Source organism: Brachybacterium rhamnosum, from assembly GCF_039526185.1.
Lineage (GTDB): Bacteria > Actinomycetota > Actinomycetes > Actinomycetales > Dermabacteraceae > Brachybacterium > Brachybacterium rhamnosum.
On the sequence record NZ_BAAAIS010000002.1, the window covers coordinates 676460 to 729495 of the forward strand.

Annotated in this window: 59 protein-coding genes and 2 pseudogenes (2 of these 61 running past the window's edge); 33 read left to right on the forward strand and 28 right to left on the reverse strand. The window is 73.7% G+C overall.

Annotation, left to right across the window (positions count from 1 at the left end):
• The 3 genes from ABD080_RS04925 to ABD080_RS04935 all read left to right on the forward strand — a co-directional run.
• A protein-coding gene (locus ABD080_RS04925; protein WP_343903843.1) for an ATP-binding protein crosses the window boundary here: on the forward strand, window positions 1-859 show its 3' portion. It extends 338 nt beyond the left edge of the window; the window shows 859 of its 1197 coding nt (coding positions 339-1197); the start codon falls outside the window, past its left edge; it ends in the stop codon at window positions 857-859.
• Window positions 860-958: 99 nt separating this feature from the next.
• Window positions 959-1600, forward strand: a complete 642-nt coding sequence (locus ABD080_RS04930) for an NADPH-dependent F420 reductase (protein WP_343904641.1) — start codon at window positions 959-961, stop codon at window positions 1598-1600.
• A gap of 20 nt (window positions 1601-1620) precedes the next feature.
• On the forward strand, window positions 1621-2844 hold the full coding sequence (locus tag ABD080_RS04935) for an MFS transporter (protein ID WP_343903844.1): 1224 nt from the start codon (window positions 1621-1623) through the stop codon (window positions 2842-2844).
• A gap of 16 nt (window positions 2845-2860) precedes the next feature.
• On the opposite strand, the gene ABD080_RS04940 is transcribed toward ABD080_RS04935, so the two are convergent.
• Window positions 2861-3601 (reverse strand): 3-keto-5-aminohexanoate cleavage protein, encoded by a 741-nt coding sequence (locus tag ABD080_RS04940; protein ID WP_343903845.1) that lies wholly within the window; start codon window positions 3599-3601, stop codon window positions 2861-2863.
• A gap of 87 nt (window positions 3602-3688) precedes the next feature.
• Between ABD080_RS04940 and ABD080_RS04945 the strand changes: the two genes are divergently transcribed.
• The 6 genes from ABD080_RS04945 to ABD080_RS04970 all read left to right on the forward strand — a co-directional run bounded on the left by ABD080_RS04945 (window position 3689) and on the right by ABD080_RS04970 (window position 10851).
• On the forward strand, window positions 3689-4102 hold the full coding sequence (locus tag ABD080_RS04945) for a VOC family protein (RefSeq protein WP_343903846.1): 414 nt from the start codon (window positions 3689-3691) through the stop codon (window positions 4100-4102).
• Window positions 4103-4183: 81 nt separating this feature from the next.
• On the forward strand, window positions 4184-5527 hold the full coding sequence (locus ABD080_RS04950; RefSeq protein ID WP_137769421.1) for a NupC/NupG family nucleoside CNT transporter: 1344 nt from the start codon (window positions 4184-4186) through the stop codon (window positions 5525-5527).
• Window positions 5528-5563: 36 nt separating this feature from the next.
• On the forward strand, window positions 5564-5710 hold the full coding sequence (locus ABD080_RS04955) for a hypothetical protein (RefSeq protein ID WP_343903847.1): 147 nt from the start codon (window positions 5564-5566) through the stop codon (window positions 5708-5710).
• Between the two features lie 101 nt (window positions 5711-5811).
• Window positions 5812-7968, forward strand: coding sequence for a heavy metal translocating P-type ATPase (locus ABD080_RS04960; protein WP_377827292.1), 2157 nt, complete (start codon window positions 5812-5814; stop codon window positions 7966-7968).
• 339 nt (window positions 7969-8307) lie between these two features.
• Entirely contained in the window at window positions 8308-8517 is a 210-nt protein-coding gene (locus ABD080_RS04965) for a heavy-metal-associated domain-containing protein (protein ID WP_137769424.1), read from the forward strand.
• A 75-nt stretch (window positions 8518-8592) separates the two neighbouring features.
• The gene (locus tag ABD080_RS04970) at window positions 8593-10851 is read left to right on the forward strand and encodes a heavy metal translocating P-type ATPase (protein WP_343903848.1); all 2259 of its coding nucleotides are present in this window, start codon (window positions 8593-8595) and stop codon (window positions 10849-10851) included.
• 63 nt (window positions 10852-10914) lie between these two features.
• Here ABD080_RS04970 and ABD080_RS04975 read toward each other — a convergent pair whose 3' ends face one another.
• The 5 genes from ABD080_RS04975 to ABD080_RS04995 all read right to left on the reverse strand — a co-directional run bounded on the left by ABD080_RS04975 (window position 10915) and on the right by ABD080_RS04995 (window position 16066).
• Window positions 10915-11676: an alpha/beta fold hydrolase gene (locus tag ABD080_RS04975; RefSeq protein ID WP_343903849.1), complete on the reverse strand. Its 762-nt coding sequence runs from the start codon at window positions 11674-11676 to the stop codon at window positions 10915-10917.
• A 46-nt stretch (window positions 11677-11722) separates the two neighbouring features.
• Complete coding sequence (locus ABD080_RS04980) at window positions 11723-13159, reverse strand: PepSY-associated TM helix domain-containing protein (RefSeq protein ID WP_343903850.1); 1437 nt, start codon at window positions 13157-13159, stop codon at window positions 11723-11725.
• A 103-nt stretch (window positions 13160-13262) separates the two neighbouring features.
• A complete protein-coding gene (locus ABD080_RS04985) occupies window positions 13263-14522 on the reverse strand; it encodes a Dyp-type peroxidase (protein WP_343903851.1) in 1260 nt (419 codons plus the stop codon).
• On the reverse strand, window positions 14519-15109 hold the full coding sequence (locus ABD080_RS04990) for a copper chaperone PCu(A)C (protein WP_343903852.1): 591 nt from the start codon (window positions 15107-15109) through the stop codon (window positions 14519-14521). Before ABD080_RS04990 ends, ABD080_RS04985 begins: the two co-directional genes overlap by 4 nt.
• A gap of 276 nt (window positions 15110-15385) precedes the next feature.
• Window positions 15386-16066, reverse strand: coding sequence for a hypothetical protein (locus tag ABD080_RS04995; protein ID WP_343903853.1), 681 nt, complete (start codon window positions 16064-16066; stop codon window positions 15386-15388).
• 47 nt (window positions 16067-16113) lie between these two features.
• Here ABD080_RS04995 and ABD080_RS05000 point away from each other — a divergent pair, with 47 nt between their 5' ends.
• A complete protein-coding gene (locus ABD080_RS05000; RefSeq protein WP_343903854.1) occupies window positions 16114-16650 on the forward strand; it encodes a GNAT family N-acetyltransferase in 537 nt (178 codons plus the stop codon).
• Between the two features lie 180 nt (window positions 16651-16830).
• On the opposite strand, the gene ABD080_RS05005 is transcribed toward ABD080_RS05000, so the two are convergent.
• The 6 genes and pseudogenes from ABD080_RS05005 to ABD080_RS05030 form a co-directional block, all read right to left on the reverse strand.
• The gene (locus tag ABD080_RS05005) at window positions 16831-17472 is read right to left on the reverse strand and encodes a dihydrofolate reductase family protein (protein ID WP_343903855.1); all 642 of its coding nucleotides are present in this window, start codon (window positions 17470-17472) and stop codon (window positions 16831-16833) included.
• A 94-nt stretch (window positions 17473-17566) separates the two neighbouring features.
• Window positions 17567-17712 (reverse strand): annotated as a pseudogene (locus tag ABD080_RS05010) (3-methyl-2-oxobutanoate hydroxymethyltransferase); the annotation flags it as partial.
• Between the two features lie 86 nt (window positions 17713-17798).
• Window positions 17799-17975: a hypothetical protein gene (locus tag ABD080_RS05015; RefSeq protein ID WP_343903856.1), complete on the reverse strand. Its 177-nt coding sequence runs from the start codon at window positions 17973-17975 to the stop codon at window positions 17799-17801.
• 9 nt (window positions 17976-17984) lie between these two features.
• On the reverse strand, window positions 17985-18242 hold the full coding sequence (locus tag ABD080_RS05020) for a hypothetical protein (RefSeq protein ID WP_343903857.1): 258 nt from the start codon (window positions 18240-18242) through the stop codon (window positions 17985-17987).
• A 188-nt stretch (window positions 18243-18430) separates the two neighbouring features.
• On the reverse strand, window positions 18431-18592 hold the full coding sequence (locus tag ABD080_RS05025; RefSeq protein WP_343903858.1) for a hypothetical protein: 162 nt from the start codon (window positions 18590-18592) through the stop codon (window positions 18431-18433).
• Between the two features lie 103 nt (window positions 18593-18695).
• Window positions 18696-18866, reverse strand: a pseudogene (locus ABD080_RS05030) (tautomerase family protein); the annotation flags it as partial.
• Between the two features lie 172 nt (window positions 18867-19038).
• Here ABD080_RS05030 and ABD080_RS05035 point away from each other — a divergent pair.
• From ABD080_RS05035 to larB, 4 genes are all read left to right on the forward strand, one after another.
• Window positions 19039-19413 carry a TraR/DksA family transcriptional regulator gene (locus tag ABD080_RS05035; protein ID WP_137769434.1) on the forward strand — a complete coding sequence of 125 codons (375 nt, stop codon included), beginning with the start codon at window positions 19039-19041 and terminating at the stop codon, window positions 19411-19413.
• Between the two features lie 144 nt (window positions 19414-19557).
• Window positions 19558-20892, forward strand: a complete 1335-nt coding sequence (locus tag ABD080_RS05040; protein ID WP_343903859.1) for a lactate racemase domain-containing protein — start codon at window positions 19558-19560, stop codon at window positions 20890-20892.
• A complete protein-coding gene (gene larE / locus ABD080_RS05045) occupies window positions 20889-21770 on the forward strand; it encodes an ATP-dependent sacrificial sulfur transferase LarE (RefSeq protein ID WP_343903860.1) in 882 nt (293 codons plus the stop codon). Before ABD080_RS05040 ends, larE begins: the two co-directional genes overlap by 4 nt.
• A gap of 61 nt (window positions 21771-21831) precedes the next feature.
• Window positions 21832-22509 (forward strand): nickel pincer cofactor biosynthesis protein LarB, encoded by a 678-nt coding sequence (gene larB, locus ABD080_RS05050; RefSeq protein ID WP_343903861.1) that lies wholly within the window; start codon window positions 21832-21834, stop codon window positions 22507-22509.
• An 18-nt stretch (window positions 22510-22527) separates the two neighbouring features.
• Here larB and ABD080_RS05055 read toward each other — a convergent pair whose 3' ends face one another.
• The 7 genes from ABD080_RS05055 to ABD080_RS05085 form a co-directional block, all read right to left on the reverse strand.
• A complete protein-coding gene (locus ABD080_RS05055; RefSeq protein ID WP_343903862.1) occupies window positions 22528-23202 on the reverse strand; it encodes a hypothetical protein in 675 nt (224 codons plus the stop codon).
• 194 nt (window positions 23203-23396) lie between these two features.
• The gene (locus tag ABD080_RS05060; protein WP_343903863.1) at window positions 23397-23561 is read right to left on the reverse strand and encodes a hypothetical protein; all 165 of its coding nucleotides are present in this window, start codon (window positions 23559-23561) and stop codon (window positions 23397-23399) included.
• 30 nt (window positions 23562-23591) lie between these two features.
• Window positions 23592-24182, reverse strand: coding sequence for a rhodanese-like domain-containing protein (locus ABD080_RS05065; protein ID WP_343903864.1), 591 nt, complete (start codon window positions 24180-24182; stop codon window positions 23592-23594).
• Entirely contained in the window at window positions 24179-25621 is a 1443-nt protein-coding gene (locus ABD080_RS05070) for a rhodanese-like domain-containing protein (protein WP_343903865.1), read from the reverse strand. The genes ABD080_RS05065 and ABD080_RS05070 overlap by 4 nt, the downstream gene beginning before the upstream one ends.
• Before the next feature lie 316 nt (window positions 25622-25937).
• Window positions 25938-26381 carry a thioredoxin family protein gene (locus ABD080_RS05075; protein ID WP_343904645.1) on the reverse strand — a complete coding sequence of 148 codons (444 nt, stop codon included), beginning with the start codon at window positions 26379-26381 and terminating at the stop codon, window positions 25938-25940.
• On the reverse strand, window positions 26327-27196 hold the full coding sequence (locus ABD080_RS05080; RefSeq protein WP_343903866.1) for a sulfite exporter TauE/SafE family protein: 870 nt from the start codon (window positions 27194-27196) through the stop codon (window positions 26327-26329). Before ABD080_RS05080 ends, ABD080_RS05075 begins: the two co-directional genes overlap by 55 nt.
• Window positions 27197-27222: 26 nt before the next feature.
• The gene (locus ABD080_RS05085; protein ID WP_343903867.1) at window positions 27223-27519 is read right to left on the reverse strand and encodes a rhodanese-like domain-containing protein; all 297 of its coding nucleotides are present in this window, start codon (window positions 27517-27519) and stop codon (window positions 27223-27225) included.
• 161 nt (window positions 27520-27680) lie between these two features.
• Between ABD080_RS05085 and ABD080_RS05090 the strand changes: the two genes are divergently transcribed.
• The 7 genes from ABD080_RS05090 (at window position 27681) to ABD080_RS05120 (ending at window position 33339) form a co-directional block, all read left to right on the forward strand.
• Window positions 27681-27938: a metal-sensitive transcriptional regulator gene (locus ABD080_RS05090; RefSeq protein WP_343903868.1), complete on the forward strand. Its 258-nt coding sequence runs from the start codon at window positions 27681-27683 to the stop codon at window positions 27936-27938.
• A gap of 55 nt (window positions 27939-27993) precedes the next feature.
• On the forward strand, window positions 27994-28407 hold the full coding sequence (locus ABD080_RS05095) for a DUF302 domain-containing protein (RefSeq protein WP_343903869.1): 414 nt from the start codon (window positions 27994-27996) through the stop codon (window positions 28405-28407).
• Between the two features lie 344 nt (window positions 28408-28751).
• Window positions 28752-29168 (forward strand): DMT family transporter, encoded by a 417-nt coding sequence (locus ABD080_RS05100; RefSeq protein ID WP_343903870.1) that lies wholly within the window; start codon window positions 28752-28754, stop codon window positions 29166-29168.
• Entirely contained in the window at window positions 29165-29485 is a 321-nt protein-coding gene (locus tag ABD080_RS05105) for a DMT family transporter (RefSeq protein ID WP_343903871.1), read from the forward strand. Before ABD080_RS05100 ends, ABD080_RS05105 begins: the two co-directional genes overlap by 4 nt.
• 73 nt (window positions 29486-29558) lie before the next feature.
• Window positions 29559-30557, forward strand: a complete 999-nt coding sequence (locus ABD080_RS05110; RefSeq protein ID WP_343903872.1) for a LacI family DNA-binding transcriptional regulator — start codon at window positions 29559-29561, stop codon at window positions 30555-30557.
• Window positions 30558-30619: 62 nt separating this feature from the next.
• Window positions 30620-32047 (forward strand): glucuronate isomerase, encoded by a 1428-nt coding sequence (uxaC, locus tag ABD080_RS05115; protein WP_343903873.1) that lies wholly within the window; start codon window positions 30620-30622, stop codon window positions 32045-32047.
• A gap of 20 nt (window positions 32048-32067) precedes the next feature.
• A complete protein-coding gene (locus ABD080_RS05120) occupies window positions 32068-33339 on the forward strand; it encodes a mannitol dehydrogenase family protein (RefSeq protein ID WP_137769444.1) in 1272 nt (423 codons plus the stop codon).
• Window positions 33340-33516: 177 nt separating this feature from the next.
• On the opposite strand, the gene ABD080_RS05125 is transcribed toward ABD080_RS05120, so the two are convergent.
• Window positions 33517-33963, reverse strand: a complete 447-nt coding sequence (locus ABD080_RS05125) for a GNAT family N-acetyltransferase (protein ID WP_343903875.1) — start codon at window positions 33961-33963, stop codon at window positions 33517-33519.
• Window positions 33964-33968: 5 nt separating this feature from the next.
• Window positions 33969-35456 (reverse strand): gluconokinase, encoded by a 1488-nt coding sequence (locus ABD080_RS05130; RefSeq protein ID WP_343903876.1) that lies wholly within the window; start codon window positions 35454-35456, stop codon window positions 33969-33971.
• 199 nt (window positions 35457-35655) lie between these two features.
• Here ABD080_RS05130 and ABD080_RS05135 point away from each other — a divergent pair, with 199 nt between their 5' ends.
• The 5 genes from ABD080_RS05135 to ABD080_RS05155 all read left to right on the forward strand — a co-directional run bounded on the left by ABD080_RS05135 (window position 35656) and on the right by ABD080_RS05155 (window position 39822).
• Window positions 35656-35946 carry a DUF1905 domain-containing protein gene (locus ABD080_RS05135; protein WP_137769446.1) on the forward strand — a complete coding sequence of 97 codons (291 nt, stop codon included), beginning with the start codon at window positions 35656-35658 and terminating at the stop codon, window positions 35944-35946.
• A 25-nt stretch (window positions 35947-35971) separates the two neighbouring features.
• Complete coding sequence (locus ABD080_RS05140) at window positions 35972-37045, forward strand: LacI family DNA-binding transcriptional regulator (protein ID WP_343903877.1); 1074 nt, start codon at window positions 35972-35974, stop codon at window positions 37043-37045.
• A gap of 190 nt (window positions 37046-37235) precedes the next feature.
• Window positions 37236-38348, forward strand: coding sequence for a Gfo/Idh/MocA family protein (locus tag ABD080_RS05145; RefSeq protein WP_343903878.1), 1113 nt, complete (start codon window positions 37236-37238; stop codon window positions 38346-38348).
• A complete protein-coding gene (locus tag ABD080_RS05150; RefSeq protein ID WP_343903879.1) occupies window positions 38345-38836 on the forward strand; it encodes a heme-degrading domain-containing protein in 492 nt (163 codons plus the stop codon). Before ABD080_RS05145 ends, ABD080_RS05150 begins: the two co-directional genes overlap by 4 nt.
• Window positions 38833-39822 carry a TolB family protein gene (locus tag ABD080_RS05155; protein ID WP_343903880.1) on the forward strand — a complete coding sequence of 330 codons (990 nt, stop codon included), beginning with the start codon at window positions 38833-38835 and terminating at the stop codon, window positions 39820-39822. The genes ABD080_RS05150 and ABD080_RS05155 overlap by 4 nt, the downstream gene beginning before the upstream one ends.
• Window positions 39823-40159: 337 nt before the next feature.
• On the opposite strand, the gene ABD080_RS05160 is transcribed toward ABD080_RS05155, so the two are convergent.
• Both ABD080_RS05160 and ABD080_RS05165 read right to left on the reverse strand, forming a co-directional pair.
• The gene (locus ABD080_RS05160) at window positions 40160-40705 is read right to left on the reverse strand and encodes an SRPBCC family protein (protein ID WP_137769449.1); all 546 of its coding nucleotides are present in this window, start codon (window positions 40703-40705) and stop codon (window positions 40160-40162) included.
• Between the two features lie 91 nt (window positions 40706-40796).
• Window positions 40797-41876 carry a LysR family transcriptional regulator gene (locus tag ABD080_RS05165; protein WP_343903881.1) on the reverse strand — a complete coding sequence of 360 codons (1080 nt, stop codon included), beginning with the start codon at window positions 41874-41876 and terminating at the stop codon, window positions 40797-40799.
• Window positions 41877-41965: 89 nt separating this feature from the next.
• On the opposite strand from ABD080_RS05165, the gene ABD080_RS05170 reads away from it, so the two are divergent.
• Window positions 41966-42391 (forward strand): hypothetical protein, encoded by a 426-nt coding sequence (locus ABD080_RS05170; protein ID WP_343903882.1) that lies wholly within the window; start codon window positions 41966-41968, stop codon window positions 42389-42391.
• Here ABD080_RS05170 and ABD080_RS05175 read toward each other — a convergent pair.
• Together ABD080_RS05175 and ABD080_RS05180 are read right to left on the reverse strand one after the other, a co-directional pair.
• On the reverse strand, window positions 42303-45842 hold the full coding sequence (locus tag ABD080_RS05175) for a S41 family peptidase (protein ID WP_343903883.1): 3540 nt from the start codon (window positions 45840-45842) through the stop codon (window positions 42303-42305). The two genes, ABD080_RS05170 and ABD080_RS05175, sit on opposite strands and share 89 nt — an antisense overlap.
• Window positions 45843-45963: 121 nt before the next feature.
• Window positions 45964-46317, reverse strand: a complete 354-nt coding sequence (locus ABD080_RS05180; protein ID WP_343903884.1) for a hypothetical protein — start codon at window positions 46315-46317, stop codon at window positions 45964-45966.
• 349 nt (window positions 46318-46666) lie between these two features.
• Here ABD080_RS05180 and ABD080_RS05185 point away from each other — a divergent pair, with 349 nt between their 5' ends.
• Window positions 46667-47077 carry a GNAT family N-acetyltransferase gene (locus ABD080_RS05185; RefSeq protein WP_343903885.1) on the forward strand — a complete coding sequence of 137 codons (411 nt, stop codon included), beginning with the start codon at window positions 46667-46669 and terminating at the stop codon, window positions 47075-47077.
• A 120-nt stretch (window positions 47078-47197) separates the two neighbouring features.
• Here ABD080_RS05185 and ABD080_RS05190 read toward each other — a convergent pair whose 3' ends face one another.
• Window positions 47198-47524 (reverse strand): hypothetical protein, encoded by a 327-nt coding sequence (locus ABD080_RS05190; protein ID WP_343903886.1) that lies wholly within the window; start codon window positions 47522-47524, stop codon window positions 47198-47200.
• Window positions 47525-47924: 400 nt separating this feature from the next.
• Here ABD080_RS05190 and ABD080_RS05195 point away from each other — a divergent pair, with 400 nt between their 5' ends.
• From ABD080_RS05195 to ABD080_RS05205, 3 genes are read left to right on the forward strand one after another with little or no spacing between them, the layout of a single operon-like run.
• Window positions 47925-48890, forward strand: coding sequence for a copper resistance D family protein (locus ABD080_RS05195; protein WP_343903887.1), 966 nt, complete (start codon window positions 47925-47927; stop codon window positions 48888-48890).
• Entirely contained in the window at window positions 48887-49507 is a 621-nt protein-coding gene (sigK, locus tag ABD080_RS05200; protein WP_137769456.1) for an ECF RNA polymerase sigma factor SigK, read from the forward strand. The genes ABD080_RS05195 and sigK overlap by 4 nt, the downstream gene beginning before the upstream one ends.
• Complete coding sequence (locus ABD080_RS05205; protein ID WP_137769457.1) at window positions 49507-50223, forward strand: anti-sigma factor; 717 nt, start codon at window positions 49507-49509, stop codon at window positions 50221-50223. Before sigK ends, ABD080_RS05205 begins: the two co-directional genes overlap by 1 nt.
• Window positions 50224-50253: 30 nt before the next feature.
• On the opposite strand, the gene ABD080_RS05210 is transcribed toward ABD080_RS05205, so the two are convergent.
• Complete coding sequence (locus ABD080_RS05210; RefSeq protein ID WP_343903888.1) at window positions 50254-50967, reverse strand: class F sortase; 714 nt, start codon at window positions 50965-50967, stop codon at window positions 50254-50256.
• A gap of 16 nt (window positions 50968-50983) precedes the next feature.
• Window positions 50984-51754 (reverse strand): CHRD domain-containing protein, encoded by a 771-nt coding sequence (locus ABD080_RS05215; protein WP_137769458.1) that lies wholly within the window; start codon window positions 51752-51754, stop codon window positions 50984-50986.
• Window positions 51755-51988: 234 nt separating this feature from the next.
• Between ABD080_RS05215 and ABD080_RS05220 the strand changes: the two genes are divergently transcribed.
• The gene (locus ABD080_RS05220) at window positions 51989-52900 is read left to right on the forward strand and encodes a CPBP family glutamic-type intramembrane protease (protein ID WP_343903889.1); all 912 of its coding nucleotides are present in this window, start codon (window positions 51989-51991) and stop codon (window positions 52898-52900) included.
• Window positions 52897-53036, forward strand: partial view of a sensor histidine kinase gene (locus tag ABD080_RS05225; protein WP_343903890.1) — the 5' end (the start) only. The gene runs 1150 nt beyond the window's last position; 140 of the gene's 1290 nt are visible here — the first part of the coding sequence; the start codon lies at window positions 52897-52899; its stop codon lies beyond the right edge, outside the window. The genes ABD080_RS05220 and ABD080_RS05225 overlap by 4 nt, the downstream gene beginning before the upstream one ends.

Here is a 53036-nt window from a genome sequence, read left to right on the forward strand (position 1 = left end):
CGGCGCCTTCGGCGTCCGCGCCGGGGGCGACGTCGAGTACGTGGACCGCTACGCGGGGGAGAAGGTGCCGCTCGGGCGGCTGCTCGACCGCCTCGCCGCCCTGCTCACGAGTGCGGGCGGCGGCCTGCTGGTGAGCGTGGACGAGGTGCAGTCCGCGGACCGCGACCAGCTCCACGAGGTCGCCCAGCACATGCAGGACCTGATCGGCGAGGGGCACGGTGCGGGCTTCGTCGCCGCGGGCATCCGCGCCGGGGTCGACGAGCTGCTCGCCCACCCCGGCACGACCTTCCTGCGCCGCGCGCACCGCGTGGACGCCGGCTCCGTGGACCTGGGCACCGCGGCGGAGGTCATCCGCCAGACCGTCGCGGACACGCCTCGTTCGATCACCGTCGAGGCCGCGGTGCGGGCCGGGGAGATCTCCCAGGGCTATCCGTACCTCATCCAGGTGATCGGTGCGGAGGCCTGGTCCCGTGCCGGGGACGCGCAGGTCATCGAGGTGGAGGACGTCGAGGCGGCCCGCGCGGCGGCGGTGGACGCGATGGTCGTCAACGTCCACGGCCCCGCCCTGCGGGACGTGACCGGCCGGCGCCTGGACTACCTGCTCGCCATGCTCGAGGACAACGGCCCGAGTGCCGTCGCCGACGTCGCCGCGCGGCTGGGCCTCGAGGTGGGCGCCGCGAACGCGCACCGCAGCCGGCTGATCCGCGAGGAGCTGCTCGAGGTGCCGGAGACCGGCCGGGTCGCCTTCGCCCTCCCGTACCTGCGCGAGGCGCTCGAGCGGGTCCGGGAGACCGGCTCGACCCGCCGCGTCGCCGCCCCGGCCCGGGTGGCCCGGCCGGTGCGGCGACCGCGCAGCTGAGGCGCACGGCCCGCTGTTCACGGGAGGACACACGGGAACAGGGGACCCGGCGCCGGAGTTGGGCCCGGCATGACGACACAGGACAACACCCCCTCGACCATCAGCACCCTCGGCATCATCGGCGCGGGCAACATCGGCAGCCAGGTGGCCCGTGCGGCCATCGGTGCCGGGTACGACGTCGTGATCGCGAACTCCCGCGGGCCCGAGACCCTCGCGGACCTGGTCGCGGAGCTCGGCCCGAAGGCCCGCGCGGCGAGCGCCGCGGAGGCCGGCGAGGCCGGTGACGCGGTCGTCGTGACTGTGCCGCTGCACGCGATCTCGCAGGTCCCCGTCGAGCCGCTCGCGGGGAAGATCGTGCTGGACACGAACAACTACTACTGGGAGCGGGACGGTCGCATCCCCGCCCTCGACGCCGGCGAGACCACCACCTCCCAGCTGCTGCAGGAGCACCTGCCCACCGCGAGGGTCGTGAAGGCCTTCAACCACATCCCCGCCGCGGACATCACGACGGACACGGCGCCCGCGGGCACCCCGGGCCGTCGGGCGCTCGCCGTCTCGAGCGACGACCCGGAGGCGGTGGCCGTCGCGACCCGCCTCTACGACGAGCTGGGCTTCGACGCCGTGGACGTGAGCCCGCTGAGCGAGTCGTGGAGGGTCGAGCGGGACCGTCCCGCCTACGTGGTGCGCCAGACCGCCGAGGAGCTCCGCGCGAACCTGGACTGGGCGAACCGTCTGCCCTGAGTCTGCGTACGATCGTCCCCATGAGCTCGTCCACCCCCACCCTGCGTCGTCGCAGCTGGGCGCTCTGCGCGCTCTTCCTGCTGCCCGGGCTGTCCCTCGCCGCCTGGGTGACCCGCACCCCGGAGGTGCGGGACCTGCTCGGCGCCTCGACCGCCCAGATGGGACTGGTGCTCTTCGGGCTCTCGCTCGGCTCGATGGCCGGGATCCTCTCCTCCGGGCCGCTCGTCATGCGGCTGGGCACCCGCCCGGTCGCGCTCACGGGCTCCGCGCTCGTCGTGATCGCCCTGCCGATCATCGCCCTCGGCGCCGTGACCGGTCTGCCCTTGCTCACCGGCGCCGGGCTCGCCGTGTTCGGCGCCGGCGTGGGCGGCGGCGAGGTCGCCATGAACGTCGAGGGAGCGGAGGTCGAGCGCCTCGGCGGGCGCTCCTTCCTCCCCGCCCTGCACGGCTCCTTCAGCCTCGGCACCGTGATCGGCGCGGGCCTCGGCATCCTCGCCAACGCCGTGAGCTTCCCCGTCATCGCCCACCTGGGCCTCACCGCCGTCGTCGGCGCCGGTCTGCTGCTGTGGGCCGCTCCGGCGATCCCCGCGGGCACCGGCCGCACCACCCCCGAGGAGCGGGAGGCGCAGGCCGCCGCCCCGAAGGTCGCGCTGCTGGGCGACGTGCGGCTGCTGTTCATCGGCGGCGTGGTGCTCGCCATGGCGCTCGCCGAGGGCACCGCCAACGACTGGCTGCCGCTCGTCATGGTGGACGGCCACGGCTTCGGCGCGACCATGGGCTCGACCGTGTTCGCCCTGTTCGCGGCCGCGATGACCGTGGGCCGCTTCTCCGGCGGGCCGCTCGTCGCGCGCGCCGGCCGGTCCCGGGTGCTCATGGTCAGCGCCCTCTTCGCCGCCCTCGGCCTCGCGCTCATCTCCTTCGTGGACAGCCAGGCGGTCGCGGTGCTGGCCGTCGTGCTGTGGGGCCTCGGCGCCTCGCTCGGCTTCCCGCTCGCGCTCTCCGCTGCCGGCGACTCGGGCCCGAACCCCGCCGCACGCGTGGCCCTCGCCTCCACGATCGGCTACCTCGCCTTCCTCGTCGGCCCGCCCACCCTGGGCCTGCTCGGCGAGCACGTGGGCCTGCGCGGCGCCCTCGTGGTCCCGCTCGTCGTGGCGCTCGTCGCCGCGTTCCTCGCGCCGTCCACCGCGGCGCGCCCGTCGGCCGCGCCCGCGGAGCCCGCCGCGGAGCCCGCCGAGCGGATCTGATCCACCCCGTCGCAGGTCAGGAGGGCATGTCCGACGGGTCGATGCCGAGGAAGTCCAGGCAACGCTCCACGAGCTCCGCGTTCGAGGCGGCGCGCGTGCCGTCGGGCAGGGTGAGCGTGTCCTCGAGACCGATCCGCGTACCGAGCCCCATCTCGAGGGCCAGCAGCGTCGCCGTCCACGTGGACCGCTCCTCCCCGTGCAGCAGCACCGGCGGGCGCCTCGGCGCCGCCGCGAGCTCCACGAGCACCGCCTCCGCCGCCGGCCGGATCTCCCCCGCGGGGAGGTCCGGCAGCTCCACGAGCGCCCGGTGGCAGCCCGGGGCGAGCGGGGACCGCGCCCAGGCGCGCGCCGCCGCCGGGGACCACAGCCCCGCCTCGACCTCCACCCCGCGCTCGAGGAGCAGATCGGCCAGCTCGTCGGCCCCCTCCTCGTGCCAGTTCACCGAGACCAGATCCGGCAGCGCCTCCCACGACCGCACCTGCGCGAGCCGCTCCTCGGGGGAGCCCGCCGCCCAGGCGCCCGTCGTCAGCCCGATCCGCACCCCCGGCAGCGCCGCGCGGAAGGCGTCGAGCCAGCGGGCGACGTCCTCCGCGCGCAGGGAGTCCCGGCCGCCGGGCCGCTTCGCGTGCACGTGCACCTCGCCCGCGCCGGCGGCGATCGCGCGGGCGGCGTCGGCCGCGACGATCGCCGGATCCGCGACCAGGGCGGGATGGTCCTCGGGGTTGCGGGCGCCGTTCACGCAGACCGTCAGCAGCATGCGCCGAGCGTAAGGCCCGGGAGCGCGCGGGACGATGGCGGGCGGCGACCGCTCGGCCTACGGTGGAAAGCCCGGGCGAGGAGGCCCATGACCCAGTACCCCGTGCTCAGCTGCACCGCGATCGACGCCCGCGAGCCCCGCGCGCTCGCCGAGTTCTACCGGGTCCTGCTGGGCCTGCACTACCGCCCCGGCGACGAGGCGCCCCCGCCCCCGCAGGCCGACGACACCGCCTGGATCGTGCTGCTCGACGACGACGATCGTCGCGTGCTCGCCGTCCAGGGCAAGCCGGACCTGCGCCCCTCCACCTGGCCCAGCGAGGAGGTGCCCATGCAGCTCCACATGGACTTCCGCGTGCCGGACGCCGCCGCGCTCGAGACCCAGCGCGCCCGCGCGGAGCGGCTCGGCGCCCGCCTGCTCATGGATCGCAGCGCCGATCCCCATGAGCCGCTGCACGTCATGGGCGACCCCGAGGGGCACCCCTTCTGCCTCCTCGTGGGCTGAGCAGGGAGACCCTCCCCGGTCCGCGACCGACGGGTAGGGTGGCCGCCGCCGGATCCCCGCCCCGGCGGGAAGTGAGCCTCGGTGTACCTCGCTCTGAACGTCCTCGGCGTCGCCGTGTTCCTCGGCCTCGGCTGGCTGTTCTCCAAGGACCGCCGCGGCATCCGCTGGAAGTCCGTGGGCCTCATGGTCGCGCTGAACATCGTCATCGCCTGGTTCCTCACGAGCTTCCCCGTCGGCCGGGCCGTCGTGCGCGCCGCGGCGGACGGCTTCGCCTGGCTCGTCGCGATCGCCTACGAGGGCATCAGCTTCGCCCTCCAGGACTGGGTGGGCCCCACCGGCGTGGACCCCGCCCCCGTGAACTTCGTGGTCAGCGCCCTGCTGCCGATCCTGCTGATCGTCCCGCTGTTCGACATCCTCAGCTACATCGGCTTCCTGCCCTGGCTGATCCGCTGGGTGGGCCGCGGTCTCAGCTTCGTGACCCGACAGCCGCGCTTCGAGACCTTCTTCGCGGTGGAGATGATGTTCCTGGGGAACACGGAGGCCCTCGCCGTCTCCCGCGCGCAGCTGAAGCACATGTCCGCCCAGCGCACCGTCACGATCGCCATGATGTCGATGAGCTGCGTGACCGCCGCCCTGATCGGCGCCTACACGCAGCTCGTGCCGGGCGAGTTCGTGCTCACCGCCGTGCCGCTGAACTGCATCAACGCGCTGCTCGTGGCGAGCCTGCTGTTCCCCGTCGAGGTCCCCGCGGAGGAGGACGTGATCGTCGGCGTGGGCGCCGTCGAGAGCGACACCCCGCAGGCCGCGACGACCGGGGCCGACGTCGCCGCGGCGGACGGCGCCGCCGTCGGCACTGCTGCGGACGCCTCCGACGCGGGGCCGACGGAGCCGACGGGGCCGTCGAAGCCCGCGAAGCCCGAGCGGGAGCCGTTCTTCTCCTTCCTCGGCGACTCGATCCTGGGCGCGGGGAAGATCGTGCTCATCGTGCTCGCGAACGTCATCGCGTTCGTCGCGCTCGCCGGGCTCGTCAACCACCTCCTGGGCCTCATCCACTCGGGGCTGTCGCTGCAGGCGATCCTCGGGATCGTGCTCTTCGTCCCGGCGATGCTGCTGGGCCTGGACCCCGCGACCGCGACCGAGGTCTCGCAGATGATGGGCCTCAAGCTCGTCACCAACGAGTTCGTCGTCATGGGGCAGATCACCGGGGAGGTCGCCGGCTACGACCGTCACCACCAGGCGGTGCTCACGGTCTTCCTGACCTCGTTCGCGAACCTCTCCACGGTGGGCATGATCATCGGCGCCTTCAAGGGGCTCGTGGACCGCGAGAAGAACGACCTCATCTCCCGCAACGTGGGGCGGATGCTGCTCGCCGGCATCCTCGTCTCGCTGCTCTCCGCGGCGCTCGTGGGGCTGTTCGTCTGGTGACCCACTGGGTGAACAGCAGCTGCTGATCACCCAGCGGTGATCGCCCCTGCGTCGGCCGGGTCGTGGCGACGGTCCGCGCCGCCGCGCCGCGGGCGGCTGTCCCGGGTCTACGCCGGGACGGACGACGACGAATGGGGTCGCCTCGCGCAGCTGCGGGAGATCACGGCGCGCGAGCTCGGCTGAGCCGACGGGGGAGGCGCGGCGTGTTCGCCGTCGACGGGCCCACACCCCTTCCCTAATACCCTTAGGGGGTATAGCTTCGCGGCATGGACGCACAGCGGAGGATGCCGTCGGAGCACGCGGAGCACGCGGAGCACGCGGAGCACGCGGAGCACGCGGAGCACGACTCGCACGCAGGTCACGACATGCCTGCCGGTCATGACATGCACGCCGGGCACGACATGCATGCGGGTCATGACATGCACGGAGGGCATGGCGGACACGGAGGGCACGGCGACCATGTCGGCCGGTTCCGCCGGCTGTTCTGGATCATGCTCGTCCTCGCGGTGCCCGTCGTCGGCCTCTCGCCGATGTTCGCGGACCTCCTCGGCTACACGATCCCGGGCGTGCCCGGTCTGCGCTGGGTCGCGCCGCTGCTCGGCACCGTGATGTACGCCTGGGGTGGCCGGCCCTTCCTCACGGGCGCCGCCTCGGAGCTGCGCGCCCGTCGCCCCGGGATGATGCTGCTCATCGCGCTCGCGATCACCGTCGCGTTCCTCGCCTCCTGGGGCGCCACGCTGGGCCTGCTCCACCACGAGCTCGAGTTCTGGTGGGAGCTCGCCCTGCTCATCGTCATCATGCTGCTGGGCCACTGGATCGAGATGCGCTCCCTCGCGCAGACCTCCTCCGCGCTCGACTCCCTCGCCGCCCTCCTGCCCGACGAGGCCGAGCGGATCGAGGGGGAGCGGGTCGTCCCCGTGAGCCCCGCGGATCTGCGCCCCGGTGACCTCGTCCTCGTGCGGCCCGGCGCCGCGATCCCTGCCGACGGCAGCGTCGCGAGCGGCCGCGCCGAGGTCGACGAGTCCATGGTCACCGGCGAGTCCCGCCCCGTGGAGCGCTCCGCCGGGGACAGGGTCGTCGCGGGCACCGTCGCGACGGACTCGAACCTGCGCATCGAGGTCACCGCGACCGGGGAGGACACGGCGCTCGCCGGGATCCGCCGGCTCGTCGCCGAGGCCCAGGCCTCCACCTCGCGCGCCCAGCGCGTGGCGGACGCGGCCGCCGCCTGGCTGTTCTGGTTCGCTCTCGGCGCGGCCGTGATCACCGCGATCGTCTGGTCGCTGCTCGGCATGCCCGACGAGGCCGTGATCCGCACGGTCACCGTGCTCGTCATCGCCTGCCCCCACGCCCTGGGCCTCGCGATCCCGCTGGTCGTCGCCATCGCGACCGAGCGCGCGGCCCGCGGCGGCGTGCTCGTCACCGACCGCCTCGCCCTCGAGGCGATGCGCACCGTGGACACCGTGCTCATGGACAAGACCGGCACCCTCACCCGCGGCGAGCCCGCCCTCACCGAGGTCCTCGCGGCGTCGGGCGCCGGGCTCGACGAGCCGCAGCTGCTGGCCCTCGCGGCCGCCGCGGAGGCGGAGAGCGAGCACCCGCTCGCCCGCGCCGTCCTCGAGCGCGCCGAGCGCGACGGCCTCGCGGTCCCGGCGGGCACCGACCGCAGCTCGACCCCCGCGCTCGGCGTGAGCGCCCGCGTGGACGGGCACGAACTCCGGGTGGGCGGGCCGCGCCTGCTCGAGGAGTCCGGGCTCGACCCGCTGCCCGGCACCGCCGCCTGGCGGGAGGAGGGCGCGATCGTCCTGCACGTTCTGCGGGACGGGGAGGTCGCCGGGGCCCTGCGGCTCGCCGACGCCGTGCGCGAGGAGTCCCGTGAGGCGGTCGAGGCGCTGCACGCCCTCGACATCGAGGTCGTCATGATCACCGGTGACGCGCGCTCCGTCGCTGAGCGCGTGGGCGCGGAGCTCGGGATCGACCGGGTCCTCGCCGAGGTGCGCCCCGAGGACAAGGAGCAGGCGGTCGCCTCGCTCCAGGCCGAGGGGCGGAGGGTCGCGATGGTGGGCGACGGCGTGAACGATGCCCCGGCCCTCGCCCGGGCGGACGTCGGCATCGCGATCGGCGCCGGGACCGACGTCGCGATCGCCTCCGCCGGGGTGGTGCTCGCGAGCTCCGACCCGCGCTCGGTGCTCTCCGTCATCGCGCTCTCCCGCGCCGCCTATCGCAAGATGCGCCAGAACCTCTGGTGGGCGGCGGGCTACAACCTGCTGTCCGTGCCGCTCGCCGCGGGGGTGCTCGCCCCGGTCGGGTTCGTCATGCCGATGTCCGTGGGGGCGCTGCTGATGTCCGCCTCGACCGTGGTGGTGGCGCTGAACGCGCAGCTGCTGCGGCGCCTGGACCTGCGTCCCGCCGCGGGCGTCGCCGCCGCCCTCGCGCGCCGGTGACCACGGAGCGGGGTGTCGCTCACCGGTGGCTGGGGCGCGCGTCGCTCGAGGGTGGTCGGGATGGCCGGTGCGGCCGGCGCGGTGGGTGGGGCGGCGAGGCTCCAGGAGTGGTCGCGAAACGAGCCATGGCCGTCGCGAATCGATCGCCGGCGGCGTCACGGCGAACGGCTCGTTTCCGCGCCACGTCTGGAGCGTGGTGACACCCCCACCTGACCAGCGCGCCAGCCCGTCCGGTGGTGGGGGCCCCACGGGTTGACCAATACCCCCTAGGGGTATAAATTGCTCCATGGGCGGGAATCCAGGAGGGGTTCCCCGCATGATCGTCGAAGGAGGCCCACGATGGCTGCACAGGAGTACCAGGTGACCGGGATGACCTGCGGGCACTGCGAGATGTCCGTGCGCGAGGAGGTCGGCGAGATCCCCGGCGTCACCGACGTCCAGGTGAGCCACCAGACCGGCAGGCTCGTCGTCACCGCCGAGTCGCCCCTCGAGGACACGGCCGTCATCGGCGCCGTCGAGGAAGCCGGCTACACCGCCGTCCCCGCCTGATCGGCGCTGCCTGCTCGGCACGCCCCGACCTCGCACCCCACACCGCACCCCTACGCACAGAAGGACAGGAGCACCATGGACAGCCGCGCCCCGCTCATCGCCGACTCCGGCATCGAGCTCGAGATCGGCGGGATGACCTGCGCCTCCTGTGCGAACCGGATCGAGCGCAAGCTCAACAAGCTCGACGGCGTGAGCGCCACGGTCAACTACGCCACCGAGAAGGCGAAGGTCACCGCGCCCAGCGGCTACGACCCGCAGCTGCTCGTCGCCGAGGTCGAGAAGGCCGGGTACACCGCCGCCCTCCCCGCGCCCCCGGCGCCGGAGGCCGACGACGCCGCGGAGGCGGAGGACCCCGAGCTGCGGTCCCTGCGCCAGCGGCTCATCGGCGCGGCCGTGCTCACCGTGCCCGTCATCGCCCTCGCGATGATCCCCGCCCTGCAGTTCGAGTACTGGCAGTGGCTGTCCCTCACCCTCGCCGCCCCCGTCATCACCTGGGGTGCCTGGCCCTTCCACAAGGCCGCGCTGACCAACCTCCGCCACGGCGCCGCCACCATGGACACGCTCATCTCGATGGGCACCTCCGCGGCGTTCCTGTGGTCCCTCTACGCACTGTTCCTCGGCACCGCCGGCATGCCCGGCATGACCCACGGCTTCTCCCTCACGATCGCGCCGTCGGACGGCGCCGGGAACATCTACCTCGAGGTGGGTGCCGGCGTCACCCTGTTCATCCTCGCCGGCCGCTACTTCGAGAAGCGCTCCAAGCGGCAGGCCGGCGCCGCCCTGCGGGCCCTGCTCGAGCTCGGCGCGAAGGACGTCGCCGTGCTGCGCGACGGCACCGAGGTGCGCGTGCCCACCGCGCAGCTCGCCGTCGGCGACGAGTTCGTCGTGCGCCCCGGGGAGACCATCGCGACGGACGGCGTCGTCGTCTCCGGCACCTCCGCCGTGGACGCCTCGATGCTCACCGGCGAGTCCGTCCCCGTCGAGGTCGGGGAGGGGGACGCCGTCACCGGCGCGACCGTCAACGCGGGCGGCCGGCTCGTGGTCCGCGCGACCCGGATCGGCTCCGAGACCCAGCTCGCGCGCATGGCGAGGCTCGTCGAGGACGCCCAGACCGGCAAAGCCGAGGTGCAGCGCCTCGCGGACCGCATCTCCGGCGTGTTCGTGCCGATCGTCATCGCGATCGCCCTGGTCACCCTCGGCGCCTGGCTGATCGCCGGGTTCCCCGCGAGCGCCGCCTTCACCGCCGCCGTCGCCGTGCTCGTCATCGCCTGCCCCTGCGCCCTCGGCCTCGCCACGCCCACCGCCCTGCTCGTCGGCACCGGCCGCGGCGCCCAGCTGGGCGTGCTCATCAAGGGCCCCGAGGTGCTCGAGTCCACCCGCGCGGTGGACACCGTCGTCCTCGACAAGACCGGCACCGTCACCACCGGCCGCATGACCCTCACCGACGTCGTCACCGCACCCGGCACCGACCGCGCCGAGGTGCTGCGCCGCGCGGGCGCCCTCGAGCACGCCTCCGAGCACCCCATCGCCCGCGCGATCGCCGCCGGCGCCGCCGAGGAGGCCGGGCCCCTGCCCGAGGTCACCGGCTTCACGAACCTCGAGGGCCGCGGCGTGCGCGGCACCGTCGAGGGCCACGAGGTCACCGTGGGCCGCGCGAGCCTGATCGACGCCTCCGCCGCCGGCCTCCCCGATGATCTCGCCGCCGCGAAGGCCGACGCCGAGGCGCAGGGCCGCACCGTCGTCGCCGTCGCCTGGGACGGCGCGGCCCGCGGCCTGCTCGTCGTCGCCGACGCCGTGAAGCCCACGAGCGCCGAGGCGATCCGCGGCCTGAAGGACCTGGGCCTCACCCCCGTGCTCCTCACCGGCGACAACACCGCCGTCGCCCGGCAGGTCGCCGCCGAGGTCGGCATCGAGCAGGTCGTCGCCGAGGTGCTCCCCGAGGACAAGGTCGACGTCATCACCCGGTTCCAGGGGGAGGGGAAGGTCGTCGCGATGATCGGCGACGGCGTCAACGACGCCCCCGCCCTCGCCCAGGCGGACCTCGGCCTCGCGATGGGCACCGGCACCGACGTCGCGATCGAGGCGGCCGACGTCACCCTCGTGCGCGGCGACCTCCGCAGCGCGGTCGACGCGATCCGCCTCTCCCGCCGCACCCTGCGCACCATCAAGGTGAACCTCTTCTGGGCCTTCGCCTACAACGTCGCGGCGATCCCGCTCGCCGCGCTGGGCCTGCTGAACCCGATGCTCGCCGGCGCCGCCATGGCGTTCTCGAGCGTGTTCGTGGTGGGCAACAGCCTGCGCCTGCGCGGCTTCCGCTCCGTCATCCCGCGCTGAGCGACGGGGCCGACGGCAGGACCCAGCTGGTGCGCTGATCCTCCGTGCCCGGCGGCGCTGCGCTCAGCCCTTCTCGAGGTGCTCCTCGATGAGCGCGGAGACCTGCGCCGGGCGGTCCTGGTTCGCGTTGTGCGCGGCGCCCGCGACCACCTCGAGCCGCACCTGCGGGTCCCGCTCCGCGAGGCGTCGCAGGGCCGTGGCGATGTTCCCCGAGCGGTCGCGCTCGCCGAGGACCGCGAGCACGGGCACGGGGAGCCGGTAGGCGGGATCCGGGGTCAGCGCCTCCCGCCAGAAGTCCGTGACCTCCGCGAAGGCCTCCCGGCCGATGGCCTCGAGCCGCTGCCGCACGTAGGCGCGGGTGGCGGGCTCGGCGCCGCAGGCGCGCGCGGAGGCGGCGAGCGTCCAGCCCCACGGCAGCGACCGCAGCACCGGGCCCGTGCTGCGCAGGGCGAGCACGTCGCCGCGGCGCAGCGGGCCGTGGTTGTCCGTGCAGTCCACGAGCACGGCGCGGCGCGCGAGGGCCGGGTCCCGGGCGATCAGGGTCTGGGCGAGGTTCCCGCCGAGCGACTGGCCCACGAGGGTGACGTCGGCGCCGGCGAGAGGAGCGAGCAGCGCCTCGATGTCCGCGAGCGCCGCGCCGTAGCGGAACGGGCCCGCGACGGCCGAGCGCCCGTGCCCGGGCAGGTCCGGGCAGAGCACTCCCACCCCCGGCGGCAGGGCCTCGACCTGGGCGTCGAACATGGCGCCGTCCATGCCGGCCCCGTGCAGGAGCACCACCCAGCGACCGTCGGCCGATTCCCGCCTGCGCACGTGCAGCGCCGCCATCGGATCCCCCTGCCCTCGTCGGGCCCGGCCGGGCCCTGCGCCGAGCCTAGCGAGCGCCGCGCGGGAGCCGGGCGGCCACCTGGTCCACGACGAGGAAGGCGAGCAGGCCCAGGCCGATCATGGGGAGGAACAGACCGATCGCGACGGCGACAGCGGCGACGGCGAGCACGCTCCACCAGGGCGCCGCGCGCAGCGCACCCCGGGCGGGTATGCGGCCGGGGCGCGATCCCCGGCCCCGCTGCCACCACATGACGTAGCCGGTGACGACGACCCCCGCGATGCCGAGCGCGACGGCCGCGACCACCAGCTGGTTGACGAGCCCGAACAGGGTGCCCATGTGCAGGTCCACGCCCCAGCGGGCGAGCTTCGCCATGAGCGGGTAGTCCGCGAAGTCCGCCCGGTCCACGACCTCGAGGGTCGCGGGGTCGATCGCGACGGCGTCCACCTGGGTGGGGTAGCTGCGGTGGATCTCCTGGACCACCCAGGCGGTGCCCGGGGTCTCGGACGGGCGGATCTCCACCTGCGTGGAGCCGATGCCCGCCTGCCGCGCGGCCGCGAGCACCCGGTCGTAGGTCGCAGGGGAGTCCTCGCCCCTGTCCATCCCTGCCATGTCACCCATGCCCATGCTGCTCATGTCCATGTCGCCCATGCCCGCGCCGTGCCCGGCGTGGCCCTCGTGCGCGGCGTGCTCACCGGCACCCGATCCGCTGCCGGTCCCGTCCAGGGCGGTGTCCACCGCGGGCGCCGTCCAGTCGAGCGCCCCGCGCAGGGCCGTGACGTTCGCGCCCGCATGCGCGGACCACGTGATGCCGGTGGCGGAGAGGAACAGCATGCCGAGCGCGAGCACCACTCCGGCGGGGGCGTGCCAGGAGAGCGTGCGGCGCCGCCCCGGTGCGCGCAGCCGCGGCCGGGTGACCGCGGCGCGGGTCGCCGGGCGGCGCGCCCGCGCGATCCACAGGCCGATCCCCGCGACCGCGACCACCCCCAGCCAGGAGGCCGCGAACTCGCTGTACAGCCGGCCCGCCTCCCCGAGGTGCAGGTTCCGGTGGAGCTGGTCGGTCCAGGTGCGCAGCGGCAGCGCGCCGCTCGTCCCGTACACGGTGAGATCGCCGCGGATCTCCCCGCTGCCGGGATCGACGAAGATCCCGCGGGACTCGCTCTCGCCGAGACCGTCCCCGGCGAGCATGACGCGGGTCGTGTCCCCGGGTGACGGGGCGGGGCGCACGGCGACCACGTCGCTCTCCCCGGCGTAGGCCGTGGCGGCGGCGACCTGATCGGCGAGGGGGAGCGGCGCACGGGCGGAGGGGGCGGTGAGCTCGTGCGCGTACACCGCACGCTCGAGCGGGGTGGACAGGGCGTAGAGGGCGCCGCTCAGGGCGACCATGATCAGGAACGGACCCACCACGATCCCGGCGAGTGTGTGCAGCCGCAGCAGCAGCGGCACGAACCAGCGGGGACGGGCAGGGGGACGGGGTGATGGCATGGCAGGACCTCGTGTCGGAGGAGGGAGAGCAGGGCAGGCTCCCGCCCGTCGGCCGGGTCACGGAGACCCCGGCCGGCGGGCGGGAGGTGGAGCGGGAGCGGCGTCAGGCGAGCACGGACTGGCCCAGGTACTCGCCCTCGGCGCAGCCCGGCGGGATCGCGAACACCGCGGAGCCGATCGGGGTGGTCCACTGGTTCAGCAGGTCCAGCTCCGCGAGGCGCCGCTGGATGGGCACGAACTGCCCCTCGAGATCCGCCTGGAAGGAGCAGAAGATCTGCCCCGCCTCGGAGATCGCGTCCGAGCCCGCGGGCGGCGGCACGTCGTAGTGGAACGGCCGGCGGAAGATCTCCTGGTGCTCGCCGTCGTCCACCCCGTTCGCCCGCCGCATGTGCGCGAACTCAGCGATCCGGGAGAAGCCGTTCTCGGTGAGCGCGGTGAAGTCCGCGTCATCCGTCTCCTCGGTCCCGGTGAGCGGGGCGCCCGTGTCCAGGCGCGTGCCCACGGCCTCCTCCCGTGCGGTGCGATCGGCCTCGTCCCAGGTGTCGAGGTCCATCCGGATCCGGCGGATCACCATCGAGGTGCCGCCCGCGAAGGGACCTTCCGGGATCCACACGATCCGGGAGAAGTCCTCGCTGCCGAGCGCCGCGTTCGCGGAGCCGTCGAGCTGCCCGAAGAGGTTCCGCTGCGTGGTCGCGGGCCGCTGCACGCCGTGCGCGCGGCGGAACCCGTGCTGGATCCAGCGCACGGTCGTGAACGAGCGAGCGTCCTTCAGCAGCATCCGCACCGTGTGGGACAGGGTGACGGGGTCATCGGACCCCACCTGCAGCAGCAGGTCCCCGTCGCAGAACGCGTCCTGGAGCTCGTCGATGTCGAAGGCCGGGAGCGGGGCGAGCCACGAGGGCACCTCCCGCTCCGCCCGCCGCAGCAGGCCCGGGCCGAACCCGGCCGTCACCGTGAGGTGGGCCGGGGCGGTGACCATCTCCGGCTCGACGTCCGCGAGCGGCGCCTGCCCCGCGGTGAGGCGGGCGGCGTCGTCGGTGAGCAGCCGCAGCAGGCGCAGCACCCCGTCCCGGTCCACGCCGTCGCGCAGGTCCAGGGCGAGGAACGTGGCGTGGGCCTGCGGCTCCGTCTCCACGCCCGCCTGGTGGGCGCCGTGGAAGGGGAGCGTCCCTGCGCCCATGAGCGCGGGCTCGGCGGGCGCGGCGGGGGTGGTCGCTCCGCGGGCGGGGCCGACGGCCCGGTCCAGGAGCGCCCCCGCGGCGCCGGCCCCCACGAGCCCGGCCCCGGTGGTGCCGGCGAGCAGGAGCCGGCGCCGGCCGCGGTCCGCGGTGTCCTGTGGCGCAGGCGCGTCGCGGCGGGTCACTCGTCGCTGCCGTCGGAGGGGCTGTAGTTCTCCTGCGCCCCCGCGAAGTCCTTCACGGTCGCGGTGACGGGCAGCTCGGCGCCGCCCGCGAAGTGCAGGGTGACGTCCACGGCGTCCCCGGCGAGCAGGGGCGCGGTGAGGTCCATGAGCATGATGTGGTCCCCGCCCGGCTCGAGCCGCAGCTCGCCGCCCGCGGGGATCGCGAAGCCGCCCTCCCTCTCCTTCATGCTCATGCCGCCGGAGCCGTCGGCGTTGGTCTCGTGCAGCTGGACCATGCCCGCCGCGGAGGACGCCGCGCCCACGAGCGTCACGGCGCTCGACGAGGCGTTGGAGAGGGTGCCGAACAGCCCGGACATGCCGGACTCCACCGCTTTCACCCACGCGTCGGCGAGGGAGAGGGTCGCGGTGTCGACGGCGTCGGTGGCGCCGTCCGAGGCGGAGGAGCCGGTGCCGCCGCCGTCGGAGCCGGCGTCGTCGGAGCCGCCGGCGCTGCAGGCGGCGAGGGGGAGGGCGAGCGCGCCGAGCAGGGCCGCGCGCCGCGAGAGGGACGAGCGGAGAAGGGTCGGGGGCAGGGTGGTGCGAGACATGGGAGTCCTTCGGTGAGGGCCGGGCTCGCGCGGTCACCGGGCTCTGCGCCGTCGGCGTCGCACCTGGGGGTGCGTCGCCGCCCATCCGCAGGGCCGTGGGGCCGACGGGGACCGTCGGCGCGGCGACCTGCAGGGCAGGGGCAGGCAGGGATGACCGGGGGAGGTCCCGGTGCGGGGCGCGGAGGAGTGTGCTCCGCGCGTGATCGTCCGCGTGCCGCCGAGCAGCACCCGCGACACGGGGTCGGGGGCGCGAGGGGAGGGCCCGTGGGCCCGGGCTCAGGCGGCGAGGAGCAGCGGGGGACCCCGCAGGACCTGCTCGGAGAGGACGGCCCGCTGGGCGTGGTCGAGGTGCGTGAGATCCGGGACCGGGCGCGGCCGGGCGGCCGGCACGAGCACCGGCGCGGCAGGCGCGGGGAGGCGGCCCAGTACGCGGATCAGGCGCCGGGCGGCCCCGAAGGCGCGGAAGAGGAAGCGCTCCCCTCGGTGCAGGAGCACCGTGGTGAGCAGGCCGGCGAGCACGTGGCCCAGCAACATCCGCGGGTCCATGACGAGCCCGTGCGCGGCGTGCGTGGAGGCCGTGCCGCCGATCTGGGCGAGGTGCCCGGCGTGCGTGCTCGCGGCCGTGCCGGCCGTGGTGAGCGTGTGCTGGTGGTGGTAGAGCTGCGATCCGGGCGGGTCCACCATCGTCACCGTGCCGCTGCCACCGGTGGTGACGACGAACAGGGCATGGAAGAGGGCCTGGCTGCCCAGCACCGCCGCGCTCAGGCGCAGCAGGGAGAAGCGGGAGCCGGCGAGCACGGTGCACGCGGTGACCGCGAGCCACCAGGTGATCGCGATCCCGAGCAGCGCGGGCAGCTCGCCGCCGCCCAGGAGGTGACCCGTGAGCGCCACGGCGGTCGTGACCGTCGCCGCGGCCGCGCCCCGCACGAGGCGCAGGGGCTCCCGGCTCGAGGTCATGGCGTCCATTCTGCCCCGGTGTCGCACGGCCCTGCCACCATGGCGCCATGACCTCGCCCTCCCCGCGACTCACCCTCGACGCCCCCGTGCCGGGCGACCTCGAGGACCTCCACCGGATCTACTCCGACCCCCGCACCTGGACCCACCTGCCGAGCGGCCGCTTCGCCGGCCCCGCCACGACCCGGGCGGCGCTCGCGCGCTGGATCGAGGACTGGGAGCGCGAGTGCCTCGGCGCCTGGGTCGTGCGGGAGGACGGCACTGTCGTGGGGCACGGGGGCTGCGCGGTGCGAGGCGGTGCCTTCTGGAACCTCGGCTATCGCTTCGCCCCGGAGGCGCAGGGCCGCGGCCTCGCCACCCAGGTCGCCCGCGCCGCCGTGGACGCCGCCCAGGAGCGGAGGCCCGAGCTGCCCGTGGTCGCCTACCTCCTCGAGCACAACGCCGCCTCCGCCGCCGTGGCGCGCAAGGTGGGGCTCACGCTGCGCCACCGCGCCCCGGACGCCGGGAACCCGGATCCGACGGCGATCCGGCTCGTCATGGCCGATCGGGAGCTCAGCGAGCAGGAGCTCGCCGCGACCCTGCGCTGAGCCCGGACCGCGCCCGCGGCAGCGCGCCGCGGAGAGCGCCATCGGGCGATCATCAGCCCGAGCGCGGGCTCGGACCACCGTCAGTGGCCGGAGGGGACCCATCAACGGAGAGGCTGACGCCCCCACTCGCCACTGGAGAAACCGAGTGACGAGCGAGGCGACGCGCGGCGGCCCGGCGCGTCACCGCCAGAGGAAGCAGTGCTCGACCCCGCTCGGCGCGGTGACCTTCTCGATCGTGAAGCGGCCTGCGAGATCCTCCGGGGAGTCCCACAGCTTCAGCCCCTCGCCGTACTCGAGCGGGGCGATCGCCACGTGCATGTCGTCGATCAGATCCGCATCGAGGAACTGCCGCACGGTGCTCACGCCGCCGCCGATCCGCACGTCGAGCCCGCCCGCGAGCTCCCTCGCGAGGGCGAGCGCCTCCTCCGGTGTGCCGCTGACGAAGTGGAAGGTCGTCTCGCCCACCTGCAGCGGCTCCCTCTCATGATGGGTGAGCACGACGACGGGGGTGTGGAACGGCGGCTCCTCGCCCCACCAGCCGCGCCAGCCGTCGTCGGTCCACGCTCCGCGCTGCGGGCCGAACTTGTGTCGGCCCATGATCTCCGCACCGATGCCGTGCGCGAAGTCCCGCGTCAGGTAGTCCTCGATGCCGCGGGAGCCCTCCGGGTTCTCCATGCCCGGGAAGCTCGCCGTCGTGAAGGCCCAGGCCATCAGCTGCATCGGGTCGACATGGCCGAAGGGCCGCTCGAGGGTCTGCTCCGCACCGGCGCCGATGCCGTCACGGGAGACGCCGAAGTTCTGGACGCGCACGCGCTGTGCCATGGGAGGTCCTCTCGCCGAAGGGTGGGCCCATGCTCCTCCGCGTCGGCGCCCGTGTCACCGCCTCCGGGTGGCCTGGATGCTCAGAAGCTGTGCTCGGGCCGGGGAAGGACCCGCCCCGCGCCACCTCGTCGAAGGCCCGCGCCGCGCCGGCGAGCGCGCCCCGCAGGTCCGCGAACTGCTTCACGAAGCGGGCAGCCGTCCCGAGTCCAGGCCGGCCATGTCCGGCCACACGAGCACCTGCCGCTACGCCTGGCTCCGGTTCGACGAGCTCGACGGCCGCCGCTGAGCGGCAGCGCAGGGGAGCCCGGTCCTGCCGGGTCCGCGGGTCAGGCGTCCGGGGTGGTGGGCGCCGCGTGCTCGCGGGCCCGGCGGATCCCCGAGGTCACGGCCGCGCGGACCACGAAGTAGAGGATGACGAAGAAGATCGCGAGCCCCACCGCGTAGGCGAGCAGGGGGAGCAGGATGATGAGCACCTCGTACCCGCCGAGTCCGGTGTATTCCATCGTCAGAGCCTAATCGCGGAGGGCCTGCTCCGGGGCCGGTTCGGGGAGGGTGCTCGGTGCGGGAGGCTGCTGGTGCGCGATCAGGGCAGGATCCGGCGTCGGGTCCGTCGGCATCACCTGCCTCGTCGGACCGCCATGCCGGTTCATCACCGCGACGGCGACGATGACGAGCGCGCCGAGCACGAAGATCAGCAGCAGCACGAGCATCGAGGGGTCCCACGGTGTGGAGAGGCCGACGGGCATCAGCCCGGAGTCGGGATCGCTCATGGCTCTGCCTCCAGTTCTGCTCGGGGACCCGTGCGGCGCGCACGGAACAGGACCGGCGGCGTCTGCGGCCCGTCCATTCGGGACAAGGTAGCGGGAACCGGGCGGAGCGGACGAGCGGATCCCGCCGCCGAGACAGAGCCGAGACCTTCGGTGGTGGAGAGGTGGATCGGAGTGACCCTGCCCGGACCTCAGCGGCGGAACTCGCCGGGGAGGAGCCGCAGCGCCTCAAGGACCCGGGGCGAGACGCCGGTGAAGGTGCCTGCCTCGAAGAGCGTCACCCCGGCGAGGTCCTCGTGGGCGATGTCGAGGCCAGGCGTCCTTGCACCTCGACCTCCGCGATCCAGCGACACGCCAGATCCCGTGGACGCCGACGTGCCGGGAGGTGGACATCGGCCGATCACACCACGATGGGCGGCGCCGCGCCACCGGCGGGACTCGTCACCGGGATCGTGCTCAGAGCTCCACGGTGCACCCGAGTGAGAGGTCCTGTGCGTTCATCCCACGGATCCCCCAGTTGACCTTCGGCGTCTCGACGATGGTGATCTCCACGCTGTGCGGTCGGATGCCGGTCCCGTCCTCGCTGCGGCGGAAGAGCTCGCTGATGAGCTGTCGCTTCGCGGCTCCGACGCGCCGTGACGTGGTACGGGAAGCTGTTCGAGGAGAGGAGGACGATCAGCTCCTCACGGTTCCCATCGCGGGGAGCGAGCAGCCGCAGCGAGACGGTCGGGGCGGTGGCGTCGTTCATCGGGTCACGGCAGGACGGGCCTTTGTCCGGCCAACGGGGCACCATGGGGTGATGGAGTCTTCCCAGCAGGATCTCGTGCCGCCCGGTGACCGGGCCGCGCAGCTCGCGGAGCGGCGGGCTGCAGCGCGCGCGCAGCTCGAGGAGATCGAGCAGGAGCTCGTCGCGCTGCGCCGCACCCGCGAGGGCGAGGCGGACGACGACGAGCACGATCCCGACGGGGTGCCGCTCTCGGCGCAGTGGTCGCGCCTCGAGGGGCTGCGCCTCGCCCGCCTCGACGCGCTCGCCGGGATCGACGAGGCGCAGGAGCGGCTGCGCCGCGGAGAGGACGGCCGCTGCGCCCGCTGTGGAAAGCCGATCGCCCCGGCCCGCCTCGCGGTGCGCCCCGAGGCGACGACCTGCATCGACTGCGCCGATCTCGTCGACTGAGCCGACCGGTCAGCGACCGGTGCTCCTGCACCGAGGCCTCCGGGGGAACCCTGGGCACCGATGCTCGCGGAGCGCCAGGGGGCGGGGCATGGCAACACCCGGTCAACCTTGTCCTGATCAGGCGCGTCAGAGCATCATGGGGGGATGAGCGAGCCCAGCGTGACGATCCCGCCGATCCAGCCGATCCCCGAGGGGCTCGCCGAGCGCGCGGCGCTCCTGGGCGGCCCCGAGGGCACCCTCACACCGGAGGGGATCCGCGGCTTCGTCGCCGAGCAGCTCGCCGGTCAGGACCTCGACGGCAAGAGCGTCTGCCTGATCATCCCGGACGGCACCCGCTCCGTGCCGCTGCCGCTCGTCCTGCCCGCGATCCACGAGGCGCTCGCCGGCCGCGCCGCCTCCGTCACCGTGCTCATCGCGCTCGGCACCCACGCCGCCATGAGCTCGGAGGCGATCGACGTGCTGCTCGGCTCCACCGAGCGCGGCGCCGCGGCGACCTACCCCGGCTGGGAGGTCGTCAACCACGCCTGGCACGACCCCGCGCAGATCGCGGACCTCGGGGAGATCCCCGCGGAGCGCATCGCCGAGCTCACCGGGGGCCTGCTCACCGACGTCCCCATGCGCGTGCAGATCAACCGGCTCGTCGCCGAGTCCGACGTCAACCTCATCGTGGGTCCCGTGTTCCCGCACGAGGTCGTCGGCTTCTCCGGCGGCAACAAGTACTTCTTCCCCGGCTGTTCCGTGCACGACGTCATCGACATCTCCCACTGGGTGGGGGCGCTCATCACCGCGAGCCGCATCATCGGCACCCTCGGCATTACACCCGTGCGCCAGCTGATCGACGCCGCGAGCGAGCTCATCCAGGCGGAGAAGCTCGCCTTCACGATGGACGTGAAGGAGGGCGGGGCGGATCTCGGCGCGATCGCCTTCGGCGACCCGCAGGCCGCGTGGGCCGCGTGCGCGAAGATCTCCGCGCAGACCCACATCACCTACGTCGAGAAGCCGTACCGGCGGATCGTCGCGATCGTGCCGGAGATGTACGACGACATGTGGACCGGCGCGAAGGGCTTCTACAAGTCCGAGCCCGTGTGCGCCGACGGCGGCGACGTCATCATCTACGCCCCGCACATCACCGAGGTCGCCGCCATGCACCCGGGGATCCGCGAGATCGGCTACCACAACATCGAGTACTTCACGAAGCAATGGGACCGCTTCGCCGGCCACCCCTGGGGCGAGCTCGCGCACTCCACGCACGTGACGGGCCTGGGCACCTACGACCCGGAGACGGGGGAGGAGAAGCAGCGCGTGAACCGCTACTTCGCGACCTCCATCAGTGCGGAGGAGTGCGCCGCGCACAACGTGCTCTACCAGGATCCGGCCGCCCTGGACCTCGACGCCCTGCGCGAGGATCCGGAGACGCTCGTCATCGACCACGCGGGTGAGGTCCTGTTCCGTCTCGCATCGGAGAAGGAGGGCGTGTGAGCGCCGCCGCGACCACCGCCCCGACCCTCACCCCGGACGCGCTCACCGGCGAGGCGCTCACCCTCGCGGACGACGTCGCCGCGCAGCTCTGCGGCGTGCGCCGCCTCGGCGTCGCCTACTCCGGCGGCGTGGACTCCGCGACCCTGCTCGCCCTCGCCGTGCGCGCCCTGGGCAGCGAGAACGTGGTCGCGCTGCTGGGCGTCTCCGCGTCCCTCGCCCGCCGCGAGCACCGCCTCGCCCTGCGCACCGCGCAGGAGATCGGCGCGGAGGTCGTCGAGATCGCGACCGCGGAGATGGACAACCCCGAGTACGCGAAGAACGACGCCGCTCGGTGTTTCCATTGCAAGGACGAGCTGTTCACCCGCATCGACGAGGAGATCGTCGCCGCCCACGCGCTGGACGCCGTCGCCTACGGCGAGAACGCGGACGACGCCACCCGCCACGACCGCCCCGGCGCCGGTGCCGCCACCCGCCACCGGGTGCTGCGCCCCCTCGCGACCGCCGGTATGACGAAGGCCCAGGTGAGGGACGTGGCGCGCGGCCTCTCGCTGAGCGTCGCGGACAAGCCCGCCGCCCCCTGCCTCTCTTCCCGGATCCCCTTCGGCCAGGCCGTCACCCCGGAGAAGCTGCGCCAGATCGACGAGCTCGAGGACGCCGTGTTCGACGCCGGCTTCAGCGACTGCCGCGTGCGCCACCACGGCGACGTGGCCCGCATCGAGCTGCCCACCGGCGAGCTGCCCCGCGCCGTCGAGCCCGCCGTCCGCGCCGCCCTCGTCGCCGCCGGCCGCTCCGCCGGGTTCCGCCACGTCACGATCGACCTCGAGGGCATCCGCTCGGGCCTGTTCGCGCTGCAGGTCGTGCGGCGGGACGATGCCTGACCGGGGGAGCGGGGCCGACGGTTCCGGTGGGGCCGACGGGGCCGACGGCCGCATCGACGGGATGCTCGAGCTCGACCTCGATCGCGCCTCCCGCCGCGGCGCCCCCGAGGCGGTGCTGTGCGACGCGAAGAGCGTCGAGCAGGTCGCCGCGATCGCCGGGGAGTACGCGCGCCTCGCCGCCGCGGGCCGCGAGGACCTGGGCCCCGTGCTGTTCACCCGGGCCGACGCCGCGCGCGCCGCCGCCGTGCTCGCCGCCCTCCCCGGAGCCCATCACGACCCGGTCGCCCGGTTCCTCGCCTGGCCCGCCGAGCCGCCCGCGCCGAGCGGCGGTCTCGTGATCGTCGCCTGCGCCGGCACGAGCGACCTGCCCGTGGCCCGCGAGGCGGAGCTCACCGCCCGCCACCTGGGCCGCCCCACCCGCCTCATCGCGGACATCGGCATCGCCGGCCTGCACCGGCTCGTCGCGCGCCTGCCGGAGCTGCGCGAGGCGGCCTGCGTGGTCGTCGCCGCCGGCATGGACGGGGCGCTGCCCACCGTCGTCGCCGGCCAGATCGCCGCGCCCGTCGTCGCCCTGCCCACCTCCGTGGGCTACGGCGTCGCCGAGGGCGGCCGCGCCGCGCTCACCACGATGCTCTCCGCCTGCGCCCCCGGCATCGGCGTGGTCAACATCGACAACGGCTACGGCGCCGGCCACCTCGCCGCGCAGATCGCCCGCTGGGCGCCCGCGCCGCCTGGCTGAAGGCCGGAGGGCGAGTTCTCAGCGGGATAGGCGGCTCAGGAGGTCGGCGTAGCGGCTGCGCGCCGCTGCTGACAGCCGGCCGACCGTGCGTCCAGAAGCCCGTCGCGCAGCGGCAGGACCAGGCGCTGTGCCGTGGTGTCGCGACTGGTCGAGCAGTTCGGGGCGCTTGGCATCGATGGCCGCCACGGCACGGGCGACGCCCTCCTGCACGGAGAGGCTCCCCATGTCCAGCGTGAGGTCCTCGTCGATGAGGGCTCGTTCGCGTCGCCACTCGTCATAGCGGTCTGCCAGCCATCTCTCGTCGCGAGAGATGCCCCGGGTGGGATCGGCGAGGGCCCGGGGCGTGGCGGCGTCGAGAGAGGTCGTCATCGCGATCGTCATGATCGCAGCGGGCTCCGGCGCCCGGGCAGTGACCAGGTCGATCTCGCTACGACTGACGATGCCCTCGGCGACCACGCAGGTCACATCGGCTCGGGCCCACTCGCCGATGACGGTGGCGAAGATCCGGGCTGCGACGTCCCAGCTCGGAAGCGTCGGCAGCGCCATGCCCGCGATCTCGTCCAGCTCGACGAGGGCGACACGCTCGTCCCGTTCGCGGAGTGAGGCGACGAGGGCGCGCGCCACGGTGCTCTTGCCCGACGCCTGCGGACCCACGATGAGGACGACAGGGATGGGAGACGTCGACGAACCCATCAGCGGAGCGTACCGGGGCGGCTGCCCGACACGTGAGGCCGATGCGTGGAGAGCCGCGGGGACGGTGCTCGACAGCTCGGCAGGTCATCCTGGGTTCCCCCGGCAGTGTCTTCTGGCCGAGGACTGATGCGCGATCAGGTCACCTGATCGCGCATCAGTCCCGTGCTCGTGGAGGGCTCCGGTGCTCGGCGGGATCAACGACCGAGCAGGCGCGCGAAGAACCCTCCGCGGGGCTCCTCGCTGCTGTGCCCTTCGCAGCGGTCGCGCTGGGGGACGTTCTTCATGACCTGGTCGATATGCTGGCCGCAGCCGGCCCAGGTGGTCTTTCCGCAGGTGGGGCAGGTGGTGGCTCGGCACATGATGATCTCCTTGAGGGTGCGAGAGAGGGGTCAGGCGGTCGGAGTCAGCGGCTGCTCGAAGAGCGCGGCGAGGGACGGGTCCGGTGCAGTGCGGTTCCACGGCATCTTCGACAGGACGGAGGCCATGGCGCACGAGTCGCTCAGGGCGGAGTAGGTCAGGCCCGCGCCGATGGCGCCGGCGAGCAGGCCCAGGCGGGGGTGGAGGAGCTGACCGGCCAGGGTGCCGAGCAGAACCAGGGAGCCGGCGGTCATGCGTACCTGACGGTCCATCGCCCAACGGGAGCCACGGCCCACGACGGTGCCGCCGGCCGCCTGGTAGGCGGCGATGCCGCCTTCGAGAACGTCTACGGTGACGAAGCCGGCCTCGTGCAGCGCCGAGCAGGCCTTGCTCGCGCGCGCGCCGGACTGGCACACGAGCACCACATGGTCGTGCAGGCGTTCGGCGAGGTCGGCGGTGTGCTCGGTGAGCAGGTCCAGGGGCACGTTGTAGGAGCCGCGGATGTGGGTGGTCTCGAACTCGCCCGGTGTGCGGACGTCGACCACCATGAGCTCGGGGTCCTCGGTGAGGCGCTGGGTGAGCTCGGCCGGTGAGACCGTGCGCGGGGTGGGGGCGGCGGTCATCGGGCATCCTCCGCGGCGGTGGTGAGGTCGTGCTGCTGCACGGTCCAGCGGGACCAGGCGGCGTAGCTGCCGTCGAGCTCGACGACGTCGTAGCCGGCGCGGCGCAGGGCGGAGGCGGCCACCGCATTGCGCAGTCCGGACTGGCAGAACGTGATCAGGCGACCCGCTTCACGGTCGGGCAGGTCGTCCTGGTGGAAGAGCACCTTCCCCGCCGAGAGCTGCTCTGCGCCAGGGACGGTCCCGGCCGCGTGCTCGCCGCGGTTCCGCACATCCAGCAGCAGGGCGGTGGCGTCCTCGGCGCGCAGTTCCTCGAGGTCGGCCGGGGTGACGACCGCCGGGACCGTCGTCGGCAGTCCCTCGAGGGAGCTCACGAAGCCGGTCAAGGAGTCCACGCCGACGCGCACGAAGTGGTCGCCGTACTCGGCGGCCGCGTCGGCGCTCTCGGCGAGGACGACGAGCTCGGCGTCGTCGGTCTCGGGGTCGAAGGCCCAGCCGATGTGGGTGGCGGCCTTGCCGAGCGAGGGGATGGTCAGCGCACCGGGCACGGTCCCGGCATGGACCTGGTCCACGGGACGGGTGTCGATGAGGGCGTAGGTGCCGTCCTCGAGCCCGCAGGTGAGCTCTTCTGCGCCGACGACTCGCGGCGAGGGGCGATCGCCGAGGAGGGCGGGTCCCTGCTTGTTCTGGCGCTTCATCCGGGCGAAGTAGGCGTGGGCGTCGGGCTGGCCGTCCAGCAGCTCGTCGATGAAGCCCTGCTGGTCGTCGCGCTCGAGGTAGGGCGCCCACCAGGCGAACTTCCGCTCGTAGCCGACGGTCGTCGAGGGCAGCGCACCGAGCGCCTTGCCGCAGGCCGAGCCGGCTCCGTGGCCGGGGAAGACCTGCACATGGTCGGGCAGGGAGATGAAGGCGCTCTTCAGGGAGGCGAACAGCTGCTGGGCGCCCTCGAAGCGGGTGTCCTCCATGCCGGCGGCCTCGTCCAGCAGGTCCGGACGGCCCAGGTCCCCGGAGAAGACGAAGTCGCCGGTGAGGTAGTAGCCGGGCTCGTCGGTGAAGGCGCCGTCGGTGACCAGGTAGGAGAGGTGCTCCGGGGTATGGCCCGGCGTGTGGCGGGCGGTGACGGTGGTGTTGCCCAGCCGGATCGTGTCGCGGTCGTGGAGGAGCTCGGCCTCGAAGCCGTAGGTCCAGTCCTCGCCGCCCTCACCGGAGACGTACGGGGTCGCGCCGGTCGCGGCAGCCAGCTCCCGGGTGCCCGAGAGGAAGTCGGCGTGGATGTGGGTCTCGGTGACCGCGGTGATGGTCATCCCGTGGTGCGCGGCGAGGTCCAGGTAGACCTGGATGTCGCGCCGCGGATCGACCACCAGGGCCTCGTTCTTCGCCTGGCAGCCGATGAAGTAGCTGGCCTGGGACAGGTCTTCGTCGTAGATGCGTTCGAGAAGCATGGATCCTCCTGTGTGATGAGTGGGACGACGGCCGTTCGATACCCCCAAGGGTATCGGATACCCATGGGGGTATGCAATGCGAGGGTGGGGAGATGGGCGTGGTGTCGTTCGCGCAGGGCGACTATCAGACCGGATGTGGCGGTCACTGAGGGAGTCAGCGAGGTGGTCCACCCCGGCTTCTGCCAGGCCGAAGGCGAGGATGCAGGTCAGCGCGCCGGAGTACTGCTCCAGCCCGAACTCCTTGGCGGTCAGCGGCGGCATTACGGCCCGCTCCTGCCCCAGGTCGTGCCGGCCAGGGCGTTGACGGCGCGAGGCGTCACCGCCGACCCGCGTCACGGGACCGTGCTGCGACGTGGCCCCCGTCCAGGGTCTGCGCCGCCTGGAGCGCCCTGCTCAGGCGGGAGGCGCACAGCCCGCCCTGATGGGTCTGCACCAGCAGTCCGTCACGGAAAATCATCAGCATGGGCAGGGCTCGCACCTGTGCGGCAGCAGCCAGGCCGGGTTCCACCTCGGTATCCACGGAGACGAACAGCACCTCCGGATGCTCGGCGGCGACAGCGGCGAACACAGGGGCGAAGCGCCGGCACTGGGCGCACCATGAGGCCCAGAAATCCACCACGACCAGCTCGTGTGACCGGATCGCGGCGCCGAAGGTCGTCTCCGTCAGCGCATAGACCCTCCCGGGTGCGTCGGCGGCGGGGATGCTTATGCATCCTTCCGTGCTGTGCGAAGGGGGCAGCTCGGCAGGAGGAACCAGCAGCCGGCGGCCGCGAGAGCGAGAAGCGCCGCCACTGTGCCGGTGATGGTGCCGGCGTTCCCCGGCAGCTCCTGGGCCAGGACGAACGCTCCCATCACCAGGACGAAGAGCCCGAAGCTCTTCCGCAGGGTCTGTTCGGGGATCCGCCCGGCCAGTCGCGCCCCGGCCAGGGAGCCGATGCTCGCCGCGATGGTCATCCCGCCCACCAGGGCCCAGTCCAGCGGGACCGAGGTGAGGTGTCCGGCGAGGCCCGCGAAAGCATTGATGGCGATCACCAGCAGTGAGGTGCCCACCGCCACGGGCATCGGCAGTCCGCCCAGCAATGCCAGGGCGGGGACGATGAGGAACCCGCCCCCCGCGCCGACCAGACCTGTGACGAGTCCGACGGCGAGGCCTTCGACGACGATCTTCACCATCGGCACCTCGCTCCTGGGGGGACCTCCCGCGTGAGTGCCCCTCCGTCCACGGAGCATCGCGATCGAGGCCGCGACCATCACGAGGGCAAAGGCGATCATCAGCACGGTGCCCGGGACGTGGCCGCCGAGGACCCCGCCGCCGAAGGCGCCGACCATCCCTGCCGTGCCGAAGATCAGCCCGGTACGCCAGCGCACCCTGCCGGCGCGGGCATGGTTCACGGCGCTGACCGCCGAGGTGACCCCGACGACGAACAGCGAGGCGGTGATCGCTTCCCTCGGGGGCAGGCCGGCCACATAGGTGAGGATCGGGACCGTCAGGATCGAGCCGCCACCCCCGAGCAGGCCGAGGGAGACGCCGATCAGGATGCCCAGCACAAGGGTCAGGACGAGGGTGAACGTCACGAGGACCTCCCTTTCGGGGTGGGGCGTCAGGAGGTCGGCAGGCCGGCAGCCTGCCAGGCGGTCATGCCGCCGCCCATGGTGTCGGCTCGGAATCCCGCCCCGGAGAGCTCCTCGGCTGCGAGGGCGCTGCGCTTGCCGCTGCGGCACACCGTGACCACGGGCCGCTCCCGGTCCAGCTCGCCCACTCGAGCGGCCAGCTGGCCCAGCGGGATGTGGATCGCTCCGGGGATCATCCCCTCGGTGACCTCTCCGTCCTCGCGGACATCAACGATCTGGTCGCGGACGCGACGGACGTCCACCTCGGCAACGGTGATCTCGGACATGACGACTTCCTCCCGGGCATCGAAGAACCGACGACGGAGCTCGTCGACGGCAGGCGAACGATCGCCTCTGCGACGCAGACTCTCATAAACCCCCAGGGGTATACAAGACACCCCTGGGGGTATAGGGTGACGGGAGCACCCCGGCTCTCGAGGAGAACGCCATGGAACTGAACGCCGATGACATGATCCCTGTCGTCCACCGCCTCAAGCGTGCCCAGGGGCAGCTCGCCGCGGTCACCCGCATGCTCGAGGAGGGCAAGGACTGCAAGGACGTCGTCACCCAGCTCTCCGCCGTCTCCAAGGCGCTGGACCGCGCCGGCTTCGCCATCATCGCCAGCGGCATGGAGCAGTGCATGACCAGCCCGACCCAGGAACTGGACCGCAAGGAGCTCGAGAAACTCTTCCTGACCCTGGCCTGAGATACCAGATCCTGGAGGGATCAGGACATACGACGGCGATCCGAAGGAGCATGCCATGACCTCCACGCACCACCTCACCCTCGACCTGCCGTATGCGCAGGCCGTCGAGTCCGTCCGTGCGGCACTGTCCGAGCAGGGGTTCGGGATCATCACTGAGATCGACATGCGCGCCTCGCTCGAGAAGAAGCTCGATGCCGCCGCGGCCGAGGAGGTCGGCGACTACGTCATCCTCGGCGCCTGCAACCCCGGGCTGGCCCGACGAGCACTCGCCGCAGAGCCTCAGCTCGGCGTCCTCCTGCCGTGCAACGTCATCGTCCGCGGCGGGGGCGACGGCGTGCACAGCATCGTCGACGCGATGGATCCGAAAGTCATGGTCCAGCTCAGCGAAAGCGACGATGTCCGCGAGGTGGCTGATGACGCCGATGTGCGAGTGCGCGCAGCCTTGGCATCGCTGTCGCACCCCGGCTGAGCCTCTCGGTGCCGCTGTCGATCCCGACGATCGCCATCGGGAACAGACCGGTGTCGTGCCCCGGCATCCCCCAGCGCGACACCTCGCCGGCGGGACCGCCTGCCGTCGCAGCAGGGTCGATATCCCGCTGATGCGCCAGAATATGCTCCAGGGTCTGGACCTGGCGGAACACTTCTCGAGGCGCAGCGTCGTGGCACGTGTCCAGGGCTCACATCGCCTGCTCATCGCAGTAGGCACGAATGACCGGTCTCGAAGGCATCGGTGAGGGCGCTCGTCGGAACCCCCCGCGCCGGCGGTCCGGGATCGGCGGCCCTCGACCGCCAGGGACAGAGGAGGATGTCCCCATGCCCTGGCTGCTCCTGGTCGGCGCGATCCTCAGCGAGGTGACCGCGAGCCTCTCCCTCAAGGCCGCCCTCACCCACCCCGCGCTGTACGTGCTGGTCGTGGCGGGCTACCTCTCCTCATTCAGCCTGCTCGCGCTCGTGCTGCGGCGCGGGATGCCGCTCGGCGTCGCCTACGGGGTGTGGGGCGCGAGCGGGGTGGTGCTCACGTCCGTGCTGTCCACGCTCCTGTTCGCCGAGCCGCTCACCGGGCTCATGGGCCTCGGCATCCTGCTCGTCGCGGCCGGGGTGATGGTCGTCGAGATCGGCTCCCAGCGCGCCCACGCCACCGGGACGACCGCGCCGGGGCCTGCCGCCGCGCTCGCGACGGCGACGTCGGAGATCCCCGTCGTCGACCCGCACCAGGAGGACCCCCGATGAGCGCCCTGCTGCTCGCCGGCGCGATCCTCGCCGAGGTCACCGGCACCCTCACCCTGCGGGTCGCCGCGACCGGGCGCCGTGCCCTCTACGCGGTCGTCGGCGTCGCCTACCTGCTCGCCTTCGGCCTGCTCTCCGCCGCGCTCGCCCACGGCCTCCCGCTCGGCGTCGCCTACGGCGTGTGGACCGCGGCCGGGATCGTGCTCACCGCCCTCGCCTCACGGCTGCTGTTCGGAGAGGCGCTGAACCGCGTCATGGCGCTCGGCATGGGCCTCATCGTGCTCGGCGTGCTGCTCATCGAGCTGGGCGCCGCGCACTGAGGAACGCCCTGGGCAGTACCGTAGGGGCGGGCCCCCGGCGGCCCGGTCGCCGAGGACCAGGAGGAGATGCAGGGTGGACGACGAGCGCGTGACCATCTACGACGTGGCCCGAGCGGCCGAGGTGGCGCCGTCGACCGTCTCCCGCGCCTTCTCCCGCCCCGGCCGCGTCAGCGCCGCGACCCACGCGAAGGTCATGGCCGCCGCGAAGGAGCTCGGCTACCGCACCAGCGCCCCCGCCGCGCAGGAGCGCGCGCACCGCCACCAGCGGCTCGGCATCGAGATCCCGGACCTCACCAACCCTTACTTCGCGGAGCTCGTCTCCGGCATGCAGGAGGCCGCGCAGGAGCACGGCTACCTGCTGCTGCTCCTGGACAGCGTCGAGGACGAGGAGCGCGAGAAGGCGAGCCTCGAGAGCGCCGTCGACGTCGTGGACGGCGTCGTCCTCTCCGGCTCCCGGCTCTCCGACGCGACGTTGAACCACCTCACCAAGCGCCTCCCCTCCGTGGTCCTCAACCGCCGCGTCGCCGGCCTGGACTCCGTCACCCCGGACTACGAGCACGGCATGACCCAGGCGATGGCGCACCTCGTCGAGCAGGGCATGCGCTCCGTCACCTACGTCGCCGGCCCCGTGAACTCGTGGTCCGACGGCGAGCGCTGGCGCGCCGCCCGCGCCGTCGGCAAGGCGCACGGGCTCAGCGTGCACCGCCACGGCCCCTACCCGCCCACCGCGACCGGCGGCGAGCTCGCCTTCGCGGAGATCAAGGAGCTCACCGACGCGGTGATCTGCTACAACGACCTCATCGCGGTCGGCTTCCTCGTCTCCGCCCTGCGCGCCGGCGTGACCGTGCCCGGCGATCTCTCCGTCATGGGGCACGACGACATCCCGCTCACCCGGTTCATCGGCGGCGGCCTCACCACCCTCGTCACCCCCAAGCGCGCGCAGGGCCGGGCGGCCGTCGAACGGCTGATCCGCCGCATCGAGAACCCCTCCGCGCACCGCACCCCCGTGGAGGGGGCGCTGCCCGTGCGGCTCGTGCCCCGCGCCTCCACCGGGCCCCGCGCCCCCCGCTGAGGGTCCGGCAACCTGCGACAACAGATGCGCCCGCGCCGGGACGCCCACCCATCATGGGCCCCATGAGCGACGACGCCTACGTGCCCCACCCCGATCGCCTGCTGCCCGCGGACCCGGCGATCCGCGACATCGCCCGGAGCCTCTACGGGTCCATGCGCGAGCAGCCGATCGTCTCCCCCCACGGGCACGTGGACCCGCGCCTGCTGCTCGACGACGAGCCCTTCCGGGACCCCACCTCCCTGTTCATCACCCCGGACCACTACGTCACCCGGCTGCTGCACGCCCGCGGCGTCGACCTCGCGGACCTCGGCGTGGGCCGCGGCCCGCTCGAGGAGACGGACTCCCGCGCGGCCTGGCGGCTGCTCGCCGAGCACTGGCACGCCTACGCCGGCACCCCCTCGCGGTACTGGATGGAGCACGAGTTCCACGAGGTGTTCGGCCTGGACACCGTGCTCTCCCCGGCCACCGCGGAGGGCATGTACGACGCGATCGCCGAGAAGCTCGCGCAGCCCGCCTTCCGCCCCCGCGCCCTCTTCGACCAGTTCCGCATCCAGGTGCTCGCGACGACCGACGACCCCGTCGACGACCTCGCCCCGCACGACGCGCTCGCCGCGGACCCCTCCTTCACCGGCCGCGTCGCCCCCACCTTCCGCCCGGACAAGTACCTCGAGCCGGCCCGCGCGGACTTCCGCACCCTCACCGACGCCCTCGGCGAGGCCGCCGGGGTCGACGCCGGCACCTACGACGGCCACCTCGCCGCGATGCGTGCCCGTCGGCTGTACTTCCGCGAGCACGGCGCCGTCTCCTCGGACCACGCGCACACCGACGTCGGCACCGAGCGGCTCGACGCGGCCGACGCCCGCCGCCTCTACACGGCCGCCCGCGAGGGCAGCATCGCCGCCGCCGACGCGGTCGCCCTGCGCCGCCACCTGCTCGCCGACCAGGCCCGGCTCGCGGCCGAGGACGGCCTGGTCATGACCCTGCACCCGGCCGTGTACCGCAACCATTCGCAGGCGACCTTCGAGACGTTCGGGGCCGACGTCGGCGCCGACATCCCGCACGCCGTCGACTTCGTGCACGGCGTCGCCCCGATGCTCAACGACGTGGGACTGGACCCGAACTTCCGGGTCGTCCTGTTCACGATCGACGAGACCGTCTTCTCCCGCGAGATCGCCCCGCTCGCCGGCTTCTACCCCTCCGTGTACGCGGGCGCCCCCTGGTGGTTCATCGATGCGCCGGACGCGATCCTGCGCTACCGTCGCGCCGTGTCCGAGACCATCGGCTACAGCCGGACCAGCGGGTTCATCGACGACACGCGGGCCTTCTGCTCGATCCCCGCGCGGCACGACATGTCCCGCCGGCTCGACGCGCACCACCTCGCCGGACTCGTCGCCGAGCACCGCCTGCGCGAGGAGGACGCCGCGGCGCTCGCCACGACCCTGCCCACCCGGCAGCCGAGCCAGGTCTTCAAGCTCGACGCCGACGCCTGACCCTCCGAGGAGCACCACCCATGAGCACCGACCCCCGCGCCCTCGACGGCCGCCTCGTCCACCTCGGCATCGGCAACTTCGCCCGCTCCCACACCCTCCTCGCGACCCAGCGGGCGGGCGGCTGGGGCGTCAGCGTCGTCACCGGACGCACCGCCGCCATGGCGGACGCGCTGAACGCCCAGGGCGGGAAGTACGGGCTCGTGGTGCGCGGCCCCGAGGAGGACGAGGTCGAGCTGATCGACGTCATCGACGAGGCCTACGCCGCCGATGACGTCGACGCCCTGAAGCGCCTCGTCGCGGACCCGCTCACCGCCGTCGTCACCCTCACCATCACCGAGAAGGGCTACGTCGCCGGCACCGACCCCGCGACCTCCGCCCCCGCCCGCCTCGCGCTCGCCCTCGAGGCCCGCCGCGGGGCCGGTGTCGAGGAGCCGATCGCACTGGTCTCCTGCGACAACCTCACCGGCAACGGCGAGGCGCTGCGGAAGGCGGTTCTCGCCTGCCTCGACGCGGACGCACAGGCCTGGTTCGCCGAGCACGTCGACGTCGTCTCCACGATGGTCGACCGCATCACTCCCTCCGCCGACGCGGGCGCCGGCGACCTCGTGCGCGAGCGGACCGGCCTCGACGACCAGGTCCCCGTCGTCACCGAGCCCTTCACCGAATGGGTCATCGAGGACGGCTTCCGCGGCCGCCGCCCCGCCTGGGAGCGCGCCGAGGGCGTGCAGATCGTGCCCGACGTGTCCATCCACGAGCTGCGCAAGCTGCGCCTGCTCAACGGCGCCCACACCCTCATGGCCTACGCCGGCCAGGTCGCCGGCGCCGAGCGCGTCGACGAGGCCATCTCCCACCCCGAGGTGCGCGCCCTCGTCGAGGCGCTCTGGGACGAGGCCCGCTCCACCCTGGACCTCCCCGCGGACGAGCTCGACGCCTACACCGCCGCCCTCGAGGAGCGGTTCCGCAACCCGCGCCTCGCCGACAACCTCATCCGCATCGCGGCCGACGGCACCTCGAAGCTGCCCGTGCGCGCTCTCCCCGTGATCGCCGAGCGCGGCGGTCCCGCGCAGGCGCCCGGTGAGGTCTCCGCCGTCGCCGCCTGGACCGCCTGGGTCACCGACCGGGTGCGGGCCGGCCACGAGGTCGCGGACCCGCAGGCCGAGGCCATCGTCGCCGCCGCCGGGCTCGAGGACGATCGCGAGCGGGTCGCCGTCCTGGTGGGCCTGCTCGACGGGGCGACCGACGAGCTCGCCGCCGCCGTCCTCGCCGAGGAGCCCCGCCTGCCGCGGCCCTGAGCCCCGCGCGCCCCGCCTCTGGGTCCTGCCCGCGCTCGCGCTGTCCGTCTGCGCGCCTGGGTTCCATTCGTGGAACGGGGGCGTGCGAACGGACATGCGCGGGGGCGGGGGCGGGCTGGCGGCGGAACGGGGGCAAGGGCTGTCAGGGGGCCGTCCGGGGGGGCCGGCCGCGCCCCGCTAGCCCCGCTGAGGCGCTGCGGCCATGTAGACGTCCACCGGGTCCTCGTCCTCGAGGACGAAGCCGCTGCGCTCGTAGAGGCGCCGCGCGGGGCTGCCCTGGAGCACGTCGAGGCGGAGCAGCGCCGCGGGGTGCTCGGCGCGGATCGCGGCGAGCACCTGCCCGCCGATCCCGCGCCCCTGGACCTGCGGGGAGAGGTAGAAGTGCTCGACCCACAGGGCGTCGCCGTCGGGACGGAGCGCCACGAGTCCCGCGTCGCCCCCGTCGGCCACGATCACGCGGGTGTGCGCGGGGACGTAGGCGGTGAGGAACCGCTCCCGCACGCGGCGCTCGTCGAAGCGTCCCAGCCGCTCGAGGTCCGGGCGCATGACCTCGGCGCGCAGCTCCGCCATCCACGGCGCGTCCTGCGCCGTCGCCGGCCGGAAGCGCCAGTCGAGGGCCGCCACGGCGCTCAGGCGAGGTCCGCGAGGGCCTCGAAGCGCTCGAGGCGCGCACGGTAGTAGTCGGCGTGCTCGGCGACCGGCTCGACCTTGCGCAGCACGGGGGCGTCGGCCACCTGCGCGCCCGGAATGGTCTCCTCGATCGCCATGAGCGCCGCCCCGCGCATGGTTGAGCGGGACACGGCGACGTGCTCGATCGGCGAACCGAGGGCGTCGGCCAGCAGGTGCAGCCAGGAGGGGATCGCCTCGGTCATGCCGCCGGAGAGCACGATCCGCTCCGGCTCCCCGCCGAGCTCCCGCATCTGGTCCGCGATGCGCAGGTAGGACAGGGCCACGCCCTCGAGCGCGCCGCGCAGGAGGTCCTCCGCGGTGGTGGACGCGGAGACGTTCGCGAACAGGGCCTTGGAGGAGTCGCGCCACTTGGTGCCGCGCTCGCCGGAGAAGAACGGGACGACGATCGGGGTGCCCTCCGAGACGGGGGCGGAGAAGATCCGCTCGGTATCGATCTCGGCGACGTCCTCGGGCAGGCCCAGCTGGAAACGGGCCCAGTCGAGCACACGGCCACAGTCGCTCATCGCGGAGCCCACGAGGGTGCGGCGCGCGTCGACCCGGTACGCCCACAGGCCGCTGGGCAGGGTCTCGATGTCCGTCTCGACGAGCTGGCGGATCGCGCCGGAGGTCGCCGTCGAGATGCCCCAGGTGCCGGTGCCGAGCGCCCCGACGCCCATGTTCGCGGCGAGGCCGTCGCCGATCACGGGCAGCCAGGTGGCGCCCTCGAGCTGCGGGAACTCCTTCGCCAGCGCGGTGCCGGCGACGGGCTGGCCCTGGCTCGGGTCGCGCGGGGCGGAGAGGGTCGCGGGATCGGCGCCCGCGGCCTCGAGCAGGCCGGTCGCGTACTCGCCGGTGCGGCGGTCCAGCAGGCCCGCCCAGGCGGCCGACGCCGTGCCGAGCACGGGCGTGCCGAGCAGGCGGAACGCGGCGTACTCGCCGAGCGCCATGTACTGCGTGGCCTTCGCGAACACCTCCGGCTGGGTCTCCCGCAGCCAGGCGATCCGCGGCGCGGTGTAGGAGGAGTGCAGGCGCGCGCCCACCTGCTGGTGCAGAGCCTCGGCGTCGACCTTGTCGCGCAGTGCTGCGACCTGGTCGCGGCAGCGGGTGTCCGCGTAGGTGATGCAGGGGGTGAGGGCCTTCCCGGCGGCGTCGACCGCGACGAGGGAGGAGGCGAAGGTGTCCACGCCGATGCCGGCGACCGGCCCGGGCAGCGGCTCGGCGAGGACGGCCGCGAGCGATGTGCGCAGCTCGTCGACGACGAGGTCCGCGTCGATCGTGGAGGTGCCGTCGGCCGCGGTGGTGAAGGTGTGCGGCTCCTTGTGGTGGCGCTTGCCGACCTCGCGCCCGGTCGCGTCGTACACGGCGGCGCGGGTGCCGCCGGAGCCCACGTCGAGGCCGATGACGAAGGGGGCCAGGGCGTCGTTCTCGGGCACATTGAATCGGGGCATGCGCGAACTCCTGCGGTGCGTGGGCGGGGATCGCGCCGCCTCCGGCGCCGCTGCGCAGGGCGCGATCCGATGCGCCCAGCATAGGGGCGGGGCCGACGGGGGCCCGCGCGTGCCCGCCGGTTGCCACCGCGGTCTGCGACCTCGGGCGGCGCGCTCCGTATGCCCTGTCGGCCCCGCGCCCCCGGCGTACGCTCCCGGCATGGACCTCCGCTTCACGGGCACCGCGATCGAGTGGCGCGGCCCCGCCCCCTTCGTGTTCGTGCCCGTCGCCGCCGACGAGGCGGCCGAGATCGCGGCCGTCGCCTCCCGCGTCACCTACGGCTGGGGTGCGATCCCCGTGACCGGCCGGATCGGCGGCACCGAGTTCGCCACCTCCCTGTTCCCGCGGGACGGCGGCTACCTCGTGCCCGTCAAGGTCGCGGTGCAGCGCGCGGAGGGGGTCGAGCCCGGCGAGGAGGTCACCGTCGAGCTCACGATCGACGGGGCCTGAGGGGCGCCCTGGCAGAATCCTCGCCATGACCGATCCCGCGACCCGACCTCACGGCCCGGCGCGGCGCCTGCCCACGATGAAGGACGTCGCCGATCACCTCGGCGTCTCCCGCCAGCTCGTCTCCCTCGTGCTGCGCGGCGCGGACGGCCCCAGCGCGGAGTCCCGCGAGCGGATCCTCGCCGCGGCCCGCGAGCTCGGCTACCGCCCCAACGCCTCCGCGCGGCTGCTGCGGCAGTCGAGCACCCGCACCCTCGGCATCGCGTTCTCCCTGGGCAACGCCTTCCAGGTGAAGGTCGTCGAGCGGCTCATCGCGGCCGCCGGGGAGCGCGGCTACCGGATGGCGCTCGCCCCGATCAACGCCGGTCGTGGGACCGACGAGGCCGTCGGCTCGCTCATGGAGCAGCGGGTGGAGGCGCTCGCCGTGTTCAACCCGGAGCCCGGGTCCGAGGCGCTCGCCGCCGCCCGGGGCGTGGTGCCCGTGCTGCAGCTGGGGGAGTGGTCCGCGGACGCCATGCAGGACACGGTGCACGTGGACGAGGCGACGGGTCTGCGCCTGGCCGTCGAGCACCTCGTGGGCCTGGGGCACGAGGCGATCGCTTTCGTGGGCGGCCGCGGCGAGGAGCCCGGCCCGGCCCGTGCCCGCGCCTACGAGGACGCGATGCGGCAGGCGGGCCTGGGGGAGCGGATCGACGTGGTCCCCTCCGACCTCGGCGAGGAGGAGGGTGCGGAGGCCGCGCGCACGGTCCTCGCCCGCGCGGTGCGGCCCACGGCGCTCGTGTGCGTGAGCGACCACGCGGCCGCCGGGGTGCTCGCCGTGCTCGCCCGCGCCGGGGTCGCCGTGCCGGGGGAGATCTCGGTGGTGGGATTCGACGACAGCCGCATCGCCGCGCTGTCCTTCCACGACCTCACCTCGGTGCACCAGGACGTCGACGCGACGGTCGAGGCGGCGCTCGGGGTGCTGCTCGAGCGGCTCAGGGTCGGGGGTGGGGCCGTCGCGGCCGACGGGGTCGATTCGGAGGGCGGGGGCGCGGGCGTGATCGCGACGCCGGCGCATCTGGTGGTCCGCGGGTCGACCGGGCCGGCGCCCTCCCGCGGCTGACACGCGGCGGCGGCTTCCTTCCCCCTCCGCTCGTTCTGCCCGTCCCGGCGGTCCTTCGGCAGCCAGACCCTCTCCCGCCGCCGGGCGCGCCCTCCCTCGCGTTGGCACGTGCTAGTCTCGGCGCCACCCGATCTTGTCTCGTGCTAACAGTGTCGTCGTTCCCGTCGGCGCGCCCCCCCCGGAGGCCTCGATGTCCATCGCCCTGCCCGATCCCACCCTGTACCTGCCGCGCAGCGGCGAGCCCTCGCTGCGCTGGGGGATCGTCGGCCCCGGCTGGATCGCCGGCGAGTTCGCGACCTCGCTGAGGGCCCGCACCGCGCAGCGCCTCGTCGCCGTCGGCTCCCGCTCCTTCGACAACGCCCGCGCCTTCGCCGCCCGCTTCGGCGCGGAGCAGGCCGTCGGCTCCGTCGAGGCGCTCGTGACCCACCCCGAGGTCGACGTCGTCTACGTCGCCACCCCGCACAGCGGCCACGCCGAGGTCGCCCTCGCCGCGATCGCGGCCGGAAAGCACGTGCTCATCGAGAAGCCGATCACCGTCACCGCCGCCGAGGCACGCGAGGTGTTCGCCGCCGCCCGCGCCGCCGGCGTGCTGGTCATGGAGGCCATGTGGTCCCGCTACCTGCCGCAGATCTCCGTCATCCGCGCCCTCGTCGACGGCGGCGACCTCGGGGACGTGCGCGCCGTCGCCGCGGACCACTCGCAGCAGATCATCCGCCCCGCCGACCACCGCATGTACGCGCCCGAGCTGGGCGGCGGCGCCCTCCTCGACCTCGGCGTGTACCCCGCGCAGTTCATCACCATGGTGCTCGGCGCCCCCACCGCGATCGAAGCCCGCGGCACCGTCACCGCGACTGGCGTCGACGCCTCCGCCGCAGTGGTCTCCACCCACGCCGGCGGTGCCGTCTCCACGCTCTACACCTCCCTGCTCGAGCGCACCCCCACCACCGCGACGATCAGCGGCACCTCGGCATTCCTGCAGGTCGAGGGCTCGTTCTACAACCCCACGAGCTTCACCGTCACCGGTGCCGCGCACGGCTCGCCCACACTCCGCTGGACGGACCCGACGATGCTGAGGGGCTTCGCAGCACTCTCCTACGAGGCCACCGCGCTCGCCCGCTTCGTGGGGGAGGGGCGCACCGAGTCGCCCGTCCACACGCACGACGAGACGGTCGCCGTCATGGAGCTGCTCGAGACCGCCCGCGCGCAGGTTCTCGCCGCAGGGGTCCCCGCCCCGCCGCAGGACCTCTCCGCCGCGACCCCCGCCCACGGCGAGGCGCCGGCGTCGAGCGGGACCGACCGGTGAGCGCCGCCCCCGTCGACATCGCGCTGCTCGAGGCGGAGGAGCGCGAGCTCGTGCTGCCCCGCTTCGAGGCCGAGGACGCCTGGGCGCTCGGCGTGCTCACCCGCGAGATCGCCGCCGCCGCGGGCCACGGCGTCGTGATCGACGTGCGCCGCCCCCAGCTGGTCCTCTTCCGCGCCGTGCTCCCGGGCGCCACCCCGGACCAGCAGGCCTGGGCCGAGCGGAAGGCCTCGGTCACCCTGCGCATGGAGTCCTCGAGCGCGCTCGTGGACGCCCGGCTCTCCGGCGCGGGCGTGGACCCGCAGTCGATCGGCTGGTTGGATGAGCGCTACGCCGTGACCGGCGGGTCCTTCCCGATCCGGGTGCGCGGCGCGGGCGTCGTCGCCGCGATCACCGTCTCCGGCCTCAGCTCGCAGCAGGACCACGACCTCGCCGTCGCCGGCCTGCGCTCCCACCTCAGCATCCTCGCCGGCGAAGGAGCCGCCCCGTGACCGTCGACCCCGCCCCCGCCGCGCCCGGCGCAGACCCCGCCGCCCCCGCCCCCGCCTCGGCCGAGGACCAGCCCGCCGGGCGGCGCCTCCGCCCCGGTCAGACCTGCCGCATCCGGATCTGGGACCGCGCCACCGGCGAGGTGCGCACCGTGCACGAGACCGCCGAGCGGCTCTTCGAGGCCCCCAACTGGACCGCCGACGGCCGCCTCCTCGTGAACGCCGACGGCCTGCTCTGGCTCCTCCCGGCCGACGGCTCCGCCGCCCCCCAGCAGCTCGCCGCGCCCGGCCTGCCGCCCGTCAACAACGACCACGTGCTCGCCCCCGACGGCTCCGCGGTCTACGCCTCCGCGAACGACTTCCACGTCTGGGAGGTGCAGCTCACCAGCAGCGACGCCGACGGTGCGGTGACGGCGGGGACCCCGCGCCGCATCACCCCGGAGGACGGCGGCCTGCACTTCCTCCACGGCGTGAGCCCCGACGGCACGACCCTCGCCTACGTGCACCTCCAGCCCGATGGCGCGAACTGGTGGGCCGCCGCGACCATCCGCACGATCGGTGTGGACGGCACCGGCGACCGTGCCGTCACCACCCACCCCGGCCCCGCCGACGGCTGCGAGTACAGCCCGGACGGCGCCTGGATCCTTTTCAACACCGAGCAGTTCAGCGACGCCCCCGGTCACGCGCAGCTCGCCCGCGTGCGGCCCGACGGCACCGGCCTCGAGCAGCTCACCTCCGACGAGCGGGTCAACTGGTTCCCGCACATCGCGCCCGACGGCGAGGTCGTCGCCTACCTCAGCTTCCCGCCCGGCACCGAGGGCCACCCCGAGGACCGCGAGGTCGAGCTGCGGCTCGTGCGCGTGGGCGAGTGGGACCGGCCCACGACGCTCGTGGCGCTGCAGGGCGGGCAGGGCACGATCAACGTCCCCAGCTGGGCGCCGGACGGCTCCGCCTTCGCCTTCGTCGACTACCCGCGCGGCGACGCCTGAGCACACGGGACGTCATCGCGCAGGTGGCCGCATAGAGGGCGGGTCCTGCGCGATATGGTCCCGCGGGCCGGGCGGGCCGGGCGGGCCGGGGCGTACGGGACCTCTTCGGCCGGGTCCCCGCCCCATGGGGCCGACCTGTACGAAGTGGTCCCGTAGGCCTCGGGCGGGCGGCGCCGGAGCCGCACGGGACGTCATCGCGCAGGTGGTGGCGTATGCGGCGGGACCTGCGCGATATGGTCCCGCGGGCCGGGGCGTACAGGACCTCTTCGGCCGGGTCCCCGCCCTACGGGGCCGACCCGTACGAAGAGGTCCCGTGCTTCGCCGCGACCCGCCGGGGTCAGGCGTCCTGGCCGGGGGCGGGGCCATCGGGGTGGCCGAACTCGCGGGCGTAGAGGGCCCGCAGCTCCTCCCAGCCGTGGTCCATGGCCTCCATGCCGACGATCCGCGCCTGGTCCTCGCCGCTCAGCTGCGCGTCGAGCACGGCGAGGCACACGTGCCAGCCGGCGGCGAAGTACTGGGCCTGCTCGACCTCGGGGAGCGCGACCTGCAGGTCCACCTGCCCCTCGTCGACCACCCAGCCCAGGGTCGCGTCGCCCCAGCGGTGGGTGACGGCGTGGTCGGCGGCGAGGGCGAGGACGTCCGCGGCGACCGGGTCCTCGTCGGGGTTCTCGCGGGACAGCGCGGGGCCGATCGAGGTGAGCGCACGGTCCGGGACGACGGGGGACCATCGGGCGAGCTGCTCGGGGTCGGTGATCGCGCGCCACAGCTGCTCGGCGCTCCCGGCGACGTCCACCTCCATGACGAGGCTGCCGTCGGCGATCTCGGCGCGCACGAGCAGGTCACGGATGCGGGTGTCGATGTCCGGGGTGTCCTCGGCGGTCATGGGTCCTCCTCGGTGAGCGGGATGAGGTGTGAGGCGTGAACGCGGGCGGCGGCCGTGCCGGCGGGCGACGCGGGGCCGCCCGTCGATCCTCTCAGAGCGCGGCGGGCTGGGGCTGGGGAGTCGCGCCCTCGACGGCGCCGGCCTCGGCAGCCGCCCCGCCGGCGCCGGTCGCCTGGGCGGGCGCGGAACCCTCGGCGGCGCCGTCGGTCGGATCGGTCCAGCCGGGGCCGACGCCGCGGGCGTCCGGCGCGTTGAGGTGCACCACGCCCACGATGTCGCGGGCGCGGTCCTCCGCCATGTCGTGCACGCGGCGCACGATGTAGCGCGCGGCGGGGTGGCGGATCACGGAGCGGCGCACCTGCACGCTCACGCGGCGGCGCAGCGTCGTGTCCTCCACGGGGATCGCGACGAGATCGGCGCGGAGGTCCTGCGCGATGATCGAGGGCTGCACGGTGACGTAGTCGCCGGTCGCGACGAAGCCCAGCACCGTGGAGAAGTCGGTGGGGTTGATCTCGACGCGCGGCGTGTACCCGGCGGCGAGGCAGGCGGAGGCGATGCGGCGGAACCAGGGGGAGGGGATCGGGTCGTCCGTCGTCCAGGGCTCCTCGGCGAGGTCCTTGAGCTGGACGGAGGTGCGCCCGGCGAGGCGGTGGCCGGCGCCGACGATCGCGACGTAGCCCTCCTCGAGGATGTCCTGCGCGATCCAGTCCTCGACGAGCGGGGAGGTGCTGGTCTCGCCGACGGCGACGTCCATGCCGTCCTCGACGAGGTCGTCGATGCTGCAGCTGCGCAGCACGAGCTCGAGGTCGAGCTCCGGGAAGCGGCGGCGCACGTCCTGCGCGAGCTCGGGGATCCAGGTGGAGGCGACGGAGGAGGCGTAGCCGAGGCGCAGCGCGCCCGAGCGGCCCGAGCGGAGGGCCTGCACGGTGCGGTCGAGCGCGGCGAGGGCGTCGAGCGCGGCGCCGGACTGCTCCGCGAGGAGGCGGCCCTGCGGGGTGACGACGATGCCGCGGCCGGAGCGCTCGACCAGGTCGAGGCCGGTCTCACGGCGCAGGGTCGAGAGGTGCTGGCTGACGGCGGACGGGGTGTAGCCGAGGGCCTCGGCGCTCGCGCGGATGCTGCCCGTCTCGACGACGGAGCGGAGCACGCGGAGCTTCACGGGATCGAGCATGGCCCCACCCTACGACTGTTCAGTCGACGTGAACAGAGCGGTAGAAACGTTCGCTTGTCCTTCACGGCCGACGGGCGAAGGATCGAGTCATGAACGCACTGCTCATCGGAATCCCCGCCCTCCTCCTCATCGCCACCGCCTCCGTCGTCCTCGGCGCGCTGGGCCGCATCGTCCTCGGTGCGCTGTTCCCGGCCCCCGCCCCGGACGACGACCCCCGCTGGGTGGGCACGACGCCCGCCGAGCGCCGCGCACCCCGCACCGCCGCCCAGGCCGCCGAGCGCGGCGGCGCCCTCATGATCCGCACCCTCATGCCCGACGCCGTGGTCCCCATGGCCCGCCTGGCCGACGTCGAGCAGCCCCGCACCGCGCGGGAGACCGCCGAGCCGGAGGCGCCGCGACCGACGGTCGCGGCGGCCTCCGGACCGCTCAGCCCTCGCGCGGGGCGAAGCGCGGCGCGGGCAGCGGCGGGGGCGTCTTCGCCGGGTGCCGCTCGAGCAGGGCGAGCGCCTCGGTGACGCCGCGGGCGAGCTGCGGATCATCCCCGGCCACCCACGCGTTCGGCGGGAGCGGCACCTCGATGTCGGGGTCCACGCCGTAGTTCTCGATCTCCCAGTCCACGCCCTCGAACCAGCTGGCGTACTTGGGCTGGGTGATGCCGGTGCCGTCCACGAGGTCGTAGCGGCCGTCGATCCCGATCACGCCGCCCCAGGTGCGGGTGCCGATCACGGGGCCGATCCCCATCGCCTGAGCGACGGCATTGACGATGTCGCCGTCGGACCCGGCCTCCTGGTTCGTCACGAGCACGACCGGGCCGCGCGGCGCGAACTGCGGGTACGTGCCGGGCCGCTCATGGCGCGGGAAGTCCCAGGAGCGCACCGTGCGGGCGAGGCGGTCGGTGACGAGCTGCGAGGTGTGGCCGCCGCTGTTGTAGCGCACGTCCACCACGATGCCCTCCTTCGTGGAGGCCTCCCGCAGGTCGCGGTGCATCTGCGCCCAGCCGGAGGAGACCATGTCGGGGATGTGCAGGTAGCCGAGGCGGCCGCCCGAGGCCTCCGCCACGGCGCGGCGCCGCGAGTCCACCCATGCCTGGTAGCGCAGGGCGGACTCGTCGGCCAGGGGCACGACGGCGACGCGGCGCTCGCCGCCGTCCCGCTCGAGCACGAGCTCCGTGGCGCGGCCCGCGGAGCCGATGAGCAGCGGGGCCACGCCCGCCTCTCCCACCTCGCGGCCGTCGATCCGCACGATCGCGTCGCCCTCGCGGGCGGCGACCCCGGGGGCCAGCAGCGGGGAGCGGGCGTCCGGGTCCGAGGAGTCGCCGGGCAGGATCCGCGTGATCACCCAGCGGCCGTCCCGCAGGGCGAGGTCCGCGCCGAGAAAGGCGGGGATCATCGGCGGATCCGCCTGGTAGACGCCGCCCATGACGTACGCGTGGGAGGTGCCGAGCTCGCCCACGACCTCCCACATGAGGTCCTGGAAGTCGTCCTCGGTGACCACGCGCTCGAGCACTGGCTCGTACCAGGAGGTCATGGCGTGCCAGTCCTGGCCGTCCATGTCCGCCCGCCAGTACTGCTGCGCCATGATCCGGTAGTTGTCCCAGAGCATGCCGGCGCGCTCGAGCACCGGGTCGACGGTGAGGCGCAGGCGGTCCGTCTCGATCGTGACGCGGCCCGGGTCCTCGTCCTCCGCCTTGCGGGTCGCGGGGACCTGCACCCAGGCGCCGCCCTGCTTGATGACGAGCCACTCGCCGTCACCGGAGACAGCGAGGTCGTCCACGCCCTCCGCGAGCACGGTGAGCTTGCGGTCCGTGAGGGACCAGAACTCGAGGGCGGGGCCGGGGGCGTCGCCGTCCACGCCCGCGCGCGAGGTGCCGAGCACGCCCTGCTGGGGGTGGCGCAGCCACACGAAGCCGCCGGTCACGGCGCGCAGGTGCGAGTAGGAGCCGGAGAGGACGGGGAACGGGACGATCCGCGCCTCCGCGTCCTCGAGGTCGATCTCGGTGCGCGGCGCCTTCGCGGAGTCCGCGGCCCCGGCGGGGCTCGCCGCAGAGACCGTCTCCTCCGCGTGCGGGGCCGACGGCCCGGCGGCCGCGGTGGTCGCTCCCTCGGTGGCCGACGCCCCGGGGGTCGCCACGGTCTCGTCCTCCGCCTGCGGCTTCGGCTCCTCCACGCCGCCCGCCCAGCCGTCCGGGTGGGGACCGAAGGGATCCGCCGTCGTCGCCTGCAGCGGCAGCAGGAACGGCCGCTCGGCGTTGACGAACCCCAGGTCGAAGACCATGTCGTCGTAGACCGTCTCGAAGGTGCGCAGGGACAGCAGCGCCAGGTGCTTGCCGTCCGCGCTGAACGCCGCCTCGGTGTCCTGGTAGCGGCCGGAGGTGAGCGCTCGGCCCGTCGGCTCGTGCGACTCCGCGTCCGTCACCATGAGCCGGCCCAGCATCCACGAGTCCGGCTCGGTCCACACGAGCCAGCGGCTGTCCGGCGACCAGGTCAGGTGGCGGATCTCGCCGCCGTTCGAGCGGCCCACCTCCCGCACCGCGTCGAGGCGCGGGGCGCCGGGGACCTGCTCGGCGTCCTGCTCCCACGGGGACGCGGCCGACGGCGCCGCCGACGGGGCTGCGCCCGTGCAGGAGGTCGCGGGGCGGGCCGGGTCCTCGATGCCGCGCAGGGTCACCAGGCGCACCACGTTGTCGTGCGTGGAGATCGCGACCTTCGATCCGTCCGGCGAGGGGACCGCGTGGAGGATGCGGCCCACGTCGCCGAGGCCCAGGGCGATCTGCTCGCCGCCGCCGTCGAGCCGGGCGAGGGCCAGCTGGTCCGAGCCCACGCCGCCGGCGGTGCGATCCGCCTGCGCGGCCTCGTCGGTGACGAGCAGGGCGAAGGGGGAGCGGCCCAGCGGCTGCGCCTCCCGGATGCGCAGGCCGCAGCGGCCCGCGAGCAGGCGGGCCGGGCCGCGGCGATGGGTGAGCAGGTGCGCGGAGCCGCGCCACTCGACGACGCTCGCGCGGGCGTCGTGCACGGGCCGCATGGCCAGCAGGTTCTCGCCCGGGGAGGCCGGGCGCGGCAGGCGGGCGGCGCCCACGCCGGTGGCCTGCACCTCGACCTCGCGGGGCTCCGCGTCGAGCGAGTCCATCGCGAACAGGCGGCCGCGGGAGGTGAAGACGATCGTGGAGCCGTCCGTGGCGGGCTCGCGCAGGTAGCCGTCCTCCGAGCGCAGGTGCGTGTGGACCCGCAGGTCGGAGCCGTCCTTCGCGACGGACCACAGGTTCGCGCTCGCCCGGTCCGTGCGGGCCGCGCCCGCGCCCGGGGTGTCCGAGGCGAAGATCAGCCGGTCCCCGTACCAGGCCACGCGGAGCTTCGAGGCGAGCAGCTCGTCCAACAGCGCCTCCCACGGGCGCTGCGCATGCTGCTCGGCCGGGGCGTCGAGCGGCAGCGCCTGCCGCGAGATCCACAGCTTCACCGCCGTGCCGCCCTGGTAGTGCTTCCAGGAGGCCTGGTCACGCCGCCACGGGGTCGCGACGACCGTCGTGCCGTCCGCATGGATCGCGGCCTCCCCGCTGCGGCCCAGCGGCAGCAGCGTCGCCCGGCCTTCGAGGTCCACGGCCCACAGCTGCCCGTCGCGGGCCTGCGGCGCCGCGTGCGAGCTCGCGACGAGCACGCGGCCGTCGGCCAGCCAGCCCGCGACCTTCGTGGTCGGCTTCCCCCAGGTGGTGAGGCGCCGCGGCGCGGTCGAGCCGTCCGTCGCGGTCACCCACACCTCGGGCCCGCCGGACGTGCGGGACGTGTACGCGACGTGCGCGCCGTCCGGCGAGAAGCGCGGGTAGCCGACGGGCGCGCCCTCATCGGTGAGGCGCCAGGCGCGGCCGCCGGCCAGCGGGGCCAGCCAGACGTCGTTCGCGGCGGTCACGGCGACCAGGTCGCCGTGCACATCGGGGTGGCGGAGATATGCGGCGTGTGCCGGGGTGGAGGTCATGGGGGCCAGCCTAGGACCGTCCTGTGACGGCGGTCGCAGGTTCTTGTCGAAGAGATCCGAGTCCCGCCTCGGGGGAGAGCCGAGACAGGATTGCGACACGATCTCGGGCGGACCGAGTGGCTCAGTCAGCGGCGGAAGGATCACCCGAGAAGAACCCCGAGACATGGAGGGTGAAGTCGCCGTCGACGGATTCGTAGAGGGAGATCTGGATCGGAGGCATGTTCGCGGCGATGACGGGCGGGCTCGCGAGGAGCGCCGCCGCCTCGGCACCCTCCATCCACTTCTGGACGATGTCGGTGAACATGGTGCCCTCGGTGTTGAAAGGCATCTCGTCGGGGTTGTAGTAGAGGTCTGCACCCGCCGTCAGGATCCTCTGAGCATCGTCGATCTCGATATCGGACTCGAACAGGGTCATACGGATCCCGGAGCGGTGGATGAGGTAGCGGTCGTCGTCGCGGAAGTCACCCGGTCCCATGTCGTGGAAGCGCCAGAGGGGATCGACCTCGCGCTCGTTCCGCTGCGTGATGTCCCTGAAAGTCTCCCGCTCCCCGGGCCTACGACGTCGGGATCTGTTCCTGGTCACTGTCCCTCCTCAGGGCCGGAGCCAGAGGGCCACCAGGCCGGCGATCAGGAATCCGGCCGCGACCTTCCATATGTGACGCATCGACATCTCCCTCGTGCGCGCGTGATGGTGGCGCGGACGAGTCCAGGGCCCGAGCACGGTCCACATCTGGGTGCGCCTCGGACGCCCCGTGTCTGTAGCCACGCTCGCCCGGCGTCGACCCCGACGGCGCGAGACCCATTGCTACGTTCGAGCCACGGACGTGACGCTGCGGCATGCGGGGCCCGCTGATGTGGCGGTGATGAGGCGAGCGGTCTACGCGGCGTGGAAGTGGCGCGAGCCCTGGGACGAGTCGGCGTTCCGAGCGCACCTGCTGTCAGCAGACCCCGATTCGTACGTGGATGCGTTCGGCGCTCGCGTTGGGGATGCGAGCCTCGTGGCGGCGAACGCCGATGGCGTGTGCGGTGCAGCGTGGTTCCGCCGCTTCACCCGGGAGAACGCACGGGCGGGTTTCGTGGACGACTCGACTCCGGAGCTGGTCATGGCCGTCGACGACCGCTTTCGCGGGACAGGCATCGGAGGGCGCCTGCTCGACGGGCTGCTCGACCTTGCCGTCGATCAGAGCGTGTCGGGACTCAGCCTCCACGTCGATTCCGCGAACGGGATCGCCTGAGCGCTGTACCTCTCCCGTGGGTTCGCGCTCCATCGGTCCACCCCGAAAGGAGCCGTCATGGTCTGGGCCGAGCCTGTCGGCGGCAGCTCCAACCGGTAGCAGGCGCTCCGCCCTCATCTGTCATGAGCGGTAGAGCCGGAAGGGCCAGTTCCCGTTCTCGGGGGTGACCTCGATGCCCAAGCGGTGCAGCTCGCGACAGAGGGCGTCGTGCTCCGCCTCGAGACGGGAGTCCACCTCGGCGCTGATGTGCGTCGGCTGGTCGAGGTGCAGATCGCCGTAGGTCGCGTCCATCTCGGCGGCCCAGGCCACGATGCGCTCACTGATCGGTGCGGGGAGCGCGTCGAGGACGGCCGGGAGATCGGCGTCAGGCGGATCGACGTAGCCCTCGGCCCAATCGAGGAGAAGCGCATAGTCCCAGGTGAAGCGCACGTGGCTCGGAAGCAACATCGTTGATCAGTCCTCTCCGGGGATGCGAGGAGCGCCTTCACGCGATGAGGCGGGGTCCTGCAGCAGGGCCAAAGCCGAGGCGGTGGAGTCAGCGTACTCGGCGTCGACGTCGGTGGCGTCCTGGCCGGTGGGCGCCGACGCATCGGACCCAGCGCCCGCGAGTGGCGTGCTCATGGCCGCTGCTGCTCCACTCACCGGAGGCGAGGAAGACCGCCTCGCCGCTCATGCCGGAGGTGACCCTTCATCCCATCCGTTGGCGGCTCGGCGACGAACTCCGGGGGACAGCACACCCCCGGAGGACCCCTATGCTCACTCACCGAGGCCGGACGGCCACCGCCCGCAGCTCGCCGCCTGACCAGCGGCGGGTCACGGCGACGCGGTCGAGGACGGGCCGCAGATGATGGCGATCGCGGTCCAGGCGCTCACGGGCCTGCAGTACCTCTCCCTGCTGGTGACGGCCGGACTCCTCCTGTGCAGGGTCACCGTGGCGCGGGGCAGGGACGCTGCGCAGGCTCTCGGCTCCGTCGCCGCGGTGCGGCGGACCAGGGTCCTCGCCTCTGCCGCCGCGCTGACGAGCGTGGCGCTCATGGTGGCGGCGGCGATCGATGTCGCCGGCTGGTCACGATGGACCGCGGGCATCATCCCCCAGCAGCTCGCGGCGGCGGTCCTCGTCGGAACGGGTTCCCTGATCGTCGTCGTCGCGGGCGGCGCGCGGCGGCCCGTGCCCACCCTCGCAGGGGCGCTGCTGGGACTGCTCGGCCCCGCACTCACCGGCCATTCGGTCTCCGTCGGCCCCCGCCCGCTGATGCTCGTGGTCGATGTCGGCCATCTGCTCGCCGGCGCCTTCTGGACCGGTGGCCTGATCGGGACGGTCGCGGTGATCGCCGCGCTGCGCAGCGATGGCACGGCGGAGGAGGCGGTGGTCGTGATCCGTCGCTTCTCGTCCGCCGCCCTCGTGAGCGTCCTCGTCCTCGCGGTGAGCGGAGGCCTGATGACGGTCCTGATCCTCGACGCGCCCGCGGCTCTCGTCACTACCGGATGGGGACGCGCGCTGCTGCTGAAGCTGAGCGTGGTGGGGGTGGCCGTGGGCCTGGCCGCGTGGAACCGAACTCGACTTCTGCCGGCCATCGCGACGGCCGATGCCCCGTGGGAGCGGCTGCTGCGCATCATGCGGCGCGAGGCGGTGCTGCTGCTGGGCGTGCTCGTGGTCACCGGCGTCCTGGTGAACCTGAGCCCCCACGAGAGCCCGCCGGGGGGCGCCCTCGGGAACGGGCAGTCCCCCGTGGGTGCGCAGGAGACCATGCCCATCGCCGCATCTGGGGTGGGGGGACCAGGTGAGCCCGGGGCCCCTAGAATGGCCCCATGACGCCGCCGCCCGAGGACCTCGCGTCCGAGGACGCGAAGATCCCCGCTCCGGCCTCGCCCGACGCTCTGCGCGATGCCATCCTCTCGGTCGCCGCCGGTGACGCGGACTCCTTCGCGGGTCTCTACGACGCCACGAGCGCGCGGGTGCACGGCCTGGTGCTGAGGGTCCTTCGTGACCCCGCACAGGCGGAGGAGGTCACGCAGGAGGTGTACCTCGAGGTCTTCCGACGGGCGGCCGGCTTCGACCCCGCTCGCGGGTCCGCGCTGGCATGGATCCTGACCCTGGCGCACCGCCGGGCGGTGGACAGGGTGCGTTCGTCACAATCACAATCCGATCGGGACGTCGCCTACGAATCCCGTGCAAACACACAGGAGCCGGATCCCACCGGGGAGGCCGCTCTCGCGACGCTCGAGGCGCAGCGGGTGCGGACGGCGCTCGAGCAACTCTCGGAGCGGCAGGCCGAGGCGATACGGCTGGCCTATCTCGACGGTCTGACCCAGACACAGGTCGCCGACAGGCTCGGGATTCCGCTGGGCACCGCGAAGACGAGGCTCCGCGACGGGCTGCTGGCCCTACGACGCATCGTCAGCGCCCCACGGCAGAGGAAGGAGGAGTGATGGCCGGGAAGCATCCCGATCCCGACGAGCACGAGGAGATGGAGTCACTCGTCGTCGCGTCCGTGCTCGACGCCCTCGACCGGCGGCAGCAGGCCGAGGTCGATGCGCACCTGGCCACCTGCCCGCGCTGCCGTACCCTCGAGGCCTCCCTCCGGGAGACGGCGGTCGAGATCTCCGCCGGGCTGGAGAGTGCGCCCCCGGCGCGCCTGCGGGTGAGCGTCCTGGACGCCGTGCGCGCAGAAGCCGCCGCCTCCTCGCCGACGGAGGCACGGATGCGACCGTCGCGCCGCGCGGTGATCGGCAGCGCCCTGGCGCTCGCCGCGAGCGCCGTCGTGGCGACCGGGGTCGTGCTGTCGCGGCCCGGGCGTTCCGAGGAGGATCAGGAGATCGCGAGGGTGCTGACCGCCGGTGACGCCCGGCTCTACTCGACGACCTGGGAGTCCGCGCAGGTCACGGTCGTGCACTCGGCGTCCTCAGCGGCGTCGGTGATCGAGGTGCGGGGCCTGCCCCCGGCTCCCCGTGGTCGTGACTACCAGATCTGGAGCATGAGCCCCGCGGGGCCGGAGGATGCCGGCCTGCTGCGCCCCGATGCCGACGGCCGTGCCCGTCTGCGCATCGGGTCGCACGCTGCAGGAGGAACGGCCGTCAGTCTCGAACCGGCCGGCGGCTCGGAGCAGCCGACGACGTCGCCGTTCATCGCGGTGACCTACTCCTGATCCCCCCGCGGCGACCGGGGAGGGTGCAGATCACACGTCGTCCACGAGTCTCGCGAACACGATGACGTTGTCCGCGTGCCGTCCTTCGCCGTCGACGCTGCCGCCGCAGGTGATCAGACGCAGCTCGGGGCCGGCGGTGTTCCCGTACACGCCCTCGGTGGGGAACGCATCCTTGGGGAAGCGCGCCACGTCGTAGACCTCGAAGGTGGCGGTGCGACCGTCCTCCCGGTCCACCGTGACCCGGTCACCCTTCTGCACGGCGCCGAGCTCGAAGAACACGGACGGCTCACCGCCGTACGTCACATGGCCCTCGATGACCGAGGGGCCGGGCTGGCCCGGCGTCGGCGAGCCGTCGTACCAGGCGGCGTCGTCCTTGCGCGCACCGCTGGGTGCGGGCAGGGTCCCGTCGTCGGCCAGTGAGATCGGGAAGACGTTCCCGTCGATGCCCCGGCCGTCGAGGCGCACCCTCGTGGGCTCCGAGGCGGGAAGCGCCGTCGGGGTGGCCTCCGGAGTGCTGGTCGGCTGCGACGACTCGGGGGTGGTGGGGCGAGACGTCGAGCCGGGGTCCGATGCGGACGCCGAGCTCTCGGTCCCGGCCCCGACGGTGGGCGCCTGCGGCGGAGCCGGCTCCTGTCGCAGCAGCGCGACGACCACCAGCAGCAGACCCACCATGCAGAGCACGCCCAGCGCGGTGGGGGCCCAGGGGCGACCACCGCGCGGGGTGTCGATCATCGACCGTGCCATGGACGGTCTGCCGTCCTCAGTTCTCGCGCCGAGCCGCGCGTCGACGGCTCACCACCATGCCGGCCACACCGGCGGCGGCGAGGACGCCACCCGCGGCGAGGAGGCCGGCGTCCTCGATGCCGGCGGTCGTGCCGTCACCGGTCTCGACCCCGCCCTCGGGCATGTCGGCCATCTGGCTCGCACCGACCACACCGCAGGCCGCGGGATCCGTGGCCTCGCTGGGCAGCGACTCGTCGAGGTCCGACTTCTGGTCGCCGTCGTACTCCCCGCTGCCGTTGTGGTCCACGCCGTGCAGCACGACGACGGCGGTGCCGTCCTCGATGGCCGAGGCGACCTCGTCCGTCACGGTGAAGGTGCGCTCGTAATGACCGCTCTCGGTGGGGAAGTTCGCGACGTCGAGCCCGTGATCGGCCCCGGTCGATCCCTTGGTGGTCAGGGAGGCCCCGACCATGCCGTAGTCGTCGATCGCGTCGGTGACTCGGATCGCCCCGTCCACGCCCGACCCCTTCATGTCGGGATCCGGGCACTTGCCCGCACCGCCGACATGGATGTGCTGGGCGTGCGGGGAGCCCGCGAGCAGGCCCTGGGTGTCCATCTTCACGGTGAGCTCGTCACCGTCGAGGGTGAACCACGCCGTGCCGGACGCGCCGGAGTCGTTGAGCTGGGTGAGATCGGCCTGGTAGCTGTGGGCGTCATCGCCATGGGCCATCGCCGGCGCTGCCGCGCCCGCTCCGATCATCGCCATGGAGGCGGCCATGAGGGTGATGGACTTCATCGTCGTGCGCATGATGTCTCCGTTCCTGGGTCACCGTGCGGCGAGGAGGCCGCAGGGGACGGTGACACCGGTCATTCGGAGCGGTCCCGCGGGCGGATTGGTCCGCTCCCGGATGCGGGACGCCGCGGTCCCGCCCGCCTGGATCCAAAGGTGGAGGTCCGGCGGACCGATCCGATGGGTCTCGAGACCCGTCGCGGCGCCGGGGATCGTGGAGGAGTCAGCATCCCCCTCTCGATCGGAGGACCCATGGTGTCCCTCATCCGCTCCCGACCGCTGCTCAGCTTCTTCGTCCTGGCCTGCGGGCTCAGCTGGCTGGGCTGGCTGAACTACATCCTCTCCCGCAGCGGTCTCGGCGTCATCGACGTCGACTACCCGGTCGTGCTCGGCTCGACCCAGCCGCTCGGTGTCATCCCCGGCGCGTTCCTCGGACCGATCGGTTCCGCGCTCATCGTCACCGCCGTCGTCGACGGGCGCGCAGGCCTGCGCGCCTGGGCGGGTCGGCTGTTCCGCTGGCGCGCGGACTGGCGCTGGTACGCGGTGTCGCTGCTCGCCGTCCCCGCGGGTCTCGTGGCCGTCGGCATCGTGGCCTCGATGGTCATCGGCGGGAGCGTCGTCGCGCCGGCGCCGACCCTCCTCGCGCTCTACGCCCCGGTGCTCGTGCTGCAGCTGGTGACCACCGGTCTGGCGGAGGAGCCCGGCTGGCGGGACTTCGCGCTCAGCCGCCTGCAGCGACGCCACAGCCCGCTCGTGTCGGCCGCGATCCTCGGGCCCGTGTGGGCGCTGTGGCACTACCCGCTGTTCCTCACCGACTGGGCCGAGGGGCCCGGGCGCAGCTGGACCGGCCTGCTTGCCTTCACCGTGTTCTGCCTCGGCTTCAACATCGTCATGTCCTGGATGTTCAACCGGACGGGCGAGTCGCTGCCGCTGTCGATGCTCATGCATGTCAGCGCGAACACCTTCGCCTCCGTGCTGTGGTCGGCCATGTTCCCCTCGATCGCGGCCCAGCACGTGTACCCGCTGCTCGCCCTCGCCGCAGTCGTCGCGGCGGTGGCGGTCGTCGTCGGCACCCGCGGCCGACTCGGCAGGCGGGAGGCGGCCCCGTCCCCGACGGCACGGGCGACCGTCCCGGCGCGTCAGGGGCTACCGTCGGGGTCATGACGGCGAGAAGGACCCCCGCGCCGCCGCGGACCCGTCACCACCACCGGCGGAGGGACGCCGCGGCGGCGCTGGTCTGCCTGGTCCTCGCCCTCGGTACGCTCCTCGTCCTCCCGCTGATCGAGCGCGCGGGCGGGGA

What these genes read in the sequence shown, in the direction of transcription:
- ABD080_RS05140 (WP_343903877.1), top strand. Translation starts at nt 35,972, where the DNA reads ATGACCGATCCCGCGACCCGACCTCACGGCCCGGCGCGGCGCCTGCCC.
- ABD080_RS05175 (WP_343903883.1), bottom strand. Translation starts at nt 45,842, where the DNA reads ATGACCTCCACCCCGGCACACGCCGCATATCTCCGCCACCCCGATGTG.
- ABD080_RS05120 (WP_137769444.1), top strand. Translation starts at nt 32,068, where the DNA reads ATGAGCACCGACCCCCGCGCCCTCGACGGCCGCCTCGTCCACCTCGGC.
- ABD080_RS05160 (WP_137769449.1), bottom strand. Translation starts at nt 40,705, where the DNA reads ATGACCGCCGAGGACACCCCGGACATCGACACCCGCATCCGTGACCTG.
- ABD080_RS05060 (WP_343903863.1), bottom strand. Translation starts at nt 23,561, where the DNA reads ATGTGCCGAGCCACCACCTGCCCCACCTGCGGAAAGACCACCTGGGCC.
- ABD080_RS05015 (WP_343903856.1), bottom strand. Translation starts at nt 17,975, where the DNA reads ATGGAATACACCGGACTCGGCGGGTACGAGGTGCTCATCATCCTGCTC.
- larB (WP_343903861.1), top strand. Translation starts at nt 21,832, where the DNA reads ATGCTCGAGCTCGACCTCGATCGCGCCTCCCGCCGCGGCGCCCCCGAG.
- ABD080_RS05070 (WP_343903865.1), bottom strand. Translation starts at nt 25,621, where the DNA reads ATGCTTCTCGAACGCATCTACGACGAAGACCTGTCCCAGGCCAGCTAC.
- ABD080_RS05040 (WP_343903859.1), top strand. Translation starts at nt 19,558, where the DNA reads ATGAGCGAGCCCAGCGTGACGATCCCGCCGATCCAGCCGATCCCCGAG.
- ABD080_RS05135 (WP_137769446.1), top strand. Translation starts at nt 35,656, where the DNA reads ATGGACCTCCGCTTCACGGGCACCGCGATCGAGTGGCGCGGCCCCGCC.
- ABD080_RS05205 (WP_137769457.1), top strand. Translation starts at nt 49,507, where the DNA reads ATGGCCGGGAAGCATCCCGATCCCGACGAGCACGAGGAGATGGAGTCA.
- ABD080_RS05095 (WP_343903869.1), top strand. Translation starts at nt 27,994, where the DNA reads ATGACCTCCACGCACCACCTCACCCTCGACCTGCCGTATGCGCAGGCC.
- ABD080_RS05105 (WP_343903871.1), top strand. Translation starts at nt 29,165, where the DNA reads ATGAGCGCCCTGCTGCTCGCCGGCGCGATCCTCGCCGAGGTCACCGGC.
- ABD080_RS05000 (WP_343903854.1), top strand. Translation starts at nt 16,114, where the DNA reads ATGACCTCGCCCTCCCCGCGACTCACCCTCGACGCCCCCGTGCCGGGC.
- ABD080_RS05145 (WP_343903878.1), top strand. Translation starts at nt 37,236, where the DNA reads ATGTCCATCGCCCTGCCCGATCCCACCCTGTACCTGCCGCGCAGCGGC.
- ABD080_RS05130 (WP_343903876.1), bottom strand. Translation starts at nt 35,456, where the DNA reads ATGCCCCGATTCAATGTGCCCGAGAACGACGCCCTGGCCCCCTTCGTC.
- ABD080_RS05100 (WP_343903870.1), top strand. Translation starts at nt 28,752, where the DNA reads ATGCCCTGGCTGCTCCTGGTCGGCGCGATCCTCAGCGAGGTGACCGCG.
- ABD080_RS05165 (WP_343903881.1), bottom strand. Translation starts at nt 41,876, where the DNA reads ATGCTCGATCCCGTGAAGCTCCGCGTGCTCCGCTCCGTCGTCGAGACG.
- ABD080_RS05055 (WP_343903862.1), bottom strand. Translation starts at nt 23,202, where the DNA reads ATGGGTTCGTCGACGTCTCCCATCCCTGTCGTCCTCATCGTGGGTCCG.
- ABD080_RS05170 (WP_343903882.1), top strand. Translation starts at nt 41,966, where the DNA reads ATGAACGCACTGCTCATCGGAATCCCCGCCCTCCTCCTCATCGCCACC.
- ABD080_RS04970 (WP_343903848.1), top strand. Translation starts at nt 8,593, where the DNA reads ATGGACAGCCGCGCCCCGCTCATCGCCGACTCCGGCATCGAGCTCGAG.
- ABD080_RS05020 (WP_343903857.1), bottom strand. Translation starts at nt 18,242, where the DNA reads ATGAGCGATCCCGACTCCGGGCTGATGCCCGTCGGCCTCTCCACACCG.
- ABD080_RS05035 (WP_137769434.1), top strand. Translation starts at nt 19,039, where the DNA reads ATGGAGTCTTCCCAGCAGGATCTCGTGCCGCCCGGTGACCGGGCCGCG.
- ABD080_RS05210 (WP_343903888.1), bottom strand. Translation starts at nt 50,967, where the DNA reads ATGGCACGGTCGATGATCGACACCCCGCGCGGTGGTCGCCCCTGGGCC.
- ABD080_RS04975 (WP_343903849.1), bottom strand. Translation starts at nt 11,676, where the DNA reads ATGGCGGCGCTGCACGTGCGCAGGCGGGAATCGGCCGACGGTCGCTGG.
- ABD080_RS04935 (WP_343903844.1), top strand. Translation starts at nt 1,621, where the DNA reads ATGAGCTCGTCCACCCCCACCCTGCGTCGTCGCAGCTGGGCGCTCTGC.
- ABD080_RS05215 (WP_137769458.1), bottom strand. Translation starts at nt 51,754, where the DNA reads ATGCGCACGACGATGAAGTCCATCACCCTCATGGCCGCCTCCATGGCG.
- ABD080_RS05195 (WP_343903887.1), top strand. Translation starts at nt 47,925, where the DNA reads ATGGCGATCGCGGTCCAGGCGCTCACGGGCCTGCAGTACCTCTCCCTG.
- ABD080_RS04995 (WP_343903853.1), bottom strand. Translation starts at nt 16,066, where the DNA reads ATGACCTCGAGCCGGGAGCCCCTGCGCCTCGTGCGGGGCGCGGCCGCG.
- ABD080_RS05065 (WP_343903864.1), bottom strand. Translation starts at nt 24,182, where the DNA reads ATGACCGCCGCCCCCACCCCGCGCACGGTCTCACCGGCCGAGCTCACC.
- ABD080_RS04980 (WP_343903850.1), bottom strand. Translation starts at nt 13,159, where the DNA reads ATGCCATCACCCCGTCCCCCTGCCCGTCCCCGCTGGTTCGTGCCGCTG.
- ABD080_RS04940 (WP_343903845.1), bottom strand. Translation starts at nt 3,601, where the DNA reads ATGCTGCTGACGGTCTGCGTGAACGGCGCCCGCAACCCCGAGGACCAT.
- sigK (WP_137769456.1), top strand. Translation starts at nt 48,887, where the DNA reads ATGACGCCGCCGCCCGAGGACCTCGCGTCCGAGGACGCGAAGATCCCC.
- ABD080_RS05090 (WP_343903868.1), top strand. Translation starts at nt 27,681, where the DNA reads ATGGAACTGAACGCCGATGACATGATCCCTGTCGTCCACCGCCTCAAG.
- ABD080_RS05005 (WP_343903855.1), bottom strand. Translation starts at nt 17,472, where the DNA reads ATGGCACAGCGCGTGCGCGTCCAGAACTTCGGCGTCTCCCGTGACGGC.
- uxaC (WP_343903873.1), top strand. Translation starts at nt 30,620, where the DNA reads ATGAGCGACGACGCCTACGTGCCCCACCCCGATCGCCTGCTGCCCGCG.
- ABD080_RS04945 (WP_343903846.1), top strand. Translation starts at nt 3,689, where the DNA reads ATGACCCAGTACCCCGTGCTCAGCTGCACCGCGATCGACGCCCGCGAG.
- ABD080_RS05190 (WP_343903886.1), bottom strand. Translation starts at nt 47,524, where the DNA reads ATGTTGCTTCCGAGCCACGTGCGCTTCACCTGGGACTATGCGCTTCTC.
- ABD080_RS05220 (WP_343903889.1), top strand. Translation starts at nt 51,989, where the DNA reads ATGGTGTCCCTCATCCGCTCCCGACCGCTGCTCAGCTTCTTCGTCCTG.
- ABD080_RS04965 (WP_137769424.1), top strand. Translation starts at nt 8,308, where the DNA reads ATGGCTGCACAGGAGTACCAGGTGACCGGGATGACCTGCGGGCACTGC.
- ABD080_RS04960 (WP_377827292.1), top strand. Translation starts at nt 5,812, where the DNA reads ATGCCGTCGGAGCACGCGGAGCACGCGGAGCACGCGGAGCACGCGGAG.
- ABD080_RS05180 (WP_343903884.1), bottom strand. Translation starts at nt 46,317, where the DNA reads ATGGGACCGGGTGACTTCCGCGACGACGACCGCTACCTCATCCACCGC.
- ABD080_RS04990 (WP_343903852.1), bottom strand. Translation starts at nt 15,109, where the DNA reads ATGTCTCGCACCACCCTGCCCCCGACCCTTCTCCGCTCGTCCCTCTCG.
- ABD080_RS05085 (WP_343903867.1), bottom strand. Translation starts at nt 27,519, where the DNA reads ATGTCCGAGATCACCGTTGCCGAGGTGGACGTCCGTCGCGTCCGCGAC.